The sequence below is a fragment of the Dysgonomonas sp. PH5-45 genome (assembly GCF_029893235.1).
Lineage (GTDB): Bacteria > Bacteroidota > Bacteroidia > Bacteroidales > Dysgonomonadaceae > UBA1309.
In genome coordinates this window covers 1-50950 of sequence record NZ_JARXWE010000022.1, presented here as the reverse complement: position 1 = coordinate 50950, position 50950 = coordinate 1, and the positions used below count along the sequence as shown (strand labels likewise).

Sequence of the window (50950 nt, the reverse complement as noted above, 5' to 3'; positions counted from 1 at the left end):
GAGATTGAGCAAATGTTCAACGCGCTTATTTCATTGATAATAAATAATTTAACTAAACAAATCAGCGAATTGTTTCAACTACTGATTCGCATTATTTACTTAAATGCTTTTAGTTTTATATACTTTTATTTATCTTTGTTTCAATTCCTTGATTTAAAGAGTTAAATTAAGGTAGAATATATCATAAAGAGCGTTTAACGATATTACCTTGCTTTAGAAAAATCGCCAATTTTTCACAATTCGGAACAAGTGTAATAGACAACAAATGCTCACGTTTCTGTTTGTATATAAAAATTAATACATACAAGGAGCGTGAGGCTGTTGTTCTATTTGTTCCGATGGGTGTTTGGCGATACCTTCTAAAGCAGATAAGAAATTTAACGGTTCTCACGCTTTTTTAATTTTATATAATTTGTCTTTTGAGAGAGCCAAAGGACTATTTAAACAAACAGAATCATGAAGAGAATTATTATTCCTTTAATTGCTTTTATTTGCATGTCTATTGTATTATCATGCGGAAAGAATGTGGAGACAGAAAGAAAAAAAACATTAGAACAAGAAACTGAAAAGGAGAAAAGAGAAGAATCAATACAAGAAATTGTACCGATGTCTATTGAAATAAGTGATACTGAACCAACAGATGGAGGTTCATTTATATTAACAATAAGGGGTGGCAAACCTTTTAACGATATTGAAAACCCATTTAAAATTGAATCGAAATATATAGGGAATTATGATTCCCATTATTCAGAAATATTTCTGCAAAAATTTGAGAAAGAATTGGATGGTAGTTATAAAATAGAAATAAATACTGCATCTTCTAGTGAGTCGGAGCAACAATTGATTGTAACCGATGCGAATGGGGTCTCAAAAACAGTGAATTACACGATACAATATTATCCATAACGAATAATTTCTACAAACGATGAAAACAAAAAATAATATCCACATACTTTTTATTATCTTATTCCTACTAAATGTTACAAATCTTTCCGCACAAGATTTTTTTAAAAAAATATCGAAAGGCATAGATAATGTTACGAAGGAAATAGACAAGGTTTCGAGTGTCCTGACAGGCGAACAGGCCGGAGGCTCAATAAATTTTTCATCTCCAAGTAAATTATTAAAACTTAACCCGACAAAAATTGATCGCGATGGCAATAAAGTTGTGATTGAGTTTACTGCTACCAATCTGTCGGACAAGGATGTGTCGTATGCAGTGAGGGGTTGCTCAAGCGGTAGTTGTAATAATACATATGCCATAGATAATTTGGGAAATAAATCGAGAGTTCAGATTGTTTTTGGAGGGGAAGTTTCGCAATACAATAATAGAACGTGGACTATTCTCCCCCGCAATGTTGCTGTCAAAATGGTTGTATATATATGGGATTTCGATGTCAAAGCTACCAATATTACTCAAATTTGCATTGAAGGTTATACCCGCGACCAAAAAGAAATGAGTGGGAATATTATATTCAAGAACGTGCCTATTGTGGAAAACAAAGAAGAAAGTGTGAGTTTGGGAAACTAAAACAATTATAATAATCTTAGATAAAATCATGAAAAATAAAATATTTGCAATACTTCTCTTATCGTTTTGTGTACTATATGCATGTAAAGAGTCTCCATCAAGTAAAAATGAGGTAAATAGTGAACCTCAGAAAGACAGTGTCGTTGTTTCTGAAGCAGAAACGACCGTTATAGATATTGCCGAGGTTAAATTAGGCCCTGACAATTGGAACGATTCTGAGTTCAAGAAATATCAAAGCGGAAAAAAACTAACCCAAGAGGAGCGAACACTTCTAAAAATTGATGATATTAAAGGCGAAGTATTGAATAAGCAGCTTAAAAATAATGAGTTGGCAAGAGGTAAGGTTGTTTATCAAGGCGGTAACGGACGTATAGAGTCTGTTGTGTATGGTTTTGAAGAAAATGGCAGCTACGAATTTTATGAATTTATTGTAAGTTACGATAAATCGGGAAGTTATATTAACCATTTGCAAGTGGGGCATAATCCTTTGTATCATTCCGCAGAATTATCGGCTGTAATAAAAGGTGATTCAATAAAAACCAAGCTTTATTGTGCGGAAGATATGGACTACCCTGAAACAACCACATATACTGTTTATAAAATTGGCTCTGACTTAAAATTCACTAAAAAATAGAAGTGTTCTATGAAAACCTTTCTTAACATCATTTGGCACTTCCCGTTTTTCGGATTTTTGTTCGCTCTCTCATATGCGCTTGTGGGTTTATTGTTCTGTATAACGGTTGTAGGGCTTCCCATCGGATTGGGTTTGTTGCAATTCAGCAAATTCCTTTTGTGGCCTCAAGGCAATAAGATGGTAAACAAAGCCGACCTTCATGAGTTGAAGGGAACGGAGCAGAATCCTCTCTGGAAAACGTTTGCTCTCATCGTACGTATCCTTTATTTTCCATTCGGATTGTTAGGGGCTATAAGTTGTATAATCACGATAGTGTGTGAGTTTATATCAATTATAGGTATTCCCTGCGGATTGGTTTGGGCTAAATCGTTGGGAACGATATTTAATCCGGTAAATAAAGTATGTGTTCCCGAATACGTAGCTTTAGAAATAGAAAAGAAAAAACAAGAGAGAGATTTGGCCAACCGTGGCATAAATACTACTCCGGCCAGAGAAGAGGTGATTGAGAAACCAGAAGTTCGCGCTGTTGAAGAAGAAACTATTGTTCCTGTATCGGAAGAACAGCCGGCAGATGAGAATGTAGCAGGAGTTCCCGGACAAATTTCAGAAATAATAACAGCTGTGGCTGCGAAAGTGGCAAGCGATGAAGAAAAAGTAGAGATTCCATTGCCCGAAGAAGAAGAGGATATCCCGCAAGCCGAAACCAACGATACCTATCTGGTTGAAGTAGCAACGGAAAAAATATCGGATTCCGCAGCAAATGTAATAGAACCTGAGCCGATCATAACCGAACCTATTGCTCCGAGTTCAGATAAACAAACGCAAAAGGTAACACCGGGGGCAGAGGTTAAGCCCGAAAGGAAAAAACAAACTGTTCTTCTCATAGCTTTAGCCGTTGTGTTGATAGGAGGAGGTGCAACATATGCTATTTTAGCGAACAAATCGGATGATGCCACAGAACAAATGGTTTCGGTTTCGGAAGATAACGAACCTATGATAACAGCCGAAGAGGCGAATAATGCATCCGAACCGTTTGTAGAGGAAATATTGGAAGAAAAAATAGAACCTGCCATCGGAGAAGTTACCGAGCAACCTGCCAAGAAAGAGCCGGAAAAAGTAACAGCAGTAGCTAAAGCAGAAGAAAAGAGCCAAGTGAATACTCCTAAAGAAGTTCCTGCAAAGGAACCTGAAGTGATTGCTCCTGTCCCTGCTCCAAGAATTGAAGCTCACCCACGATACGGAACCAAGAATTACCCTACGGGCACTGTTTATACAGGCAATTTTAATGCCGCAGGATTACGTCATGGCAAAGGCACTTACCAATGGCCAAACGGAGATAAATATGAAGGAGATTGGGTGAATGATAATGCCACAGGACAGGGTACATATTACTCAAGAGAGGGCTGGCGGTACGTAGGTCAGTTTGTTAATCTTAAATTTCACGGAAAAGGTGTTTATTACTTTGCTAATGGCAAGTCCAGAAAAGGAACTTGGGTGAACGGAGAGATGCAAAAATAGCTCCCCAAGCCGTATTAATACAAGAAAAGTGGCTCTGTAAGCCACTTTTAAATTGTTCTTTCCAGCGGAGAGGAAGAGATTCGAACTCTCGATACAGTTACCCGTATACATGCTTTCCAGGCGTGCCTCTTCAACCACTCGAGCACCTCTCCTTTTGTTACGGATGCAAAGATAACAGATATTTCGGGATTGACAAGAAAGGCAAGAAGTAAGTATCCATATACAACAGAGGCTATCCTAAAAGTGGACAGCCTCTGCTATATTATTTAGTTTATCCCTTTTTATTATCTTCTGGGATTTCCTTTAAAGTCTGCTTTGTAGTAGTTGCTCTTTTCTTGCTCGTTCGAAGCTAATTTACCGTAGATTTTCACTTCAATACCGCCTTTATCAAACTCAACTCTGCTGATATATTGGTATTCGTATTTCTCAGTGTCTTTATATTTTGCATATGCGTCAGTAATAACTTTAAACAATACATCGAATGTAACTTGATTAAAGTCGAAAAGACTGTCTTCGAGTTTAAAGTTTTCTTTGTTACCAGTAATTACGTTTACTTCCATTTGTTCAGAAGGTTGCCATCCTCCACTGGTAGACCAGTAGTTTGTACGGCGGATACGCTTAAGATTAGTAGGGTCTTGAGTATCAATAGTTATACTTAATCTGTCAGCCTCGCCAGCTCTCTTGATAGTACCTTCTACTGATGGACGGCTGATGCTAATATCAATTTCATCAACAACTTTTGCTTGTTCTCCCAGTTTAGCTACAATATCATCAAAAACTTTTTTTGTAGCTTCTTTGTTTTCGAACATCCGATAATCTACATCGATAGGTTTAGCCGACTCTGCCGCTTGTTCAATAGCTTCTTTTGCTTCTTTAAGTTTATTACAACTGGAGAACGAAAACACAGCACCCAGCATAACTACTCCTAAAATTACTTTTCTCATAAAATAAACTGATTTAAAATTGTGTAATATGTAAGAATTTAATACTATGTATTTTGTAAGTTTTTGTTTATACTTATTCTTAGGAAAATATTTACACCATTAACAAGTGCAAAACAAAGTATAATTCGATTTAAAAATATTTTAATGCAAAAATAAATAAATTTTTCACATAAAAAAGCTAATTTGTAACTTATCGTGCTTATATAATGCGAAAATATTTACCTCTGGGGGGGTTGCGCATAAGCTTTTCCCTTTATTTATGCGGTATTTGCACCTTTTCGTTTTGTTGGGTTTTCAGTTCTATACGGAAGGTGGTTCCCACGCCGATCTCTGATGATTTTACGTATATTTTCCCGTGGTGATATTCTTCTATAATACGTTTCACGAGCGATAAACCCAAACCCCAACCCCGACTTTTGGTTGTATATCCGGGATGAAAAACATCTTTAAACTTCGATTTTGGGATACCCTTTCCGGTATCTTCTATGTCCAGCCATATCATTTTTCCGCCGGGCGAAAGAGTAAGGGAGTATTTTATGGCTCCTTTTCCTTCCATCGCATCCACTGCATTTTTGCTTAAATTCTCAATAACCCACCCGAAAAGCGGTTCGTTTACATAAGCGTAAAGCGGTGTTTGAGTGAAATTGAACGAAAGATTTACTTTCTTGGATATCCGTCCCTCCATATATCCAACCGACCGCCTCACCAAGTCTTGTATCTCTAATATGGAGGTGGTTGGAGTGGAACCAATTTTCGAAAACCGATCGGTTATAATTTGCAGGCGGGTTACGTCCTTTTCCATATCGGTTATGATTGACGGGTCCACATTTTTCATCCGCAGATATTCTATCCAAGCCATGAGCGAAGAAATTGGCGTGCCCAACTGATGTGCTGTTTCCTTCGACAGACCTACCCAAACTTTATTCTGTTCAGCCTTTTTTGTACTTAGCAGGGCGAAGAACGAAACCAAAACAAAAATAGTCAGTACGCCTATCTGTATAAAAGGATAAACTTGCAGTTGTTTAAGGGTGTACGAATCGTCGTAATATAAGTACTGTTTGGAATCGCCTATGTCAATGGTGATAGGGTCGTGCCGGCTACGGAACTCTTCCAGCTTTTTTTGAAGGAAAGCATCTTGCTCTGTATTGGGTAGTTCTATATTGCTCGAGTTGGTAACGTGCCCGTCTTCGTCGCAAAGCAAAATAGGAATGGTAGTATTACTACTCATTATTTGAAGAACGATAGGGTCAATGGCATCTTCGGCCTCGGAAGAGGCAATGATGCGCATAGCTTCCGCCCAAAGTCTGATTCTTTGCTCTTCTTCGTTCGATAGTTTATTGACCAGATTGTTGGATATAACCAAAGAGCCGGCAACAATAATACCGGCAACGATGATAAATATATATTTTGCAATAGTCTTGCGGTTGATGCTCATTTTTCGTTATAACGTATTCCTATACTTAAACGTAAGGTTTAGGAGAATATTTTTCAGTGGTATGCGAAACTTACGTTCTATAAGTTCTCAACCCTATGTTTACAAATGTAGAAAAAAGATATGGCCTTTACAGAAAAAATTACATTAACTTTGCGTTCACCATTAAAAGAATAGCATGGCAGGAGGAATGAAAAATCTGGCCAAAGATACAGCCATTTATGGGTTGAGCAGTATCTTGGGTAAATTTATAAACTGGCTTTTGGTGCCGTTCTATACGCGTCTGTTAACTCAGGTTGAGTATGGAGTAGTAACCAATATGTATGGCTTTGTGGCTCTATTGATTGTTCTGCTGACTTATGGAATGGAAACAGGTTTTTTTCGTTTTGTTAATAAAGAGGAAGAAAATCCGAAAACCGTTTATTCAACCACCCTTATATCGATAGCTTTTACATCCGTATTGTTTGTGTTGCTTTGTTGGTTCAATCTGGGTTCTATATCGGATGTTATGGGGTATGCGAATCACTCTGATTATGTGATTGTTATGGCCGTCACGGTGGCTATAGATGCTTTTGTGTCAATTCCTTTTGCTTATTTACGCTACAAAAAACGTCCTCTACGGTTTGCCACATTGAGGTTGTTGTCCATATTTCTGACCATAGCTTTTACCCTGTTTTTCTTGCTTGCATGCCCTTATATTCATAAGGTGAATCCTGATTTAATCGGTTGGTTTTATGATCCTGATTATAAGGTAGGGTATGTGTTTGTGGCTAATTTGTTGGGGTCGATAATTACTTTGATATTATTATTGCCTGAGTTTACAGGATTTAAGTATGTCTTGGATAAGGGTTTGTTGAAAAGGATGCTTAAATATTCTTTTCCTTTACTCATATTGGGTGTTGCAGGGGTACTGAATCAAACTATCGACCGAATCATTTATCCATCTTTGTTTGATGACGAGCAAGAAGCTTTCTCTCAATTGGGGGTGTATGGGGCGTGTTTCCGTATAGCAGTGGTGATGATGATGTTTACACAGGCTTTTCGTTTTGCTTACGAGCCTTTCATTTTTGCCAAGAATAAGAACCTCAACGACCATAAGCCTTATATCGAAGCGATGAAGTATTTTGTTATCTTCTCGTTGGTTATATTTCTTGGGGTGATGTTTTATATCGATATAGTGAAGTATTTTGTGGGCGAAGACTTTTTGGAAGGCATAAAAGTAGTGCCCATAGTGATGATAGGGTATATCTTCTTTGGGATATATTTTAATCTGTCGTTTTGGTATAAGATGGTAGATAAGACTTACTTCGGGGCTATTTTTTCGCTTATCGGGTGTGCCATAACGGTGACTATTATCGTTGTTTTTGTTCCTCGATACGGATACATTGCCAGTGCTTGGGCTTCTCTTGTATGTAATTTGGTGATGATGGTGCTGTCGTATATCTTTGAACAGAAATACCATCCTATAAAGTACGATTTAAAAAAATTGGGACTTTATTTCGCCTTTGCACTTTTGCTTTATGCTTTGGGCAATATTTGGGTGGAGATAGATAACATGGCGCTTCGTTTGCTCTATCGTACAGCCTTACTCGGGGTGTTTCTCCTTGTAATAGTTAAGAACGATGTTCCTTTGTCCGAAATTCCTGTCTTGAATAAATTGATACGGAGAAAATAAAAAACACATTTTGATTTAAAACCTATGTGTATATTTACAGGAAAAGTTTTATCTTTGCACTGCTTATTGCGGTAAGCACTTGAAAATGAAATATCTTGGGGCATTAGCTCATCTGGCTAGAGCGCAACGCTGGCAGTGTTGAGGTGATCGGTTCGAGTCCGATATGCTCCACGAGTTTTTATAACAATGTGATATTTAGTTTGTTATGCTCACATAAGTGTCTGTAACAAGCATATAAATGTCTATTAATTGTCTGTCGATCTTTTTCTTGTCCATAATATCTTTGTTTTAGTGGTTGTCGCTATTCACTAAAAACTTAATTTTATGGGACGTAGAAAGATTAAATTTTCGTTTCCCCGGCTAAATGATTGCAAGGGCGACATGAGTAAAGATTGGTATGTTGAATATTCCTATCGTGATGAAAGGACCGGCATACTTGAGAGATTTCGAAAATATGATGGGTTTAAGGCTCTTTCTTCCGAAAAAGAACGAAGGGAATATGCGCGAGCAATAATTGACCGAATATCGGAGCAGCTTTCATCGGGATGGAATCCGGTGGAACCGGATAGGCCTGTGTATGATGACAAGCTTACATACAACATTCATGCGAGGGTGTATGGAAGTAGAACTGAGTCTGATAAAAACCTATTGTATTACATAAACTTATACTTGAGCGAGAAAACACCTTTTTTAAGATATAAAACTCTGCAGGACTATACATCCAAACTTCGGCTTTTTTACCAATGGCTTTATAAAAATAAAATGAAAGATATTCATGCCTTTGAAGTTACCAATGACATGGTAGCCAGTTATGTTATATATATGGCTACAGAACTCAAGCGTGAAGGGCGTACAATAAAAGATTCTAAGCAACGTATAAATGGTTTTTTTAACTGGCTTGTCAAGAAAAAAATTATTTTGCAAAACCCTATTTTTGACCTTCCGGAAGCACGACAACATAAAGACCATTCGGCACAACCAATGACGCAGAAAGAAGCCTCTTTTCTGCTAAATTACATAAAAGAGCAGGATCCACAGACATACCTGTTTTGCGCTATGATTTTTTATTGTGCTATCAGGCCCGGTACGGAATTACGATTGCTGAAAATAAAGGATATAAACTTGTTTTCACAAACAATCAGAATACGGGTTGAAAATGGAAAAACGGGCGAAGGAATAATAAATATCCCACCGGCGTTGGTCAAGATACTGGAGGATATGAACATCATGGCTAACGACCGAGAATTTTATGTTTTTGGCAAAGAAGGAAAGCCGGGTACCGAGTGTTGGGGGAAGAACCACTTTCGGTGTGAATTTAATAAACACCGCGATGCGATAGGGTATCCTAAAGAATATAAGCTATACAGCTGGAAGTGTACCGGCGCTGTTCTGTTTGCCATGAGTGGAGCGCCTATTCCCGCTATAAGGGATCATTGCCGGCACAAATCAACTGCCTATACCGACATATACCTGTCGAAAAAAATCGGGAAACAAAACGATTATGTGAAGCATAATTTTCCGGAACTGTAAAATGAAAGCCGCCTTATCTTTATACAGATGGGGCGGCTCGATATGACTTATCTCTAAGGATTTAGTTTAAATTTATTGAGTGTCTCTTTCAGCACCTGCATAGATATGAGCATGTGCTTTATGTCCTGGTCGTCGGCGCCGAGATGCTCCCAGCGGAACATCAGGAACGATTGCACGGCATCGATAGCGTCGATATCCTGCTGCAGCTGCGAATCATCGCTTTTGTCGGGCGCTGTCCATCGGCGTAGCTCCTCAAGCATATCGTTTGTGAAGGGTATGCCGGCTATCTCTATCTTTTTATCCATGATACCTCCTCCTTTATTATTGTCAATAACGGATTTATCCAGAATTGCTCGCCTGTGGCAAGGGTTACCTTTATTTTATGTTCGTCCGGGAACAGTGCCGTTACGGTATCGGACAGTTGCGATTCGTCAGTGTAGGGCAGGTGATGCAGCGTGCCATCAGTGGGATTATACACACAGGCTATATTCATACAGCGCCTCCTTTCGTTTGGATAGATTGTGTGATGGTTTGCCCGTTGTGAAGGTAGCTGATGGAGAAGAATTGTTTGCCACCGGCATGAATGAATTTAGCACCAAGAACTTTGGCTTTCTGTGGCAGGCTTGAGAATAAGCCCTCTGTTTTTTTTGTTTTCATGATTGTATGAGTTTCGCATTTTAGGCAGTAAAAAAAAGAACGGCTGCCATTTCCCGTGTCGCGAAACTCATACAATCAAACGGCAGAACCGAGAAATGTAAGTGGGAAAGGCAACCGCCTTTAAGATATGTAATATATAGGCATAAAAAAAGCCTATAAAACAAGGCAACCTTTTACAGATCTACCTTTGATAATATGAATTTCGCATTACAAACATAGTGTTAAATTTTGGGATGTGCAAAAAATTATAGTTGATTCTCAATTTTAGCATCGATATTGGCTTTCTCTTTCTTTAAAATTAATATCCTATTTATCAAATTTATACGCTTTATACCTTCGGGCATTGGATTCGGCTCTTTTCCTTTTTTAGATTCTGATTGATAATTAAGCATGTTTTCGGCTTTGAGGATCTTTGTTCTCCAATTTTCGGACATTTTCTTTAGCTCCTCGATAGAATCAGGCAGTGAATAAATCCCTTTTTCTTTTGCTTTTAATTCTGCAATTTGTTCGCGAATGATTACCATCTGCTCTTCCAAAACGGGTATCTGATCAGCGCCATTACCTCCTTTCTTCAGGCGATTTACTTTATCCTTGAGTTTTGTATGTCTTCTTTGAAGCTTATACAGAGCGGGTTCCTCGTGCAGTTTATCCAATATTTCCAGACGTAGATCGTTTCCTATTTCTTTTGCTTCGTTTGTTTTTAAAAATTGCTCCAGTCTGGCATACGAATAATCCTTTATTTTGTTCCGGATTTCGTCGTCTTGGAAACGCTTTATCATTTCGGTTATTTTTTTTCGATGCTTACTGTCTATGTCCAAGGTAAAACGTGATATGTCCCATTGTAATTCCTTAATCTTATCAAAGTCGTACGATAAATACTCCTCCGATTTAACAAGATCCTCAATACGTAATTTTTTCTTGTCGGAAGATTTATAGAAAATATCGATATATATGAATGGAAGATCATCATCAGTTACCTTCGAGGCATAACACAGAATTTCAAATTCGTCTTTTATACGCAAAGCGACTGAAGGGGCATAGTCAGCGTCAACGTATCCGATAAAAAAGCCATCTTTTGTTATAACCCTTGTGGCATTCTTGTCGTAATAATTGTTGTATTCCCTTTCCAAAAAAAGTTCTTCACCAACTTCAATATTTTTTGCCCGGGTTTGCTCACTTGACGTTCTATAAATCAACCCTTTTACGGCGCAGTTTATTTTCTGATATTCCCAACCAAGTTGAACCCGTTGGTTTGCATTTTTATTTGAGTTTTTTGACGATAATCTTTGATTTTCGAAATAATTATATGCTTCGCTTCTACTTTTTCGCGTCTTTTCCTCCTCTTTGTTCAACTTCTTTCTGGTGGAAATATTGAGCCAAACGATAAGAATAACCACAACGATAATAACAATAGTCCAAGTCATAGCATTTCGCTTTTTACTTCGTTATAGTATAAGTTTTGTTTTCAGCATTGTATGATGCTTTCCACATGGTTAGGGGCTTGTAGCTATCGCTATACGGCTTTCCTGTATGCATCTGATAAGATGCTCCACAAACGTAGCAATTTATAGCAGAGCCTCCAGAATAATTTAGATAACTATTTTCGTAATATATAGGATTATGCTTTTGGCTTTCTTTGTTAGTGCATTTAGAATCACAGGCAACAATGGTTTTTTCGCCTGTTCGGGGAATAAGCAGATTATACCCTTTTTGCACCCATTCTCCATTTTCCATTACCATTTTTTTGCGATACAACCCTTCAACGCCTGCACGCACCAAATCGTTTTCGTGAACAGTGAAGCTATCGTCACCATCCGAGCATCCTGTAAGCGCAAACGCACATACCAATAGCAGAAATGTAAGTTTTTTCATAACGTTCTTTATTTTGTGTTTATAGTATTAGTAATAAATGTGTCTACATTTACCATAAAAAACAAAAAAGCAGCGGTTTCGGCGATACGGCGCCTACTCCCGTTGCTTGTATATTATTTCCGGTACATACCGGTTACCCGTATTTAACCGGAATGCAAATATCTTGCTGATGTTAGGGGGTAAAGGTAGTGAAAATTAATAAAAACAGATAAATTATTTAACAAATCTATTCCAAAGGATAAAAAAAGCCGTTGGCTACGGGATCGAAACCTTTTTCGTTGATTTTTCGCTCTACTTTCTGGCAACGGTAGGCTTTGTTGTTGACAACAAAGATAGAAGTAATGTCCAGCTTGCGGTTGTTCACGAATTTTATTTTATGCACACTGGTGGTGTCTATCTTGCGGGCACGGCTGTATATATTTTCCTGCATATTCTGTAGGCGGAAAGGATTGCCCGCGTAAACAATACTGCGCATCAATTGCGCTTCGTCGAAATACTCTATCAGGTCTTCTACATAGCTTAGCGCCCCATATGTTGCATTACCGGTATATTCTTTTTTCTTATCGAGTTTTTTTAACCCGGAATAGAGCACAAGACGTATTTTGGAAGGAATGACCTCTGTTTCGGATGCTTCGTTTTCTATTAATTCCTGTAGGTTGAATAATTCTGCTGTTTTTTCATCATTCACATATCGTCTACGCCGGTCGTCAGCTTCGGCAACATAAGGCATTTGTATCCAAACCTGATCTTCCATATCGCTGTTTTGAACCACAGAGTAGAACATAGCCGGTACTATGCGCAGCTCGCGAATGGTATCTTTGCCTCCGGGGTTGTTATATAACGGGGGATGCCAATGTACTTTTTTTGCAATATAGTTACTGCCGGAGGTATTGTAGGCTATAAAGCGGTTGTTGCCCGCGTTATAAATACGTTGTTCGCGCAATTCGTCGGAAGAATCGTTTACCATAGCAAACAGGTCGCCTGTGATAACGGGCGTATTGATAGCTTTACTGTAAATAGCTTCAGGGAGGTTTGCGAACTTTGTGTTGTCGGTTTCGTCCAGAGCATACCTCAGGTTCTGGTTGCGTACGGTAAGGGTATTTTCTTCGTCCATCTCCACTTCAAATTCGTCGAGCGCCTGCAGGCTTACACGCTGCGTATTTTGCTCGTCGTTCTGGTAATTGAACAACAAACGCGCCGTTCTGTCGAAATCGTTTACAACAAAAGTGCAATCGAACACGAGCTCCACTTCGTTCAGGAATTCTTCGACGGTCCAATCGGGCAGCATCCTGGCATACTGCCGGGTATCTATGCCATGCACCATAACAGTTTGCCGGAACACTGTATCCTCGAGCGCATTGTAAACCATCTTATAATTGAAATATTCTATCACTTTGCGGATAATAAAGCAAAAATATGGCTGTGGTATATAATTAACATTAATCTCCGGAGAAGGTTGGTTTATCCCTTGTATCCTTTCCACAAATTCGTGTTTGTTCTGACAATCGAACGTAAATTTACCATCGAACGATGATGTAGGTGTAAAAACAGGCAGGTACTGATATTCCCTTTCGGGATAATCCTGTTCATAATATGCCTCAAGTTTTAAGCTCCACTGCCTTGCCTCCTCTCCCGCATTTGGACGGAACACCCAATTCTCGTCGGGCGCCTCGCCCAGGTCAAGGTCGCGTATATTGCGGTCGCTGCCTCCCAGAAAATTAAGGTCGGAATTGCCCGATACGAGCTGTATTTTTACCTCGGTGTCGGTATATGACAGTATTACCTCCGTGCCGTTCATCACCACCTCGCCGTCAACCACGAGGTAGGCCGTCCGGTCTTTTGGTGGCGCATCCTTCCGATTTATACGGTTAAGATGCGCGTAAACAATAGCATTCCGCGGGTTGAGCAACGAAAGGGTAATATCGTAGGTATACTTCCCGTTTTTGGTGAAGAAGTAGTTCTCTTCGATATAGGTTATGCTGAAGCCTTGAGGCAGTACTACAGGCATACGGTTAATAAATAGTTCGGTTGTCATAATGTATTTCGTTTCGCGTTTTTATCCATCTTGCGGTCTATCCGCTGAGCTTCTTCTATACCACCATCGCCTTTGTAAACGACATATCCCCGGAATGGATTGTCCATTTTTTCATCGAGCCTTTCCAACACATCGGTAACCCTCTCGTAGGCTTCGTCGTACCACGAATTTTTTGCAGCGGCAGGGGTAGGAGATGCCACCCCATTATATCCACCCTGGTAATAACCGGTAGGGATATTTAATGCCTTGGCCAGATCGCGCTTCGATATGGAAGAAACCGTGTTATGCCTTTGCGCTTCGTCCATCACATCGAACAAAGGCCTGAACAAAGAAGTGGTGGCATGATTTGCTATAAACTCTTTTCCATGCACCGGCGAACCATCGGGAAGATAACCGCGCACTTGTTTAGGATCGCCCCCCCCGGTATATCCTTCGTCTATGTAATAACCACCTTTGTAATACCCTTCCTTAGCGGCATCGCGCTGTTCGCGCGCTACCTTGATCCGCGATGCTCCGTAGGCCAGCGCTGCAGCAGCTGCGGCAGCACCCAACGCGGGTCCGATAACCGGAATGCCAGCCATTGCTTTATATGCTTCCATGGCCGCTACCGATGTAGACGATATGGTTTGCGCCACTTGCACGGCAAACTGCTTATCGGCATACTTGGCCTTAATAGCATTCAGCTCTTTCTGTTTCTTTTCCTCCAGTTTTTTCTGCTTGGCGGAATTATTGGCTGCCGCAGCTATCTGTTGGTCGTATTTGCGGGAAACGGCACTTTCTTCGGCAGAAGCATAATTGGTCATCGTGCCCGAAAGATTGCCGGCTATATTTTGTATATGGGATTCCACGGCTGACACCTTAGCCGTTAACCCATCCAGATAAGACTGATCGGCCACCGCACGCGCGCGGATAGCTTCCTCGTGGGTAAGTACTCCCTGGTCTTCGTAATACTTTATTAGGGCAAGTTCCTGCTCTTTCTGGTCCTGAAGGCTTACCAGCCCGTATTTGTCGAGCGCCGAAGCGCGAGCTTCGGCCATCCCGATTGCCCGTTCGGCAGGCAAGGAGTCGAGCTGTTGCCGAATTTTAGCTATTTCCTTTTCGGTAAGCCCATTAATACGGAGGCGCTCCTCAAGGTATTTTTTCTCGTTATCGAGCAGACGGTCGCGATACTCCTGGTCCGATATCTCACCTTTGGCCCGGAACAAGGCAAGCTGCTGTTCAGCTTGTTTTTCCCTGGCATCCACATTGGCCAACTCGCTGGCTATACGTTTATTTTCTGCCTCAGTTCGCTCCTTTTCCAGTTTTTTGCGAACATTCTCCATATCGGATATCTGCCTGTCGAGAGCCTTGCTTTCGATGCCGGCTATCTGCTTTTCGATATCGGCCCGGAGCGATGGGTCGGTAATAGACCGGAGCAAGTCCTGGAGTTTCTTTTTGCGTTCATCATCGTATTTGTCCTGTTGCTCAAGCTTTTTTTCATTAAAATCTTCTTCGGTTTTGATATCGCCTTTCTGATATTTCCGCTTAATATCAGCCATAGCTTGCTCGTGTCCGGTTTCGAGCTCCCGAAGCTGCCGGTTCATTTCTTCGCGCTGTTGAGATGCGGTGGTTTTAGATTTACCACCCCCGCCCCCGGGAGGTGTAGTGGGGGGTGTAGTGGGGGGTGTGTTGTTTTCCGCTTCCGGCAATTTAGTTCTTAACTCATATTCTTTTTGTAGCCCATCCACCACCTTCTGTTGGCCTGCTATCTGAGCCTGGAGTATCATCTTTTGTTGTTGCGATGCCCAATCTTGCTTCTGAAATATTTTACCATATTCCAAATTTAATTCTTTCAGTTTATCGCTGGCTTTGTTGTAATCCTGTAGAAGATCGGCAGGAGAACGAGATACTTTAATATTTACCCGAAATAAATCCGAATATGCATCTATATTCTTCTCTACTTCGCTTCTTTGTTTTTTTAGTTCTGAAATCTCTGCTTGTAACTGTTGTGACCTCTGTTGCTGCAAGGTTGTTTTATCTCCCGCCTGCAATGCAGCACTGATTGGGTCTAAAGGAATATTGTTTTTAGTGAGTTCTGTTTCTTTTTTATTTATTTCTAAAGATAGTTCGGCATGCCTCTCATACTCTTTTTCTACTTTTCCTTTTATGGCTTTAGCTTTGGCATTCTGTAGCAGAGCTTCAGTATATTCCTTAACCGATTTTGTTGCCGCCTGGGTATTGATGTTTTCAAGAGTAAGGTTTCCTAAATATTCCGGAGAAATTTCGTTCAGCCTTCTGATAGCTTTCAGACGATCTTCCTTGCTCAGGTTCTCATTGCGGGCAACAGTAAGCAATAAGCTCAATTCAGCCCTTTCGGCGGCGACCGATTTTGCCACCTCTTTGTTTATATCGTTTAATATTTTTTGTTTATTAGTGGCTTCGTCGGTTCTTTTGGAGAGTAGGTAAATAGCACCCGCAACGGCTGCCACAACCGCAAGGAATGCCCCTAAAGGGTTAACGCTCACCACCGCGTTAAACTGTGTCATGGCAACCCTTGCCGCAATAACATTCCCGGTGAATAATGCTTTGGCAGCACTGAGAAGAGAAGTTACGGCAACATATGCTTTGGTAATGATACCCCCTTTTTCGAGAGTAGAATAATATAACTTTTGTGCGGCTGCCGCACGTAGTGTATTTCCTGTTTCTACAGCTTTTGCTCCGGCATTTGCCAAAGTTATTAATCTGGTTACTGTAGCAATAGAGTTGTATGCCGTCTGATATGCTATTTGAGCCTTCAATGCTACATTATACACCACATAGGCAGCCGCTACTGTAAGAACAGCTCCTTTATATTCTATCAGTATAGATATAAGCGAAGTAAGAACTTTAAGTAGCATATTGCCTGCCGACGCGCCCTCAAGTATCATGGGAGCCAACTTTTCGCCTATATCAGTAACATAACCTAAAAGAACATTTTTTTGTTTTTCAAGATTGGCTCTAAAAGTATTATTCTGTACCTCATACTCATTTATTACTGACTGCCCTTCATTGAAGGCCGCGGTAGCCGTTTCCTGCTCTTGTCGCACTTTCTCTATATTGCCTGCCAAAACGGAAAGAATAGAGGAAGCGCGTGCTCCATTCAGGTTCATATCCTTGAATATGGGTGCAAGCTGCTCTAATCCGCCTTTCTTGCCCAAAGTGTCGAGCAAAGTAAGCAATGCTTCGTTAGCGTCTTTGCGGAGAAGATCTGAAAATTCTTTCACGTCAAGACCTGCTATTTTAGCAAACTTAGCAGGTTCTTGATAGAGCTTTGATATTAAACCGCTGAGAGCTGTAGCCGATGTTTCGACCTGTTGAGCATTCTGGTCGAGCACAGAACCTAAGCCAATAAGCTGCGATATAGAAAATCCTGCCTGGTTGCCTATCCCCGAAAGGCGATTGGTGAAGTCTACCAAGTAGGGCTCTGAAGCACTGGAGTTTTGTGCTACTTCGTTAATGGCCGACCCAGTACTTAACATCGCCTGTTTTAGCCCCATTCTATCAGCATCGCCGAACATTTGAGCAAGTTTCCCGATAGATTTTATAGCACCTTCTCCTAAGTCTTCACCCAAAGCGACATCTATAATATTGGCGGCATCAACAAAATCCATAATGTCATCACGACTTTGTATGCCCAATCGGCCGGCGTCGCCTGCCAGTTCATTCAGTCGGACGTGTGCCGTACGTGTGTCCAGACTATTGAAATCTTTATTCAGTTCTTTTATTTCAGACCTGGTAAGCCCGGTATATTTTTGAACATTTGCTTGAGCATCGTCCAGCTTCGCAAATTCATTCACGACTTTATCGACCGTAAACGAAGCCAGTAATCCCACAACAGCTCCTTTCAATTTGTTTAACCCAGAGGCAATGCCATTAAATGACTTATTGCTTTTCTTTTCAAAATCGTCGGCTGCGCCCGACATATTGCTATATTCCTTGGTTATTTCTTTCTGGTAGTCTTTGTGTTGCGTCAGAATATTGTTTAGTTGTGCTATCTTTTGAGTATGGGCGATGTATTTTTCAGAGCCGGCAACCATATTTGCCTGTTCATTTATAAGTTTGCGCATTTCGCGCTGTATACCTCTTACTGAATTGATAACTTTAGATCCATCGATATATACCGATACACCACGCGATGATATTTTACCTGCCATAACTTTTTTATTTCTTTATTTTTTTCTCAATCAGAGCCTTATCGTATTGCTCCAGGATTTCGCGCATAGTATCATCGCCATAATATTCCTGAACGATATCGGCCAATGCATTTATTCCATTTTTTATCTCTACATCGAACCAATCGACTGGTTTACGATTGATTGGCCCGGAAGTTTTTACTGATTTGTCATTCTTGGAACCTCGTGTCACACCATTACCAGATCGTATATATCCTCGCCCTACACCATAATGGATATATACACCCTGACGGGCAAAAGAAAATCGAACTCTTGAGGCTGTTCCATATTTTTTCAGTACCGACGATCGAATAGAACCGGAAAGGGGAACCTCCAATGTTTGTGTTTTTATGTTGGAATAAGATGTGCCCTTTCCTTTCCCTTTTGTTTTGTTTTGGGCATTCATCACCATTTTATTCCGGATAGGAATAGCCCATTTTCTCACGGAAGCATTAAATTGTTCTTCTGTCATTAGTGGGGGAGTAGAATCTGCCATCTCTTTTTTTTGATGCAAATATCAGCGGAATAAGGGTTTTGAAATAGGACAAAAAAAGCCGCCCTGTCCTCGCGGATGGAGCGGGTTAATGAAAAAAATGAAAAGATAATTCAAAAAAATAATCGTTGTTGTTCTGTTATTTAACCCATTTTCGAGAATAAGAGATTCCTTATTCTTGTATTAAAACCCTTTTCGCATTATTCCATAATTTAAGTCGGTCGTTGTAACCATTATATCCGCCGTTGATGATTCGGGTTATTTTTTTGAATGAGTTGATGGTATTAAGGTCGGCAAGGTCGTTCAATCCCCGATTGTGCCACCACCAACAGGCAGACATAGCAGCATATTCGGGCGAAGCAAGCAGCTCGGGATTGGCAAGCAAGTCGATACCGAAAGCCTCCGAAACCTGCTTGTAGTTGCCGCGGCCGGTTATCTGAATCAATCCACGCCCTTTGAACTTCACGCCATCGCCTTTGTACACATTGCCCAAATCGCGGCGACCCTCGTAAGCCTTTCCCGAAGCTATTTCTTCTACATAGCGTAATTGCCCCGACTCGTGCCCTATCTGAGCCAAAAAGGCAGCTTGGCGAACAGGGGTATTAATACCATATTCGAGCATATACTTATTGAGGTGTGGCAGGAATAAATCTATATTCTTACTTGTGGCTTGCGGGAAAATTTGCTTAAGTTGTTGGGGTGTTACCATAATATATATCGTTTTTTTGAAATTTCTATACATGTTTCCCGGATATGTATAGAAAATCGGGGTTTATTATATAGTTTTTGCGAGATTTTGGTTATTCCTCGCTATTTTTATCCATTTCTTCGCACGAGCATAAGAGACCATCTACATGTGCACACCCATACTTTTTGTAATATTCACAATGGCTTATTGGGTCTTTAAGCCTTGATTTTATTCGTTCTATAAATCTTTTAATCATTGCGATCATCATCTTTCTGTTTATTTGTTATACCTAAGAATTTCGCTAAATCCGGCAGCCTCTTAATAACTTGCAGGCCTAACCAATAATCAAGGAAAGCGAGGGGCTTGTTATTGGGGGCCAACAATCGTAAGTTCCGGATAGTGTTACTCACATAAAAGTATGTGAATGTATATGTAAGCGTTTTTACGATATACAGGGATTCGTCAGCATCGCCCAGATGTTCGCCTATGATGTACGTGCTTGCTATTATAGTGAAGTATAGCGCGAGGAACGCGAGGGCGATAAGCAACTTCCGGATGCGCAATCTATCGTCGTTACGTATCAGGTCTACCAATATACCGGCGGCTATGTCGATAAAGAACACATAACCAAGTACTACCATCGGGTCATATACCGGCTTAAGGTAGGTTATTAACCCACCCATAGCCGTTGTTATAATTATTTTAATCGCATCCCACATATATTCATAGATAAAACATTATATAATTGCGAAAATGAAAAATACAGCTTTATAAATTGAAAAGTACAAAAAAATCTATTTTTGATAACTCGCTAACAAATAGCAAATAAACACAAAATAAATAGAGCGAAAGCTTGTCTAATTCAAGTCTTTGCGCCATCTTTATAGTATTAAAATGGTGTGAAATTAAGATGCTTTTTGCATTTCTATAATTCTTGTAAACATCATATCAATATATTTTGAGTCCGAATTTAATCGCGTTTCATGCGTTTTTAAATCAGCATTCTCAAAAGGGTTCTTAATGTTGTGGTTGACATTTAACCATTCGCAAAGCTCAATTAAAGAACTCTTACTCGATGTAAAGAAAACGAAATTACTTTGATCAAGCACATTTATAACGTTTAAAAAGTCCGAAAGCTTCCAATATTGGTCGAAAAGATACGTTTTTGTATCAGTCGTTAAATATGGCGGGTCAACAACAAATAAAACACCTGTAACATCTTTATATTGATTGAATAACTCTAAATAATCACACTTTACAACTTCTAAACCGTATAAGTATTCAGCCGCGTTAACATCGTAATTGTTTTGTTTTACTCTGTTGTATAACGTTGAGGATTTGAGCTCGTCGAAGTTTGTAACATAGTAAGCCGAAAATAGCAACGACGACGACAAAGTTATGTAATCGACAAAGCCTCTCTTTTCTTCTTTCTCAATCCGCGCAAGTATAACACTTTTATACGCCTCGCTTATGCGCTTTTCTTTCGGGTAATCACACAAAAGCGCCCTTATATCAGTTAACAGCTCATTCGTGCGCTCAACGTTACGCAAACGAGCCGAAAAGCCGTCGTAATCATTGTAAATAACTTTGCATCCTGGTAAAATTCGTTTTGCTGTGTGAGAAAGCAAGCCTGAGCCGCCGAATAGGTCGACAACGACCTTTATATCCTGGCTTTGGCTCAGCTCCTTTAATGTGCCGACAAACGGCTTGACGAAATTACGCTTTTGTCCCTGGAATGGTAAGGGAGCAACTTTATATCGTTTTAATGGCATTTAAATAGTTTTTAATCATAGATAAAACATTACTTTACTTTTCCCCGCTTCCTGGCTTGCGTAATCAACATTGCTAACCGACTGGTTTTCCAGCACATCCGCTTCGGCAGTGTTATAACTGGCAGAAGTGACCGATTGCAGGATATCCTTTTCTTCTACCAAAGCCGACCCGTAGCTGATATTACTTATATGCTCTTCCATAGGCTTACATCGTATTTAAGGTTGATATGATTATTCTTATCTGCATAAATGCCCCCATAATGCCGAAGGCTGGCGATTTGATGCCATTCACCCCCGTAAGTTCGGGATAGAATAAAGGATGTCCGGATGCGATATAATTACCCTTATCGTCCGTTTTCATCTCATTGACCGACGGCGAGTTGTTTTTGTGCATACATCGCAAATCGTCCGGGTTGATATCTACCCAATACGGCTTTTGCTTATCTGCCCAAAATTCGACATCCTGCGTTTCCATTCCGAAATCGAAGTCCTGATTCCAGCATCTGCGCAAATGGCATGCGCCGTTAATGGTGAATGCGGTTGTGTCGGTCGCAAGGAACGAACTGAGGCATGGGTATGTTTTGCCATTATAAGTAACCGTTCCCGATGTATCGCCCATCGAATCGGGAGTCACAAAATACCAATAGCCGGACGACAAGCTTCCCGATGTGATTTTATCGCCCGGAATACTCTCCACAATACGTAATTGTACGGTCTGATAATTGATAACATCGCGTACGGGGAGTATCACGGCATTGCTGCTCGGCGTGAACGACTCCACTCCGCTGACGCCCATAAATACATTATTGCGTGTGGCAAGCGACGAACTGTAAGCAGTGCCGTTGTAAGTAACGGTTGCCTCGTTATTGTCGTCCGAACGCACGATATACATCGTATCGGGTTCGATAGAGGTGTTGGCCTCTATCATCTTTGAGCCATCCCAATAATACTTTTGGTCGTTGTGAACGAATAAACGGTCGGTAAGCGGTTTTCCATTTCCATCCGCATAATTATCACGACCTACCCAATTGTTATAATACGTATCGCCCACTTTGGCGGCAAATGTATTTTGCCCCGCAAACATTCCCTTACAGAACACAATGGCTTCGGGCGTTGCCGTAGTACTCATTTGTACAGGCACGGCAACCGTGATGCCATCGAAAGGCTGGTTTAGCGACTCGTTTACACCGTCTATTTTATCGAGCTTATGGCCAAAAGCAAAAGTGCTATCTACGGCTACGCCACTATCCACAGGCAGATTGTGCGATATGTTGAGCATATTCAGCTTTCGCAAGCCGCCCAGCCAGATTATGTTACTGTCTATATAGCCTTCGTTACGGATGGTTGTATCACCATCCAGTGTAATGCTGTTATCAGATAGGGAGATATTTTCTTTCGGACTATCCGCGTTGAACGAAGCCGCCGCCGTGCCATCAGCGGATATGGCTATCGGCTTAACCGTCTGACTTGAATAACCGAAATATATACCCCTTTGCTTTGCAAACGCATCTATATCACTTCCCTCTATAACATCATAATCGCCTGCTATGGAGTTGTTCGAGAATATCCAACGCCCCATCGGTACATTCGTGCCACCGTATTCGGTATATGCAGGAACTGTAAAGCCTTGCGCCGTACATCTATCCACAAAGTTCTGACGAACTTCATCGGCCGTATTACCCACAAGCAGAGTGGCTTCTGGTTCTGTGCCGATTTGGAATTTACAGTTATTGAAGGCCTCGTAGTAATTCTTAACATTATTATTATTTAGAAAAGTGCTGTCTGGTATGACAATATTGCACTTGCTGAATAGTGCGCACGAATGTACATTGTATACATTTGTGTAAGTTACATCTACACACGTGGACTGTACAAATGTTTGACTGGTTCCTGCCAGAGAAAGTGTATAAAATATACAATTCGTTGCAATTAGCATCCCATTCACATACCACGATGTGTAATTTTTGTCAAAGATGCAATTTCTAAAAGTGTTTCCGTAAGTGCTATTTCCTGATAATGATTTTATACGCATATCAGAAAAATAAGGCATTTGCCAATCTTTCGTTTTCACAAGACTTAATGTGGTTAATTCTTTCCCTTGTCCGTATACGCCTAAGTTATTACCGTTTCCACTTGCCGTATGTGTTAATAAACAATTATATTCGCCTGTGCCAAACACAAAATCCTGACGATTGGCTGACAGGGTAATTACCTTGCGTTCATTGTAGGGATCGCTGGCGCTACCTGTTGCGTTCGCCCGCCCCAGTTTACTATAATAAGTAGCTTCTGATAACCCGAAGAAACTATCAATATCCCTCCATCCGTACTTATCCATTGTTCACCTCGCTTTCCGTTAAGGTTACAAGTATTCTGCCTGTATTGTATATCATCAAGGTTGCGTTTTCGGCATTTATTATACAGCCGCCATCGAATGGTTGCTTTTCGGCCTCGGAAACGAAGCGTTGAAATTCTTTCGTCTGTTCTGTCAGCATCAGCAAATCGTCTACCTGATAGGTATTTTCGTTATGTTTTATTTCGTATTTCATAGTTATTATTGGTTTACACGGGTGAATAAATAAACTGTTGCAACGCTGTCGATTGTATTGCGGGTAACACGCAGCAAAGCATCGGTCGGTAGCATTGCGCTCAGGTCGATGCTCGTATCAGCATCCAATGGGATATTTGTCCAATTGGTTGAACTGTCGTTCGGTTTCACTTCCAGCTTCAGCAGGTTCTTGCCGGTTGCCTTGTAGATAGTCATTGCCTCGCCTATCGGTAATATATTTTCCGTGAGTTCCGTAACAAAGGCTATGCGGCGTTCAAATCTCGCACTATTGAAGGCTTCTATCAAATCCGTACCGTTCCACAAGTACAGCCTGTCGCCACACGAATAAACCTTGTTGGGATAAGGGCGGTCCGTGCCGAAAACATCCTTCGTATTGTAGTAAGTGAAGGTAACGTCATCGCCGGGTATCACATTGGTATAGACAACATTGCCATCGTTATTGATTCTCGCGCCAAAACAACGGGATGCCGTGCTGTAATAAATACCCTCGAACGTGCCATCCGCACCCACTTTTTGGATAGGAGTATCAATAAAGCCCTCGAAGACAGGGTTTATAAAATCGTGATACACAACCGGGGCATTGTCGCCGTTCAGTTTGTCGGCCTTATCTTCTTGTAATGAAGTTAGTGAGGTAAATATATCGGTATCGCCTTTGGTTAAATATTTCCATGATTCCCACGTATCGAAAGCACCGGGAGCCGACTTCCGATAAATAATATTTGAATCGGGAGAATAGACATTGCTTAAATTCCCATCAGTGCCTATCGTTAGGTTGCCTATCACGATTTGAGATACTCTATTTGTGCCATTATCATTCAAATTGCTTATGACTAAAAACGTAGGCCTTGAATTTACAGACGCGCGGGTAATGGTTTTACCGCCTAACTCCCAGTAGTTTGTATAAGTGTTAAGCGATGATATAAAGCCTGATAACGATGTGTAAATAGATTTACGAATAGTTAACCCTGATAGCATACTATCTGAAATAGGATTGTCTTCATCGACATAAACAACGGGTGTGCCGTTTTCGTTTATTTTTGGAGTCAGTATATTAGTCGCATCTTCCATCCATCCGCCTACACGCTCGGCAGTGTTAGCGCCAGTCGCTGTTTCTTCCTTAATTGTGATAGCATCCTGTAATAATTCTTCTATTGTTGTTGCCATAATTGTTTTTTGTAAAATTAAATCCTCTAAATTTCCCGAAAAAGGACATTATTCGAACCGCCCAGCGGCTATGCAATTGTTGAATGGAAGTTCCATATCAAAAGCTAACAGAACCCCCCATAGGTGGGTATGTATATTCTCAACATATTCTATTTCGGCATTACTGATAACGAGTGATTTTAGAAATGGATAGTTGCTGGTATCTCTTTTGTCTATCCTTATTTTTTTTAGAAAATCTTCAGCTATCGACTCCATATTTGTAAATATTGATTCTATATTTCCGAAATTGCCGGCATCACGTACATGGTCGAGAAACAAAAGTTCTATATGCCGACTTTTACGGAAACTGTCCTCTAAGCCGGAGTAAGTAATAGTTAGTTTTTCCATAACCACAACCGGATAAAATATATTAGACTTTCCTTCCTGTAGGAGCTCGTCATTATCGAGGCGAACAAAATGTTTCTTCGATGGAGAATGCCGTATAGAAGTATGCTTTGCGCATAAACTTTCTATATAACCAGTAAATTGGTCTAATAGGTTATCGTTTGCCATGGTTATAGTTTTTTATCCGGTTATTGATAGTCTTGAATGCCCGTATACACTTTATTTTACGGTATTTTTCTTCGTTCAAAATATCATCGCCTATAAGACCATCGAGTATGGCATTCCAGTTTGGACGACTGGGCGTTTTATCTTTGACGGAAGGCTGTTTCCGTTCATGCCTGTTGTCTTCTTTATATTCGAACAAGAAAGGGAATGCCCCCGATAACCATTTGCGAATAAAGGTGTAATTAAGGAATATAGCATACATGGTAGTAGTGTCTACTTTCTTTAATAGATATTCCATTCGCTGTTCAAAGTCGAAATCAGATGTACATTCACCCTTAGCTGTGTAAATACATGCCACGAACTTCCGAAGGATATATTCTTGCGGGTCGTTCATGTAATCGAAAAAAAACGTATCGAAAAGCATAAACTGCTCGAAGGATATATCCTTGAGACGTGGCTCTGGTGAAACGAGGAATGTACCGGGAATAGATTTCAAAAAGAAATAATTAATTTTCTGTTTAGGATCGGAAACAAATCCGGCGCATTCAATTAATTTATACTGCTCGAACTTTGACAGCCTATGAGCAAGGCTCTTTTTTATTCCGTAAAATTCCGAAAGAAATATATCATCCGGTACCGGTTGCGAATATAACTTAGCACATATGGCAAATTGACGTTCCGAAAGCTCTTCCCATTTGTCCGGAATATAGATCTCTTTATTTTTCTTGAAAAAAAACAACTTAGTATATTCTATCCTTACTTTTCTCATGCCCAATACGATTTTTTATGGTTATTATCCCTATGCGGTATTCTTGAACCTTTGGATAAGGATATCCCAAATTCTTCTTTAACATACCGCTCTGCCAATATCCAGTAAGATATCGCATCGGCTTCCGCTTTATCGGCCTGTAGCGTTATACGGTTATCGGCAACCAGATCGTGCGAAGCGTAAGAGCCTTCGTTCCCCTTCAGACTCGAAAAAAACAATCCCCTGTCAGTAACGTTTCCCGTTTCCAGAATAAGCTTTTGGATAGAATACAACACCAGTACCGGAATAAGTTTTTGGCGTAGAATTGCATATTTTTCTTCTCGGTTATCTTCCTGTAATTTGGCTTTAAGTTCCTCGTAAAGAGCATATCCCAACCGTGGAGCAATAACAGTATCTTCTATTATCCGCAGGTTAGGCTTAAGACGCAAAAATATAAGCCTACTGTTATTTATGTTATGATATTCATTAACTTCTGTGGCATTCCTTACGATAGAGGTCAACATTTGGGAATAATTGTCCGACTCTTTATAAGAGGGATAATCGTCTATATTTTGCTCCAAAAATGCTATCAGGTTATCCAGTGCATCAAATCCTTTTTGTTTAAACCCTTCCTTAAGGCTTAACTCCTGGTACTTATACGGAGTTTTTGCCTTGTCAGACTCCTGGCGTTTAGTGCCTGAATCACCTATCAAAACTTGCAGCTCATCGTAATCGTACCAATAAGCCAGAAACGCATTGGCACGCTGGGCATAATAAAGTAGTTTTATATCCTTATCGGTTGTATCTTCCGTTATGAGCGATATATCCGTTATACCATCATATATGGATTGCAGTTTATCTACTATCTTATCGCCTACAACAGGGCGTATAAACAAACCGAAAGCATTTTGTATAGCTGTTCGCATGGTGCGGAAGGTAAGCGCGTTCGATACCGGGATATAAGGCCTTATTTCATCCCCATTACTCCATTTTGCTTCTGAAAATATCATATCATGCTAAATTTTGTTGCGTACCGGAGCCGGTATTCAACGTGGTTAATATTGTATTTCTGAATCGCAAAACAACATCCTGATGCCCATTATACCGAGCCATTATTTCGAGTGGATCCAGAAAATTCTGTCTGTCTATCCATGCATTGGCTATATTGACAAGGAAAGCCTCCCGGATGTTAGACCCTCCCTGATTGCCGGCATATGTTCCCCCGGGCATACCGGCACCCAGCACGTTAGGGTTTATCATTAACGAAAACAATATCTCTGAATTTGCGGCTGCCGAAGTAACCAGTTTATCGCCTTCTTTCGATTTATTATCAAGAGCCGTAATTTTCCATTCCTCTTCAACTTTCCCGTTCAAATCATTTATGGCATAATGGGTAAATAAGGGCTTTTCGGCATTTTCTACGCCTAAAAGATTAACTTCTACTTCGTCCATATACAAGTCGATGGCAGCCTGACGGTCTTCAACAGTATTAAAATCAGCTTCAGGAAATTTTTTATCCCAGAAAGAATAAGGTATCTGTATGTGCCATTTCCATGTAGCCTGATTCTTATAAACCTTCTGCAAATATCTGGGCACTTGTTTAGCTATATCAATCCATCCGGCAAGGAAGCAGGCTAGCCATATAGGTTCGCCGTATGTGTCTTTGTTGCTCCAGCTGTCGCGAATAACCATTACGGTGTCTTCTTTAGCTTTCCCTTCAAACCGACGGATATCCAAATCCATTTCAGGGTCATATTCCATCAACACATCGCGCGCTTTATAGTCTGCCTGAGTGGGAGTTTCGGGCCACTTGCCGGAAATAACACATTTTTCGCGTCCATCCTTGTCACGATCGCTTAAACGACAATAATAGGCATTCAAAGGGTTAATACCTACAATTTTACTTCCATCTCCGTTGGGTATAAATTGCAAAAAGCCGCAACCGAACTTAAAATAGTCGCGTGCGACGCGTTCCATATACCTGCGGGAAACTCTGGATGATACCATTTTTTGTACTGCAGGATCGGGATAAGGTTTTAATATTTCGTTGCCGTCATCATCATATCCGTCAATAATACAGGCATGTATACCCTGTCCTAAAGTGAAATTACGAATGAACTTAAGACCAGTATTCAATACTCCGGTACTGGTTATTATCTTATCAGCCCATTGTGGAAAGTCGTTATTAGCATTCCACGACAGAAGATTTATCCCCGATACCTTCAGAAAATCCTGATCCAATTTAGTATCTACCGTTTGAATAAGTTTCTTTTTTTCTTCGGGTGTTATTCCTGTTGGCGATCCTGTTGTGCTCATAAACGCACCGGAGCAAGACATAATAAGAGGGACACCTTTTTTGTTATATAATATATCCATAAACAGTTAGAGATCTACTTCCATGTTGTTATACATAATAATCATATCTATTCCTGCAGGATATACATGCCCTTCGGCATTACCTTTGCAATCGCAAGGTTGTATACCCCTTTGCCGGGCATCCTGCACACTGTATGGCAATCCGCGCATATAGGCTTGAGGTATATATCGCAACTTGCCGGATTTGTCGACGAATTTTACGGAGAAGATATTCCGCTTACCATTGGGCAGCCATCTAATATCCATCTCCTTGAGCATCATGTTTCTTCGTATGTGTGTCGCTTTGTTCATATTACACTAATTAAAAGATGAATCAAAAGTAAAATCGAATACTCTCTGTGTATTTGCAGGCTTACGGAACTGCATCTGATTGTTTGACGAGTATCTATATTTAAATTCCACGGCTATCAGCTCGTCACGTCGGGATGTTACTTTAAAGGATTCTTCTATTATCGAAATATCCCTGAGTTGCCCATCTTCAAGCAAGCATATGCTTTGTGAGTTTAGAAGATCTTCAATAATCTCTGTAGACTTTATAGAGATATATCCGGTATTGACTGTTATGGTATTAGCAAGATCCCTGCTTATTTGCTTCTGCCGACGGTTTATGTTGCCATAACTACGCGTCCACTTCTTTTCAGCATTAGCGTCACCTATGCAAGTGAAGGCCTCCTGCGCGCCAAATATATTCCGAAACAAAAAAGTGGTTTTATTCAGAAAAGAACGGTGATCCATTACGAAACGAATCATATCACTTTCAGATTTGTAGACCGAATAAGATGCAATATCCGCTTCAGAAATACCACATAGTGATGCGATAATTACAGGAGAAACATCGTATTTATATTGATTGCCATCATCGTGCGCTATTGTTCCCAATAAAATTATTTTTGTCTGATCGGTTTTGGTATCGGAATAAATGACATTAGCGGATATTTGCCCTGGTCCGTAAAAAGAAATAAACTCCCGTCTTCCAACTCCAGTCGTCTTTTTACTCAAGCGCGATAATGGCTGCTGTTTTAATAACGGAACAGAAAGAGTTCCTCTTGTTTCGGCATCACACCTATATATATACACTTGGAAAGATTCCGTTTGCTCGCCTTCCTGTAGTGTAATATCCAACCGCACACGCGAACCATCCAATCCGTTATCCAAATTAATATCCTGAACAGAATCGTAGGTCATAGCCAAAGACCCTATATCACGGATATATACCATTCCTGACACATCCGGATAGTATACCTCATGAAGTATTTCCGTCCCGTCGATGTTAATTATAGACTCGACAGTACCAGTAACCGAGTCCAGAATAATATCTCCATAATCAGCGCTTAATCCTTCTGCCGGTAGTCTTACGATATTCATTTCTTATTCTTAACTTTTTTAATAAACAGGAAAATAACAACAGGGACTATAAATAGCCATAACCAGTTAAGGTTGAACACAGAACCTGTACCTAAAGAAGAATCGGATATTTGAGAGGCCTCTATATTATTTTGAAGCCTGGCAGAATAGTTTGTATCTGAATTCTCATGCTTTGATTGATTGCTGGCAGTTTGTTGCTCAGCCTGACTATCGTACTTCCCTTTTATGGATTCTTCCTCCTTAAGCGGATAGTTGCCGGCAGAATCAGGTTGCGCTGTCATATCATATCTGCGGATATAGATATCCATATCAATAGAGCTGATAACTTTGCTCCAGTCTATCCGGTTTATATCACTATCGATTGTCACCTTTTTGTTTAAACCGATATTCGAAACGGAAGAAGCAGACAGATGACTATCCGACTTCTTCCGAGAAGCACATGAATGAATAAGAACCACAAAAAAGAATATGTAAATATATTTTACCATTACTTACATTGATTGTTTATTATACAAATATCGAGCATCTGGCTATCAGAAAATAGGACACGTAAAGCATGTTAATCCAAGTAGAAGTCAAGGTTCTTTATATATACAATCCAATTTGGAACACCAGCTATAAATGTTAGTTGATACCCTGATTCATTCATTATTTCATTTATCAGCTTCATGGAAGGGTTATCGAATTCACGGAGCATATAAATCAATTCTGCCGAAGATTTAAATTCCCTACTCTCAGTAACTCCTGATGGCGTGAAGCAATTATCTATGAATTGCTTTATCTGTGCTTTTTTTACAGCGATAGCCTTAGAAAAAGGATCTTCCACACTCTCTGTGTCATTTCCATGAAAAAATCCGATTTTTTTTCGTTTCATAAAAAAATTATACATTTTTAACATTTCCTTTAAAAATCCGATTTTTCGTGGCGGTTCCGATAGGGCGCGGTGTACTTCGAAAGGATTTTTATATTCTTTTTTTTCTGTATTTCAAATTATAACTAAATGATTTCTATTTATTTACATAAATATTAACATTTATTTGATGGATTCTTATATACGTGGATTAACAAAACCGGATCCTTTCTTAAGGATTGTTCCATACTTTGTCCATATTCGTTTATCCACAGCATCACCAAAGTGGGTAGCTTCTTCAGGTAAAACTGATGTCTTTTTTTCACTACGCTTATCTTTCTCGAAAAATCCGTTATTCTTTTGGATGACGGATGTATTATTCATACTAATTAGTGTATACTTACACCTTGCGCCGTTAAATCGTTTCTTTGGCAGACGCGGTTCTGTTTCGTGAAGCATATATCCCCATAGAAGGTATTTGTCGTTTTGAGGCGGTTCCTTGCCCGGATGCTTACGCACCCGAACATTCCATTTATGCCTCTTAAGCCTATCAATAGCATGCTGATTATACGTTTTTTTTGAGTTAGCCAGACGAATATCTCCATAAGTGTCTACTGTGTAATATACTACCTTTGTTTTATGTTTGCTATAATACAGGCAGAAGTTATCTATCAGTGCATTAATCATCGTATCTGTATTCTCATCGGGCTTAACAAAGAACTCGTTTATGTTATTGTCGCATAAAGTAATCACGCCTGAAACAAAATCGAACGTACATTCTTGCGCAACCTCTATCAGTGATATTTTTGTTCCCCAATCGGGGGTTATCTCCAGGGGCTTGTTTGGGTCGCAATCGGCATCCCATAAGCAGTCACGCCCTTTAGCCAGTTCCTCCCAATCGAAGTTATTGTTTTCAGCCAACCCACGTATATAATCATCATTATCGGCCTTATAGTATATATGCCTATCATCCAATGCATAATAACAATCGGTTACCTTATTGATATAAAAATTTAATATCTCTATCATAAAAGAAACCAAATCCATCACCTTATACATTCGGGTTAGATATGAGAATCCAAGATTATAGATATTATCGAAAGCATTGGATAACATAAATAATACACCATCCTTGCTTACGAATGGAGTAATGGTTTTACGTAGCCTGCCACATTCTTTCCATAATTCGACAGCAGTCTTTTCGTCATTATTCATTTTAGCCTGGATAAGCTGCAGTTGCATATTCACTATTTTATTCCAAACAACGAATAGCTGAATACCGGCTTCTTCTTCGTAATAGGCTGCGAAATCGGTTAGCCATTTATGCTCCGGAAGATATCCCATTGAAGAAGTAAACGTAGAACCATGGTGCTTAAATAACGGCTCAGGAGAATGGATGCCAAACTGTTCTTCGTTGCCTCGATTAGTCGGCACGGCTTCCTGGTCGAACTTTACCTTATCTAAAGTAAGAGCTTCGTCAGATAACGTATAGTCTATGTTCGGCCCACGCGCACCGGCTATTTGTGAAAGAAGATACAAACTATGTCCATTACTGAAAGTAATCATGTGTTCGTAACTCATGATTTTTTCGTGTGGAGTATAAAAATGTTCAGGAGGTTTCTGGCATATCACATAATCGCCAATCTTAGTTTTAGGATTATATTTCTGATAGCCGGCTTTTTCCATATATTTGAAGGCTGAAGGAAGTGTTTTGGTTAAAGCCTGACCCAATGTTTGCTGTACAACACCGGTTATTCCCCGTGGCATAGTGCGCACATTTTCGTCTATCTCAGCCCCGGTAATAAATGACTTACCGGTACCGCGCCCCGCTATCAACGATTTTATCTTTGCCCGGAATGTCATCGCTGATATTTGGAAAGAATTGAGTGATATATTTTCCTCCCAGAAATTTTCCATTACGTATTTAATAATTCTATAATTTCACTATCTTCTATCTCCGGAGTAGTCATAGCAGCTACAACGGTTTGTACTTCTTCCTGTGACAATCCTTTCAGTTTGTCCATGGGAATATTTACCGTGGTGTTATTATTGTTCAGTTGTATATAGAATATGTTCTTTTCCATTCGGCGAGGATCTTCTTCGCCGGTAGGTTTATCGCCAATGATAGATTTCAGTACCTTATGTGCCGCTACTCGTTCTTTCTCTAACTTACCATTTGCCAGCTTGCAAGTACGAATAACATCTACTAAGTCTTTTATTTGCCATTGTTGCCAAAAATCGAAATCGAAGGTATGTTTTGATTTAAATAACTCTTGTGCCAGTTTGATATCATTACGCGCCTGATTTCGTGTAATATTATATTTTATAAGTAAACGGGGTATTACATTACTTGGATGGTACTCGTCCAAGGCTACAGCCGCATACTTTATCCGGTCAAACTGTTGGCGGTACTCGTCCGGCAAGGGAGAATTATCCGGATTAAGAATATGCGCTAATATTACATCGTATTTTTGCTCCTCCAGACTTTTTTTTACCTGATACCCCGTAGTGGTTGTTATCCCATTTTTCTTTCCCATACCTCAATTTTTAAGCAGGAAGCACCCTCCGGTGGGTACTTCCTGTAAAACATACACTAAACAATAACTATTTGAGTTCCGCTATCTTAGTATCAATAGCCAGCTTTTCTTCCTTAAGTTGTGAAATGCGCTTTTCCTGTGTAATACGTTTTGGACCTACAGGGATAGGATTAGGTTTATCTCCTTGCTTTTCGGACTGGTATTGAAGTTTGTTTTCGGCTTTTACAATTTTTGTTCTCCAATTCTCAGACATTTTCTTTAAAGAAACAGCATCATCAGGAAGGATGAATGGCTTTTCTTTTTTCTGGTTTTTTTGCTCCACAATAGTTTCGGGATTGAATGGTTCCGCAAATAGCGATTCTCCCGGGAGTAATCCTAATGTCTTATATTCTTCAAAGGCTTTCCATAACGTATCCATTCGGCGGCTTTCGGCATCGATAACCATACTAACGCGCTTGCGTTCGCCCATAGACTTCTCGTCGTTGGCTTCGCCTACTGCTTTTAAAGCAGCATGTTGCTTGCTACGATCGATATACAAATCTCGGAAATCGGTAAGCAGTTGCTTTATGATACCGGGATATTCCTTCTGGAGCTCTTTATCGATATTGCCTTCAAATTTTTCATCCGGATTACCAACAGGTGGTTCGTCTTCGTGTACAGAATTATTGATTTGCGGATTAGTACAATAGCGAATATAATTGCGTACTTCCTGAAGTATTTTTTTAGGGATATCTCTTCGGGACCTGTTTTTATAAAAGTTGCTAATAACATGTGGTTTATAACCGGCTTCCTTCAATATTTCCAGACCGGAATCAAGGTTTCGACCAGAGTTTAGCCAGTCTATCGCTTTTTGTCTTAAATCAGTTTTAGGATTATCCATTTTTTTTTAATTTTGGTTATCAATATAATGGATAAAGGTTGTGCGAATTTTCGTGCGGCAAAAGGACATGGTTGGCAATATACATTATGTATAGTTTTTGCCATATTTTTATACATATCATAGAAATATATATAAAAAAGGCCTGAATCGTTAAAATTCAGGCCGCATTGCAGATAATTTAAATTGTCAAATAAAAATCAGAGATCTACAATACATAATTCTTCGCCTAAGGAATGCAAAGCCTTAGCTATTTTTTCGGATTGTTCTCGCCGGGGCTTACTTTCGCCCGATGCATATCGTTGCAATTGCCGTTGATTTATACCGGTTAGCTTCTCTAAGGCTGCTTTGGTAAATATTCCATTATAATGGGTTAATAGGCTTTGTGGGTCAAACTTATAAACCAACTGGTAATCGCCAGAAAGGGATTCCGGTATATGTTCGCCATCTTCCCGCATACACTCCAGGTGGAATTCAACAGCCGATTTCATTTCTTTTTTTAGTTCGTCGAACGTTTTTCCAGTGGCAACAGTAATTCCATCTCCTATATTAAAGCTGGCTGAATAATTATTTTCTGTTATTCCCACTGTTACAATATTCTTTTTCATTTTCTTTTTTTAGTTTATGCAGGGCTTATTTCAGCCCTGCCTGTGTTAAAATACTTTTTGCCGTGTTGGGGTCTAAATCGTCGCTTGGTTTGCCCGGTATTGTCACCCTGCCTTTTTTTGTTGGGTGCTTAAAGTGTCTGTGACTGCCTTTTTGTGCGGCAAGAAACCATCCGTTGTACTCTATCAATTTGATGATTTCTTTTACTTTCCAAATTTTCATAGATCTCTTTGTTTTTATTTGACATAACAAATATAGTAGTAAATTTACAACTAAACAAATAAAACAGTATCTTTTTTACAACTATTTTTCAACGAAAGCCGCCTTATCTTTATGCAGATGGGCGGCTCGATATGACTTAGCTCTAATGATTTAGTTTGAATTTATTGAGTGTCTCTTTCAGTACCTGCATAGATATGAGCATGTGCTTTATGTCCTGGTCGTCGGCGCCGAGATGCTCCCAGCGGAACATCAGGAACGATTGCACGGCATCGATAGCGTCGATATCCTGCTGCAGCTGCGAATCATCGCCATTATCGGGCGCTGTCCATCGGCGTAGCTCCTCAAGCATATCGTCGGTAAAGGGTATGCCGGCTATCTCTATCTTTTTATCCATGATACCTCCTCCTTCCTGTTCGGCAATTATAACATTCAGCACATTGCGGAGTTCTATCAGCTGGGCGATGGTCAGTCCCACGGAATTATCGACCTCTATATGGTAAGTTTCGGTGTCGTTATACACTGCGGCTTGGCCAACATGTACACAGGCGATATTCTTCTTTTTATATACTTCTATCATAGAGCGCCTCCTTCCTTATGGTCTGCAACCAGGAGACTCAGCTGGTCGCGCAGGTACATGATACTGCTCAGGCACTGTTTCGCCTCGTTGGGGTCGGGATCGGTAAGGTCCAGAAGCACACGGGTGATGAAATCCTGCACGCGGGCCAGGTCGCTCAGACGGACACTTACGGCATAGCGGTCGATATCGTAGTGCAACATAGTTTCGAGAAACTCGGCAACGCCCGGTGTGATTTCTATATTGCCGATTTTGGTGATAACAGCGCTCATACCATACCTCCTTTCTGTAATAGGGTTAAGAACTGGTAGTCGGTAAGGCTTTCTTCGCAAGCCAAGAGGTAATCTAAATTCTTATTGTATAGCATTTTTATAAGAATTGCGACAAAACAAGAAGCCCACCGTAGGTGTGCTATACACTTTACGCTGGGCGTTGAAGCAGTACAGTCGTTTCCTCTTGTACCACCATAGTGGACTTCCCTTTTATCTTGTGAAAATAATTTTTGATTATTTGCCCAAGATTGTAAAATGTATAGCATTGCAAAGGTAGTAAAAGTTTTTAAACAGCAAAATTTCATAGGGCGCCTCCTTTCCTTTCAAAATTTATTTTTTGTATGTGCAAGGTGGCAACTATGCCGTTTCCGGCAAAGATAATGGCCGACTCGGAATCGGTTTCCCGATGCTCCAGGCGGATGGGCGTTATACCGGTCATTCCCTTTAATACTTTGTGAACTAATTTTTGAGCCACTTGCAGGCCTACGTAGCCCGAATGCGTGAGCGGAAGCTCCTGGATAAGATTTGTTTTCATGATTGTAATTGTTTCGCATTTTAGGCAGAAAAAAGAACGGCTGCCATTTCCCGTGTCGCGAAACAATTACAATCAAACGGCAGAACCGATAAGAATGTTGGGAAAGGCAACCGCCTTATAATAATAAATATCTTAAAGTTTAGGCATAAAAAAAGCCTGTAGTATAGGCAACCTTTGCAGATCTGCCTGTTGAAAATAATTGTTTCGCACTACAAAGATAGTATTAAATTTTGGGAACGACAATATATGACAATAAAAAAGGCTCCCACCAAAAAATGAGAGCCTTAAAAAAAATGAAAGAACGTATATATTAGGGAGTAGGGACTTCCGTTAATAATTCATCCGTTACACCTTCATAAACGAGAGCTTTGCCGGCTCGAAAAGTAAACTGTAGTGTTGTTTGGTTACGATCGGATGATGTAGTTCCGGTTGTGGATCCGTCACCGCCAGATACGAATGTACATCCGCGGCGTTTATTTCCCATTAGGTAGCGTACACCATTTTCATCCTGAGGGATAAAGAACAGTTTACGGTTTATAGCCGCATTGATGAAACCGAGTACTTGTTTTGATATTTTTGCCTTTATGATAGTAAGGGTATATATTACCGACATACCATCGGTTTCTCCATCGGTGGTGATGGTAAGACTGCCTACATCTTCGGTAAAAGCAATTTTAAAGGCACGCGTTCCCGGTTTCATTGCCACATCGCCATCCAAGGCTCCGGCTTCTTCTAAGGTAAGAGGTGTGGTTACACCTCCAGCGTTTGTAGGAACCGGTTCATCCGGCCAAGTAGCTACATCTTCGTGATAGCCAAATATTACTTCCGGAACTATCCCAGATACATTACCTCCGTCACAACCTAAGTTATGATCTATATCTTCGAGATTTATACATTTATCTGCCATAATAATATATTTAGATAGATTAATATTAAGGTGTTACCGCAGCTGGTACGGTTGTCCATACTACTTCGTTGATGCCGAAGCCAAAACCTTCCCACCAGTCTGTCATAACAGACACACATCGTTTGGATTCTTCGATCTTCACTTTTGCCGCATTTTCACCAAAACGAGTAACATAAAGGAAATTATTCAAAGGAGTAGCCCAGATATCATCCGAACCTATCATTGAAGGTAATCCTATTACACGAGCAGGAGAAAAGTCAAGAGTGTCATCTATCTGCCCAGGGCTTGAAATATCATACCATCCTTGAGCACGCTTATCCTTCAGGAAGGCACGCCTCCATTTAGGAGCAACACCAATAACCATTTTAGTGTTCTGGTATTCTTCCGATATTTTCTCGTAAAACTCTTCCATCTGATCGTATATAGTAGACGGATCAAGAGCCCCGGATAATGTTACATGGTTTATACCGGTATTGTTTTTAAGAAGATACTCTAAACCATTCATAGCACTTCCGGCTGTACTGGCAGTCCCTGCGGTAGGCGCAGCAAATACACCCTTGTAATATACGTTTCGCTCCATATCATCATTTATACGGTCGAACACATGTTTCTCTATCATATAACGAACCAATGGCCAATCCTTGCGGTTAAGATTGTTGCTCTCAAGAAACGCCAACCAGCTGTTTTTAATTTCGTCCGGATATAGGTCAATATCTACCTTTAGGTTGTATAAAGGTATGGGGTTAGGAGTGAACTTGAGATCACCTTTTGGAGTCCAATCTTTTTGGAAAGCCTGTACCAATTCAGTTATAGTAGATTGCGCCAATCTATATACCGTATCTTCCGTTTTTACCGGTGTAGCTAATTTTGTTGTTTCACGACTGAACAGGAGTTGTCTTCTTAAACGCGATTCGTTCTGACCGCTTTTGATATAATAAGCACCATATTCGGAAACAATATCAGATATGATTAAAGCCATAATAATTAAATATTTAGATTATACAATAAAAGTGTCTGCTTCCCTGTTGTGAGGAAGATTATCGATAATATTGAAGTCTGCCTCGTTTTTTAGTTCGCCACTTTTTCCTGATTCTCCCTGTGGAGCTTCGGCCTTTACACCTGGTCGACTGGCAAGGATGGCATTAATAGCAGCTGCTTTATCGCTTGCTTTTTGGGCAGCCTTCACGGTAGGATTGATAGCATCGATCGCAGCGGCAAGTTCATTCAGTGAGTTTTCGGCAGCCACCTGTGCTATTTCTGCTGTTTGACGGGCAGTATCAGCATTAGTGACAGCGGTTTCCATTTCAGTAAGCTTTGCATTTATGACTGTTATCTGCTCAAGGCTCAAGGAGAACTTGCCATCGGTAGATTCAATGCCTTCTACGTTAAGTATCTTGTTGATACATAAAAATGTTTTATTCATTTCAGATTTATTTTTAGGTAAAAAATTATCTATTATCCTATCCACTCCATTAGATATTTTTGTGAGTAGATCATTCTTTGGCTTACCATTAAATTCGGGTATTGGCAATCCATTGGCATTCATAATAGCAATAGCTTGATTAGATATGACAGGCTTCTTGTTTATGGAAGGGATTATTTCATCGACCAAGCCAAGTTTAACAGCTTCCTCGGCAGAAAGCCATCTGGATTCTTTCATCAGAGACATTACCGTTTTAATATCCATTCCACGGCTATTCACATAATCTTGTGCTAAAACGAGAGTAAATGTTTCAGCATCTTTTTTTTGAGCCTGTAAATCAGTAATAGCTTGTGTCAGCTCGTCTTCGTTCATCGACCCCCAAGTATCTACCCATACCATTGGTTTATGAATAAGATATAGGGAATCTTCGTGGATAATGGTTTTCTTGGCGCCATGTCCTATAAGAGTAGCTGCAGAAGCATTCAAACCGACATATTCTACCGTTACATCGCCGTGAGAAGCGAATAGATCCTTTATCTTCAGGGCATGATTCACATCACCACCATAGGAAGTAACTTTAACGGTAATAGGCCCTTCGCCAAGCTCTTTCATCAGGTATTTGATATATCCCATTGAGAAAGCATATTTCTCGATATATCCGGTTATTTCTATAACTCTGTCTTTTGCCATATTTAAAATATTTATGGCAAAAATATGGAGCAAAAAAAGGCAGGTAAAGGACACTGTGCCTTACCTGCTTTTGTATTGTTTATCTGTGTATATCAGCACTATACAAGTGATGCATCTTGGATAAAATAACACGGATGAGATTGGAATCCCGAAAAAGTAAACTGTATTTGATTACGACTCTGTATAGTTTGCCCAGTGCTTTCGGTTCGGTTGAACACCAAAAATAAATCTTCATTGCCAGCCAAACGGGTATTACCGTTATTGTCTTCGAAGAGTAGGAGCCAGTAACTGCTTTCCAACCGGATAAGTTGTTCCTGGTTTATCTCGTTGGATTTAGGTGTAATACCGGTGATTACGGGGTTGTAGGTAGGTCCTGCGGCAGGTTGTGTTTTTTCTTCGGTAAATTGCATTGTATCAAGTATACAGTATATTTCTATGATATCGGAAGTACCTGTAAGTCTCAATGATATTTGCTTTTTAGAATAGTTATGTATTATCTCGATAAGGGAAGAAGGAGGAATAGCATACACCTTATTTAACCCTCCCAGATTGCTACCGAAATCAAATGTTATTGCTTTCATATACTTTTCTTGCTTTGTGTGAAATTGTCCTATTCGCAGACAATTTCACCAACATTATTTTATCAATAAACTCTGAAATATTATGTGAAATAAAATTTTTAGTTAAATCTAAATTTCGTTGACAATCTTTATAAATACTTTCTTTGGGCCATACATCTTCCGGAAACAAATATTTGTCCTGAAAATAGTCTATACTGCTTGACAAAGTCAACCCTATGGCAACATGAGAACCAACAACAGTATACATCAGCAGCTTACAACGACTTTCGAATAAAGAATTCAGATATACGATATCAGTCTTCGATAACTCCCATCCGTATCGATAGAAGTCGTCCTGCGATATCTTTATATTTATTTCTTCCGAATACCTATCCAGGGCAAGATTACTATACCGGATATCATAACGCAAGGACTTATTTAGTTTAAGTTTTTGTTGGAATTCCGAATAAAGAGCTTTATCCTTAGATATATCTACGGATTTATTGTTATTAAGATTATCAATATCTCCATAATTTATCTCAAGAAACCTCCTTACATAAGGTTTACACGGAAACTTTACCAAAAATTTACCCATAGCGCTTGTATCAGAAAATATCTACTAATTTAGTCATAAAATACTAATATACAAATAAATATATATGCAAAGTAAACAAAATAATCCTTTTTTTATTCGGTAAAAATAATAGTTTGTAAAAAAATAAAATTTACTGCTCCTACTACATACTACAACGCATACATTGTTGATTTACAAATATATAATTGTAGTAAGGTTGTAGTAGGAGCTTTTTTGTAGTAGGTTGTAGTAGGTATGTAGTAAAACATACCTACTACAAAATTCATGGCTCTGGATGCGGGTTTCAAGAGGTTGTAGTAAGTAGTAGGAGCAAAACGGTTTTTTTTTGTTTTTTGAATAATAATAGTAATATATAAATATAAACTATAAGAAATAATATTATATAAATACACATGAACACATGAAAGCCTCCATCCTTCTAAAAAAGAAATGTCGTTGACCGTAAGGTTTTAAATATTGTAACGATAAGGAGTTGGGAGGTTACATAAAGGCCGGTATGCATCAATAAGGAGAAAATACATCGCCATCATACTAAAAAAAAGAACCCCACGTTCCGGGCAATGCAGATATTCATCTGCAAACGGATTGTGGGGTGGTGATGAGAAGTTATACTTCCCTGTGGACGAGTGCTTCTTATTTCATAAAAGCCATCCAGATAGTTTTAGATTGCCTCCCGGAGCGATGCCCGAAAAGAGGTTGCTTGTTGATGGCTTTCAGAACATCTTTAATTGAAACCTGATGTTCGTTCCATTTGAAGATTAAAATTCCATCAGGCTTCAACACTCTCATACATTCATTAAAGCCATCGTGTATTATCCTTGGCCAATTATCTGGGAGTACTCCGTATTTTTTTGCCATCCATGAATTTTTACCGAGTTTAATCAGATGTGGAGGATCAAATACGACAAGGTTAAATACTTCGTCGTCTATTGGCATATCCGTAAAATCCATTATTACATCAGGATTTACTTCCAGATACCGCCCATCGCATAAAATATGATTTTCCCGCCTATTGTCGGCAAACAGAACATCCGGGTTGCTTTTGTCAAACCAGAACATTTTACTGCCACAGCAAGCATCTAATATCTTTTTCATTTGCATTCAGGTCTGTTATCACAATATTTTCCACCAGCAATGTAAACTTTCAGATACTGCCGACATTTGTAAACATGTAATCTGATAATGCCGCAATCTTTACATTGGTCTACCTTATATGTATCCGGGAATAGATTAGGTTTCATTGCATTAAAATTCCACCGGTGTTTTTTTTACTCATAGTGTATTATAATAATGGTAATCCTGCATAGCTTTGTTATATACATGACGGGGCGTGTCAGGGTTTAGTATTATTCGGGTGAGCTCATTTAGCCTTTTAGGGATATCGATGGGCGCTCGCTCTTTGATAGTAACCTGCTCCGTATTTTCTTCAAGAACCGGTACTGGTGGATTTAGGTCGTGTGTGTCAAGTGCTAATTTTTGCTTTTGTAAGATAGCGTTTATCCGATGGCGCGATCTTTTTATTTTTAAAGAACATGCCTTCTGCAGCAATGCACTCTGAGTAACTCCAATCTCTTTGGCTAAGGCCATTAAGTTTGGTGCTTCCGGATACTTCTCTTGTAGGAGTTTTACTTTATTGTATGTCCATTCCATAGCTTTTCGTTTTTATTGGTTATTGTTTCCCTGCCGGTGATTAAGCGACTCATCCAAAAACTTAATATGGTAGCAATAGATGGGATAAGGCAATCCCGGCACACGCATAGCCTTATATGTATATCCCAGAGCTGTGAGGGCTATGCCAACCGTACGGATATTTACTTTTTTATCGGACGAGCCTATTATATCCCTCGATATCTTTCCGGCGGTGATCAGCGTCTGCAGTATCTGGGTGACATTCATATAAACGCCTTCATCATCGCTTTCCGGTGGGCAGATATTTATCTGTATACAGCTCATTGCCGATGTTTGGTATGCATAACGTTTATTGTATTCCTTGAATTCGGGGAAGTCCGTGTTTTTATCGAACCGATAGTTGAAATCAGTTTCTTCGGCCAAAACGAGGGCTTCGCTCCATAGCTGATCTATATCTACCTTAGTCTCATATCCGAACTCAATATCTTCGAGCTCGACGCATCCAAACCGACGAGTATCACCATAGCTTGGCAATATGAAACCTCCATTTTCTTTGTTTTTATTGGTAGAGAAAGCCACACATGCTATCCTTTTTTTATAGGTGGCCACCCTTGCGCCTCTTGGCTTTGTCAATAGTTCGGTTTGCGACATAACCCTTTTGAATGTGTTGTAATTTCCTTTATTCAATCCCACCAGTTCTTCGAAGTGCACCAGCATATATTGCGTAAACCCTTCTTCTATGTTGAATACCTTATCGTCTTTAGATGGTGATACATAATATTCCTTCAGTTGCTCCGGTATAAGGAAATTGAGCAGGGTTGTTTTCCCGATGCCTTCACGTCCGCTTATCAACCCCAGGGCTACCTGATTAGTTTCCTTACCGAGCCAGTTGGCAACACTTGCCACCAGCCACTTACGTATAAGCCGATTGGTTCTTTCAAGGTAATGCCGCGGGGTATTATCGTCAAAACTCCGGGGGATGATATGCTGGCACAGAATATCGATATGACTTTCGCCCTTGTAAGTGCCGCGTATTTTATCGAAGTACTCCTTTATCGGGTTGTAGGGCTCTATGTAGTTAGGGCTTTTTATTATTTTCCAAAGGTCGCTGTCGGATATGGAAATATCGCTTTCGGCTACATGAATAGATACATCTTCGAACGATGGGCTATACTTGTAGCGACCATCAGATCCCTTGTATATTATTTGTATTTTATCCGGGTCGTGTATCGGCACCAGGATATTATAATTTTCGTTCAGAAACTCGACGCTTCGTTTAAATTTGTCGTTAAACCGTAATTTTGTCTGCTTATTAACCTCGATAGGTTTATGTATTGCCATATTATATATTTACTCCGTATATTTATAGATTTGCCCCCTTTTCCCTATAAATTCTATTACCTGATTCCGTGTATTTCAAAGAATTCCCGACGGATAGCAGCAGCCTTTTCCTTGGTTGCTTCTTCAACTTCGCGAGCTAACTCTCTGGGGTCTTTCACGATTGGAGAATCTCCGTACTTTTCCTTATATTTACGGAGCATTTTCCCTTTAGTATCGTCAAATAGCTTTTCCAGTTTTGCTCTCATTTCGTCCTGCAGCAGGCCTTTTATTTTTGCCTGTGCTAAATTACGGGACGCGCTATAATCTTTAAAAGACGAATGAATGCGCGTGGAGTCGATAGAACCATAAAAAGGGCCATAATCGCCGTCCATCATTTTTTCGAATATCACTTTCAGATCCGTAAGATATAACAGCTTATGCTTCTTATATATCTGAAAGGCCACCAGCTGGGTATCTTTAAGTGGTTTACTTATGTTAGAATATATATTTATAAATTCGAGCCATTCCATAATATATTCTATGCCGGCATGAAACTGTTCGGTGCTATACAACACATCGATATCCTGCAGGGTGAAACGTTCTTGCCGGAGGGAGTCTTCCACCGTATCGATATCTTCGTACAAAACCAGCAAGTTTCCCGGTTTAAAGTGGTTGAAAAAAGCCTTGTAGTTTCCAAACTTCTGAAACAGTCCGTTCTGTATGGGGGTTTGTGGTATCATAGTTAAAAAGTTTATTATCTATTTTTTATTGGTTTTTTTTAATTGGACATAATCCGTTTTGACATGTCATGTATATGAATCTTTAATAATTCTATAAGCTCTTTTTGAGCAATTTCAGTTTTGTCGTATAATTTTAGAATCGTGATCAGATAAATATTTATAGTCGCTAATGACAAGCAAGCTATAGAGAGAATGATTATTATTATTTTTGTTTCCATTGTTATTCTAAATAATATGTTCCTGTATTCCCGGAATCATATCTACGTTGCCTTATAGTAGCTATAAATGGGAATTCATTTTCAGGGATTTGGTTTAATGCTTCTTTTATTGGTTTTGCATCGGTAAAAAGTTTTCCATCTTTCCCGTTTAATCTTATTTTTAGTAGATATCTCATTCCATTCTTTGTCTTTACATCCGTTATAAATTCAAGAATTTCAATTTCACAATTTAGCACCTGATGCATCTGCAATTTCGGTACATCAAAGTATCTTCCGTTTTCTTCTACTTTAATCCCAAATTCTGCGAACTTCTTCATCTTTAATTATCGTTTTTAATAGATTCCTTGAATTACAATGCTTTGCCCAACCAAGCCACGAACAAATACTTTGTTTGTATTCTTCTGCCGATATATTTCGTTTGTTCAACTTGGCTACTTTCCGGCAAAAGTTTTGTTTAATAGACTTTCTCATAAGTATATGTGTGTGTCTAAACACGTATCCAACGAAGTCAATGCCTCGTTTTTTAACTGGGAATACCTGATAATCTTTCTTTATTTCCAATTTCAGACGCCCCGATAGATATTCTTCTATTTGAATAAAAAGCGCATGTAAATAGGACTTATTTTCGGCAAGAATCACAATGTCATCCGCATATCGATAGTAATATTTTACTTTTTGTTCTTCTTTTAACCAATGATCGAAATATGTCATGTATAAGTTTGATAAAAATTGAGACAAGTAATTGCCGATGGGAAGTCCCGGGGCTGAATCAATAATGTGATCGAGCAAACCGAGTAACTTTTTATCCTTTATTTTCTTCCGGATTATTTTTTTCATTATCTCATGGTTGATAGATGGGTAGAACTTCTTTATATCCATTTTCAGACAGTATTTAGTATCCTCTTTTTCTTTCAAATCCCTTTTAATATGCTTAAGCACCCCGTGTATGCCACGGTTTTTTATACATGAATATGTTTGTGAAATAAACAAAGAGACCCATATCGGCTCAATAATATTCATTATGGCATGCTGTACTACACGATCGTAGAATGGAAGCCTGTAAATTATCCGTTCTTTTGGTTCATATATTTTGAAAACCTCATAGGGTGATATTCTATAAGCTCCATCCGATAATTCTTTTTGTGTTTTTGCTAAGTTTTCATCCAGATTCTTTTCAAATATGATTACCCCGTGCGATTTACTTTTTCCCATCCGGGCTTTATTGTAAGCCAGATAAATGTTATCCATTTCGCAAATGCTATCGTATAAATTACCTATTCTTTTCATGCCTTTGTTTCGTATCGGAACTTTCGGCTTTCGCCTACCAGCACCTTTTGAATTTTTTATTTTTTACCAAGTGGTACGGCCTTTGTCTTTTTAGTTTTTCTTTACATAGGTGAGACCTGCTACCTGCATTCGCATTCGAGTTATCGTAGTTCGAATCGTTGAACTGAAAGCCGGAAGGAGACCCATAAAGACAAACAGCCTTGTTTTTTTGTCTATTTCAATTGAACTTTTTCCCAGATTTCACTAAATGTAGTGCCTATATGATCAGAGGCGATTTCGCTTAAAACGTGAAGGCGAGACCCGCTACCCGCATCCGCAAGCGAGCGATCGTAGTACGAAACGTTGAACCGAAAGCCGGAAGGAGACATAAAAAACCATGGTTGCCATTTGGGCTGATTGCCATTACTCCAATCTATTTCACCATATCCGCATTCCTTCTCTATCTTTCGGGCGGCTTCTACTATTATCTCAGTATCATATTGTGCTTCTTTATACTCCCTTTTGCTTTTCGGGAATATCGAAAAGTCAATAAGGTTTGCACCAACTTCAGCATATGCCTGCTCCTTCGTTACGAGGCGCTCTTGCAATTTCTTCTTTAATTCATTCGTGTTGATTTTCATTGTTCAAATATTTTAAGTTATTAAATCATGCTTCTAACATTTCACGGAATTCTTTTGTGAAGTGAGTTCCAAGATGCTTAGCCGCTTTTGCGCTTATAGCCGAAAGGTGAGACCTGCTACCTGCATTCGCATTCGAGTTATCGTAGTTCGAATCGTTGAACTGAAAGCCGGAAGGAGACCCATAAAGACAAACAGCCTTGTTTTTTTGTCTATTTCAATTGAACTTTTTCCCAGATTTCACTAAATGTAGTGCCTATATGATCAGAGGCGATTTCGCTTAAAACGTGAAGGCGAGACCCGCTACCCGCACACGCATCCGAGCGATCGTAGCGCGAATCGCCGAACCGAAAGCCGGAAGGAGACATAAAAAACCATGGTTGCCATTTGGGCTGATTGCCATTACTCCAATCTATTTCACCATATCCGCATTCCTTCTCTATCTTTCGGGCGGCTTCTACTATTATCTCAGTATCATATTGTGCTTCTTTATACTCCCTTTTGCTTTTCGGGAATATCGAAAAGTCAATAAGGTTTGCACCAACTTCAGCATATGCCTGCTCCTTCGTTACGAGGCGCTCTTGCAATTTCTTCTTTAATTCATTCGTGTTGATTTTCATTGTTCAAATATTTTAAGTTATTAAATCATGCTTCTAACATTTCACGGAATTCTTTTGTGAAGAGAGTTCCAAGATGCTTAGCCGCTTTTGCGCTTATAGCCGAAAGGCGAGATCCGCTACCCGCATTCGCATTCGAGTAATCGCAGTACGAATCGAGGAACCGAAAGCCGGAAGGAGACCCATTTGTAAGGAAGTATGGGAGATATCTTTTTATATTCTGATTATAAATATCCATTTGCTTTTGACCGCCAAGAAGGGTATTAGCCGCTTCATTCAATACTATACACTTGTATTCTTTCAAAATGTAATTGTGTAAATCTTCCGGTATTTCATTAATAGTTTTGGCATCCGGACGGTTTGCCAATTCTAAAGCCACTTCATACGATGATAGTTTGTCTAATTCATCTGGAAAGAATGTTTCTTTGCCAAATACTTCTTCTAACTCTTTTTTGAAACTTTCCGGCACTACCGAATAAATTTCCTTTGCTTTCTCTTCTGTTAAATTCATAAGGTTTGATTTTTTTTATTATAATTCTTCAATAGTTACTTTTACTTTTCTGCACGTCCATTTATGTTTCTGAGCGTTTTTCCATTCCGTTTTATTAAAAAATATGGATATAGATAAATGCCTCTGAAAATGCAATGTTAATGGCTGTTCATAACCTTTAGGATCATAAAGCATATACATTATTTGAGTTTTCATGTTTTCCCTTTTTGTATCAGTTGTTTATAATTTACGATTGCCCTAAAGAATTCCGCTGCTATTTCTTTTATTGGTATCAAGTCCGGATTTAGTTTTCCCAGGAATATGAAGTGTCCTTCCGGGCCTGTGAGTAACATCTCTATCATACCACTATGTTTCCTGATAGATATCTGGCTCGATCGGGATACTCCATCCTTCCCTCCTTGGTAAATAAGGAAATCGTCGCCGGATGTTCCAAGCGGAAACCGCTTGTTTTCGCCCTCAATATGAATACTCAATATTATAGTTGTCAGTCCATTATATGATATTTCATTAATGCTGACTTTCTGAAATTTTGTGTTATACATTGTTATTCAATCACGATTTTAAGGTGTTCACATGAATATGCCCCACTAAATCCTTCGAGCCATACAACCAGACTTCCACACATCCATTTAGGACCTGCATATACTTCCCATACTTTATCTTTATATTCAGGAAAGTCTCCTTCGGAGCCAGTCATAATAACTTTTGTTCCTGGAACCATTGATAGTTGCCGCTTTTCTTCTTCATAAGCTTCTTTAGAAGTGATTGCCGTTATTTTTCTTCCAGAACAATTGCAGTACAGAATACTATTTCCTGGGAAAATTGTTTGCAGATATTTTCTAAGTTCATCTGTTTTGTAAAAGTTATGAGTTTGCATAGCTTCTGTCGTCATTGTTAGAGATGCTTTCATCGCATCAGGATACTGTTTTTGTACTTCTTCTAATGTCATTTTATTTCTGTTTTTATGTTATCTTATTGATTTGTCTATATTCAGGTTAATAGATCGGTTCGAATTTTCTTCCGGAGGAAGTTCTTCACCACTGAGTTGTTTTGTTGTAGGTTCAAAAACACGTCGATATCCGTTGTGCATATAGAAAGTTACTATCTCCATAGCACGGTCTGCATCGTCTTTCGACCATTTTTTTAGGCTATTCAGTATTATCTGCTCACGCCTTGAGTTTAGATACATTCCGAAATCTTCTACCAGATATTCCTTGTAATACTGCCACAGTTGATGGAATTCTTCGTTGTCGAAAGGCATTTTGATAGTCAGCTTTTGCTGTGGATCTACCAACCGATCTACTTCGGATGCTCCGGTCAGCACTTTATTGAAACCACCGGTTAGCAGCTTCAGATTCTTCACGGTTTTAGAATCGGTCACATTATCGACAAACTCCTGAAGCATGTCGGCATGTGCATTTATTGCCTCCAGTAATTTATCCCATTGAGGTTTCATAAATCAAACTTTTTGCATAGATCAAATATTAACGATTGCAACTTCAAGAAGTTAAAGAGGGGATAGGGGGCAAACGAAATTAGGTGATAATTGTCACGGTTTATCATTTCGGCATCGGCAATAACCTGTGATGATTCGAGCAAATCGAGCATTGCAGTTGTTACCGGGAAACTGCACTCGAGAGTTATCTTTGTTGGTTGCGCTTCCGTAATGAATTGTTTTGTATCCGGATCCTGTATTTGCCTCTCAATGTTTTGTTCGGACAAATCCCTTGATTTGAATACTATATTATCTTCGTCCACCATCCGGTATTCTACAGTATTCCCCTTTAGAGTTATGCCTGTATAAAAGTTTTTTCTAATCAGTTTAAATTCCATAACGTTCTTTATTTTGTGATTATCGCTTATTTGTTTTGTGTTTGGTGAAGCTCACCGACTTCTTCAAAAATATTCCTGCCAGCTATTTTATTTATTACCGGTTTTGCTAACTCCGGAATGCGCGTTCTTCCTGACAACCAGTTAACCCAAATATCTTCTGTTATATGGCATTCTTCAATAATCTGATCTTTTGTGTCCTTATAAATCCCCATGGGGATAGAATTCATAAACTGTTTCAAATAAGTTTTATTCATTATCTCAAAAAAAATTAAATTGTTAATTGTAATTTCACCCCCCCTACGCAAAACGACATGACAAATGTAAATAATACTTGAGAATAACTCAAGTAAATATTGAGAAAATATCAAATTAAAATGAGTTTTTCTCATATTGTATTGATTATTAACTATTTATATTTATAAGTATGAATATTGCGAAAAACATACGCTTAATTAGGGAGGAAAGGGGTTTTAGTCAGAAAGTTATAGCTGATGCCCTCAATGTAGATGTTGCTGTTGTTAGCAATATAGAAAATGAAAAAAGAGAGTTGCGAGTTAGTGAACTTGAAATAATCTCAAATTCGCTTGAAGTTGATCTATTGTATCTGCTCACATATCCCGATCAATATATAAAAAAGGGAGATCTAAAACAAGAGCCAGTGGAAGCTATATTGCAAATAAAGCTTCAAGCAGACAAGAAAGAGCAAGTTCTGAGACTTGTATTTGGGGAAAATAATTTAGAAATCTTAAATAAGTAAATTATGGATATAAAAAATATTGTGATTCAGCTGCTTGTGAATAAATATAAAGACCAAAAAGTAACTGTAGAATTAGCTTCTAAAATTCAAAAAGAAGCAACTGAAATAATAAATAATTGTGACAAAGAGAAGCCTAAAGGCACGTTTATTAAACCTCGAATTTAAAATTTCTCTAAATGCCCGGTGGTTACTCTCCGGTCAGGGTAATATGATTATACAATAATAGACATTTATAAATTAATATAGCGACAAATACTAAATAGACATTTATAAAGATGTGATATTCAATTGGCTAAGATATAAAAAATACATCCGATATGCTCCACGAGCAATATTGATTATCAATAAATTACAAGATTTACGCCCGATATTACACCCTAAAAAGTAATATCGGGTGTTATTTTTGTTCTATCTGTATGTTTAATTTAAAATATACAGATTATTCGAGTTAGATAACACTTATCTACAAAAGTAAACCGCCTCTACCTTCACAGGCAAAGACGGTTTGAGTGATAAAATACAAATTAAAATACGACGTAGACACGGCCGTATATGGTTTTAGTCTTTGGCAAATTTTGCATCAGTTCACCGAGTAGATGTATATCATTAACAGAACCGCTACTACAAGAACAGGGGGCTTCTTCAATAGTCATGTGCATGTGTGCGTATCTTAGGCTTAATTCTGCCAGACGTTGATAAAATGAATCGCATCTATATACTTGACTGTACCAAGCAATAGATAATTCTAATTATTTCGATTTAATTAATGAACCTTTGATTATTAATGCGAATCAGTATTTAAAAAAGGCACCTATATACAACATTACACCAATTAATTTTAAAGGTTCATGATTTACTTATTTAACTTTCTATTCATTACCTTTGCAAATAAAATAAGATATATGAAAAATACAATCGAAATAGAAAGAAGGTTTATTAAGAGCCTGTTTAAATTTTGTTCAACAATAATTTTATAGCGGCAATTTTGACTATTTCCTCCGCCGAATCGAAAGTAGTTTCATAGTTTCTACATA

Annotated in this window: 59 protein-coding genes and 2 tRNA genes; 9 read left to right on the top strand and 52 right to left on the bottom strand. The window is 39.3% G+C overall.

Annotated features, from left to right (window positions below; translation table 11 throughout):
• Positions 1-456 precede the first annotated feature (456 nt).
• The 4 genes from M2132_RS08885 to M2132_RS08870 are packed head-to-tail and all read left to right on the top strand — an operon-like array spanning position 457 to position 3683.
• A complete protein-coding gene (locus M2132_RS08885; RefSeq protein ID WP_280673008.1) occupies positions 457-906 on the top strand; it encodes a hypothetical protein in 450 nt (149 codons plus the stop codon).
• Between the two features lie 19 nt (positions 907-925).
• Positions 926-1531 carry a hypothetical protein gene (locus tag M2132_RS08880; RefSeq protein WP_280673007.1) on the top strand — a complete coding sequence of 202 codons (606 nt, stop codon included), beginning with the start codon at positions 926-928 and terminating at the stop codon, positions 1529-1531.
• Positions 1532-1559: 28 nt separating this feature from the next.
• Complete coding sequence (locus M2132_RS08875; protein WP_280673006.1) at positions 1560-2165, top strand: hypothetical protein; 606 nt, start codon at positions 1560-1562, stop codon at positions 2163-2165.
• A gap of 9 nt (positions 2166-2174) precedes the next feature.
• On the top strand, positions 2175-3683 hold the full coding sequence (locus M2132_RS08870; protein WP_280673005.1) for a YccF domain-containing protein: 1509 nt from the start codon (positions 2175-2177) through the stop codon (positions 3681-3683).
• A gap of 65 nt (positions 3684-3748) precedes the next feature.
• Here the strand turns inward: M2132_RS08870 and M2132_RS08865 are convergent.
• The 3 genes from M2132_RS08865 to M2132_RS08855 all read right to left on the bottom strand — a co-directional run bounded on the left by M2132_RS08865 (position 3749) and on the right by M2132_RS08855 (position 6062).
• A tRNA-Ser gene (locus tag M2132_RS08865) sits at positions 3749-3835 on the bottom strand.
• 132 nt (positions 3836-3967) lie between these two features.
• Positions 3968-4627, bottom strand: coding sequence for a hypothetical protein (locus M2132_RS08860; RefSeq protein ID WP_280673004.1), 660 nt, complete (start codon positions 4625-4627; stop codon positions 3968-3970).
• Positions 4628-4880: 253 nt separating this feature from the next.
• The gene (locus tag M2132_RS08855; RefSeq protein WP_280673003.1) at positions 4881-6062 is read right to left on the bottom strand and encodes a PAS domain-containing sensor histidine kinase; all 1182 of its coding nucleotides are present in this window, start codon (positions 6060-6062) and stop codon (positions 4881-4883) included.
• A gap of 175 nt (positions 6063-6237) precedes the next feature.
• Between M2132_RS08855 and M2132_RS08850 the strand changes: the two genes are divergently transcribed.
• From M2132_RS08850 to M2132_RS08840, 3 genes are all read left to right on the top strand, one after another.
• Positions 6238-7734 carry a lipopolysaccharide biosynthesis protein gene (locus M2132_RS08850; protein ID WP_280673002.1) on the top strand — a complete coding sequence of 499 codons (1497 nt, stop codon included), beginning with the start codon at positions 6238-6240 and terminating at the stop codon, positions 7732-7734.
• A gap of 97 nt (positions 7735-7831) precedes the next feature.
• Positions 7832-7905 (top strand) — tRNA-Ala (locus M2132_RS08845).
• A 153-nt stretch (positions 7906-8058) separates the two neighbouring features.
• Positions 8059-9264: a site-specific integrase gene (locus M2132_RS08840; RefSeq protein ID WP_280673001.1), complete on the top strand. Its 1206-nt coding sequence runs from the start codon at positions 8059-8061 to the stop codon at positions 9262-9264.
• 53 nt (positions 9265-9317) lie between these two features.
• Here the strand turns inward: M2132_RS08840 and M2132_RS08835 are convergent, their stop codons facing one another.
• From M2132_RS08835 to M2132_RS08595, 49 genes are all read right to left on the bottom strand, one after another.
• Positions 9318-9569 (bottom strand): hypothetical protein, encoded by a 252-nt coding sequence (locus M2132_RS08835; RefSeq protein WP_280673000.1) that lies wholly within the window; start codon positions 9567-9569, stop codon positions 9318-9320.
• Positions 9554-9757, bottom strand: a complete 204-nt coding sequence (locus tag M2132_RS08830; RefSeq protein ID WP_280672999.1) for a hypothetical protein — start codon at positions 9755-9757, stop codon at positions 9554-9556. Before M2132_RS08830 ends, M2132_RS08835 begins: the two co-directional genes overlap by 16 nt.
• Positions 9754-9921, bottom strand: a complete 168-nt coding sequence (locus M2132_RS08825; RefSeq protein ID WP_280672998.1) for a hypothetical protein — start codon at positions 9919-9921, stop codon at positions 9754-9756. Before M2132_RS08825 ends, M2132_RS08830 begins: the two co-directional genes overlap by 4 nt.
• 245 nt (positions 9922-10166) lie before the next feature.
• Positions 10167-11345 (bottom strand): HIRAN domain-containing protein, encoded by a 1179-nt coding sequence (locus M2132_RS08820; protein WP_280672997.1) that lies wholly within the window; start codon positions 11343-11345, stop codon positions 10167-10169.
• Positions 11346-11358: 13 nt separating this feature from the next.
• A complete protein-coding gene (locus tag M2132_RS08815; protein ID WP_280672996.1) occupies positions 11359-11793 on the bottom strand; it encodes a hypothetical protein in 435 nt (144 codons plus the stop codon).
• A gap of 226 nt (positions 11794-12019) precedes the next feature.
• Entirely contained in the window at positions 12020-13828 is a 1809-nt protein-coding gene (locus M2132_RS08810; protein ID WP_280672995.1) for a hypothetical protein, read from the bottom strand.
• Entirely contained in the window at positions 13825-18000 is a 4176-nt protein-coding gene (locus tag M2132_RS08805) for a phage tail tape measure protein (RefSeq protein ID WP_280672994.1), read from the bottom strand. Before M2132_RS08805 ends, M2132_RS08810 begins: the two co-directional genes overlap by 4 nt.
• 7 nt (positions 18001-18007) lie before the next feature.
• Positions 18008-18514 (bottom strand): hypothetical protein, encoded by a 507-nt coding sequence (locus M2132_RS08800; RefSeq protein ID WP_280672993.1) that lies wholly within the window; start codon positions 18512-18514, stop codon positions 18008-18010.
• Positions 18515-18683: 169 nt separating this feature from the next.
• Positions 18684-19220 (bottom strand): glycoside hydrolase family 19 protein, encoded by a 537-nt coding sequence (locus tag M2132_RS08795; RefSeq protein ID WP_280672992.1) that lies wholly within the window; start codon positions 19218-19220, stop codon positions 18684-18686.
• 227 nt (positions 19221-19447) lie between these two features.
• A complete protein-coding gene (locus M2132_RS08790) occupies positions 19448-19882 on the bottom strand; it encodes a hypothetical protein (protein ID WP_280672991.1) in 435 nt (144 codons plus the stop codon).
• Between the two features lie 222 nt (positions 19883-20104).
• The gene (locus M2132_RS08785; RefSeq protein WP_280672990.1) at positions 20105-20971 is read right to left on the bottom strand and encodes a DNA adenine methylase; all 867 of its coding nucleotides are present in this window, start codon (positions 20969-20971) and stop codon (positions 20105-20107) included.
• Positions 20972-20986: 15 nt separating this feature from the next.
• A complete protein-coding gene (locus M2132_RS08780; RefSeq protein ID WP_280672989.1) occupies positions 20987-21172 on the bottom strand; it encodes a hypothetical protein in 186 nt (61 codons plus the stop codon).
• A 4-nt stretch (positions 21173-21176) separates the two neighbouring features.
• Complete coding sequence (locus M2132_RS08775) at positions 21177-23306, bottom strand: hypothetical protein (protein WP_280672988.1); 2130 nt, start codon at positions 23304-23306, stop codon at positions 21177-21179.
• Complete coding sequence (locus M2132_RS08770; protein ID WP_280672987.1) at positions 23299-23517, bottom strand: hypothetical protein; 219 nt, start codon at positions 23515-23517, stop codon at positions 23299-23301. The genes M2132_RS08775 and M2132_RS08770 overlap by 8 nt, the downstream gene beginning before the upstream one ends.
• A gap of 5 nt (positions 23518-23522) precedes the next feature.
• Positions 23523-24701: a hypothetical protein gene (locus tag M2132_RS08765; RefSeq protein ID WP_280672986.1), complete on the bottom strand. Its 1179-nt coding sequence runs from the start codon at positions 24699-24701 to the stop codon at positions 23523-23525.
• A gap of 48 nt (positions 24702-24749) precedes the next feature.
• Entirely contained in the window at positions 24750-25253 is a 504-nt protein-coding gene (locus M2132_RS08760; RefSeq protein ID WP_280672985.1) for a hypothetical protein, read from the bottom strand.
• Positions 25240-26019, bottom strand: a complete 780-nt coding sequence (locus M2132_RS08755) for a hypothetical protein (RefSeq protein ID WP_280672984.1) — start codon at positions 26017-26019, stop codon at positions 25240-25242. The genes M2132_RS08760 and M2132_RS08755 overlap by 14 nt, the downstream gene beginning before the upstream one ends.
• Positions 26016-27008, bottom strand: a complete 993-nt coding sequence (locus M2132_RS08750; RefSeq protein ID WP_280672983.1) for a DUF6712 family protein — start codon at positions 27006-27008, stop codon at positions 26016-26018. Before M2132_RS08750 ends, M2132_RS08755 begins: the two co-directional genes overlap by 4 nt.
• Before the next feature lies 1 nt (position 27009).
• A complete protein-coding gene (locus tag M2132_RS08745) occupies positions 27010-28314 on the bottom strand; it encodes a hypothetical protein (protein ID WP_280672982.1) in 1305 nt (434 codons plus the stop codon).
• Between the two features lie 66 nt (positions 28315-28380).
• A complete protein-coding gene (locus tag M2132_RS08740) occupies positions 28381-28665 on the bottom strand; it encodes a hypothetical protein (RefSeq protein ID WP_280672981.1) in 285 nt (94 codons plus the stop codon).
• 6 nt (positions 28666-28671) lie between these two features.
• The gene (locus tag M2132_RS08735) at positions 28672-29739 is read right to left on the bottom strand and encodes a hypothetical protein (RefSeq protein ID WP_280672980.1); all 1068 of its coding nucleotides are present in this window, start codon (positions 29737-29739) and stop codon (positions 28672-28674) included.
• Positions 29736-30107: a hypothetical protein gene (locus M2132_RS08730; RefSeq protein ID WP_280672979.1), complete on the bottom strand. Its 372-nt coding sequence runs from the start codon at positions 30105-30107 to the stop codon at positions 29736-29738. Before M2132_RS08730 ends, M2132_RS08735 begins: the two co-directional genes overlap by 4 nt.
• A 191-nt stretch (positions 30108-30298) precedes the next feature.
• Complete coding sequence (locus tag M2132_RS08725; RefSeq protein ID WP_280672978.1) at positions 30299-30613, bottom strand: hypothetical protein; 315 nt, start codon at positions 30611-30613, stop codon at positions 30299-30301.
• 174 nt (positions 30614-30787) lie between these two features.
• Complete coding sequence (locus M2132_RS08720) at positions 30788-32506, bottom strand: hypothetical protein (RefSeq protein ID WP_280672977.1); 1719 nt, start codon at positions 32504-32506, stop codon at positions 30788-30790.
• Positions 32506-33126 (bottom strand): hypothetical protein, encoded by a 621-nt coding sequence (locus tag M2132_RS08715; protein WP_280672976.1) that lies wholly within the window; start codon positions 33124-33126, stop codon positions 32506-32508. Before M2132_RS08715 ends, M2132_RS08720 begins: the two co-directional genes overlap by 1 nt.
• A gap of 67 nt (positions 33127-33193) precedes the next feature.
• A complete protein-coding gene (locus M2132_RS08710) occupies positions 33194-34006 on the bottom strand; it encodes a hypothetical protein (RefSeq protein ID WP_280672975.1) in 813 nt (270 codons plus the stop codon).
• Positions 34007-34203: 197 nt separating this feature from the next.
• Positions 34204-34611 carry a type II toxin-antitoxin system HicB family antitoxin gene (locus M2132_RS08705; RefSeq protein ID WP_280672974.1) on the bottom strand — a complete coding sequence of 136 codons (408 nt, stop codon included), beginning with the start codon at positions 34609-34611 and terminating at the stop codon, positions 34204-34206.
• A gap of 25 nt (positions 34612-34636) precedes the next feature.
• Positions 34637-34831: a type II toxin-antitoxin system HicA family toxin gene (locus M2132_RS08700; RefSeq protein ID WP_280672973.1), complete on the bottom strand. Its 195-nt coding sequence runs from the start codon at positions 34829-34831 to the stop codon at positions 34637-34639.
• A 142-nt stretch (positions 34832-34973) separates the two neighbouring features.
• A complete protein-coding gene (locus M2132_RS08695) occupies positions 34974-35408 on the bottom strand; it encodes a hypothetical protein (RefSeq protein WP_280672972.1) in 435 nt (144 codons plus the stop codon).
• Positions 35405-35677 (bottom strand): hypothetical protein, encoded by a 273-nt coding sequence (locus M2132_RS08690; protein ID WP_280672971.1) that lies wholly within the window; start codon positions 35675-35677, stop codon positions 35405-35407. Before M2132_RS08690 ends, M2132_RS08695 begins: the two co-directional genes overlap by 4 nt.
• A 301-nt stretch (positions 35678-35978) precedes the next feature.
• Positions 35979-36212 carry a hypothetical protein gene (locus tag M2132_RS08685; protein WP_280672970.1) on the bottom strand — a complete coding sequence of 78 codons (234 nt, stop codon included), beginning with the start codon at positions 36210-36212 and terminating at the stop codon, positions 35979-35981.
• A gap of 310 nt (positions 36213-36522) precedes the next feature.
• Positions 36523-37119, bottom strand: coding sequence for a hypothetical protein (locus tag M2132_RS08680; RefSeq protein WP_280672969.1), 597 nt, complete (start codon positions 37117-37119; stop codon positions 36523-36525).
• Between the two features lie 25 nt (positions 37120-37144).
• The gene (locus tag M2132_RS08675) at positions 37145-38098 is read right to left on the bottom strand and encodes a hypothetical protein (RefSeq protein ID WP_280672968.1); all 954 of its coding nucleotides are present in this window, start codon (positions 38096-38098) and stop codon (positions 37145-37147) included.
• A gap of 18 nt (positions 38099-38116) precedes the next feature.
• Positions 38117-39232 (bottom strand): ATP-dependent Clp protease proteolytic subunit, encoded by a 1116-nt coding sequence (locus M2132_RS08670; RefSeq protein WP_280672967.1) that lies wholly within the window; start codon positions 39230-39232, stop codon positions 38117-38119.
• A gap of 98 nt (positions 39233-39330) precedes the next feature.
• Positions 39331-39813 (bottom strand): hypothetical protein, encoded by a 483-nt coding sequence (locus M2132_RS08665; protein ID WP_280672966.1) that lies wholly within the window; start codon positions 39811-39813, stop codon positions 39331-39333.
• 1207 nt (positions 39814-41020) lie between these two features.
• Positions 41021-41482, bottom strand: coding sequence for a methyltransferase (locus M2132_RS08660; protein WP_407932418.1), 462 nt, complete (start codon positions 41480-41482; stop codon positions 41021-41023).
• A 177-nt stretch (positions 41483-41659) separates the two neighbouring features.
• Positions 41660-42037 carry a hypothetical protein gene (locus M2132_RS08655; protein ID WP_280672964.1) on the bottom strand — a complete coding sequence of 126 codons (378 nt, stop codon included), beginning with the start codon at positions 42035-42037 and terminating at the stop codon, positions 41660-41662.
• 12 nt (positions 42038-42049) lie between these two features.
• The gene (locus M2132_RS08650; RefSeq protein WP_280672963.1) at positions 42050-43357 is read right to left on the bottom strand and encodes a VapE domain-containing protein; all 1308 of its coding nucleotides are present in this window, start codon (positions 43355-43357) and stop codon (positions 42050-42052) included.
• Between the two features lie 56 nt (positions 43358-43413).
• Complete coding sequence (locus tag M2132_RS08645; protein ID WP_280672962.1) at positions 43414-44076, bottom strand: hypothetical protein; 663 nt, start codon at positions 44074-44076, stop codon at positions 43414-43416.
• Positions 44077-44296: 220 nt separating this feature from the next.
• Entirely contained in the window at positions 44297-44611 is a 315-nt protein-coding gene (locus M2132_RS08640; protein ID WP_280672961.1) for a hypothetical protein, read from the bottom strand.
• Positions 44583-45581, bottom strand: a complete 999-nt coding sequence (locus M2132_RS08635; RefSeq protein ID WP_280672960.1) for a reverse transcriptase/maturase family protein — start codon at positions 45579-45581, stop codon at positions 44583-44585. Before M2132_RS08635 ends, M2132_RS08640 begins: the two co-directional genes overlap by 29 nt.
• A gap of 212 nt (positions 45582-45793) precedes the next feature.
• The gene (locus tag M2132_RS08630) at positions 45794-46201 is read right to left on the bottom strand and encodes a hypothetical protein (RefSeq protein WP_280672959.1); all 408 of its coding nucleotides are present in this window, start codon (positions 46199-46201) and stop codon (positions 45794-45796) included.
• A 209-nt stretch (positions 46202-46410) separates the two neighbouring features.
• Positions 46411-46818, bottom strand: coding sequence for a hypothetical protein (locus M2132_RS08625; protein WP_280672958.1), 408 nt, complete (start codon positions 46816-46818; stop codon positions 46411-46413).
• A gap of 25 nt (positions 46819-46843) precedes the next feature.
• Complete coding sequence (locus M2132_RS08620) at positions 46844-47326, bottom strand: hypothetical protein (protein WP_280672957.1); 483 nt, start codon at positions 47324-47326, stop codon at positions 46844-46846.
• Between the two features lie 191 nt (positions 47327-47517).
• The gene (locus M2132_RS08615; protein ID WP_280672956.1) at positions 47518-47868 is read right to left on the bottom strand and encodes a hypothetical protein; all 351 of its coding nucleotides are present in this window, start codon (positions 47866-47868) and stop codon (positions 47518-47520) included.
• Positions 47869-47870: 2 nt separating this feature from the next.
• The gene (locus tag M2132_RS08610; RefSeq protein WP_280672955.1) at positions 47871-48275 is read right to left on the bottom strand and encodes a hypothetical protein; all 405 of its coding nucleotides are present in this window, start codon (positions 48273-48275) and stop codon (positions 47871-47873) included.
• An 18-nt stretch (positions 48276-48293) separates the two neighbouring features.
• Entirely contained in the window at positions 48294-48782 is a 489-nt protein-coding gene (locus M2132_RS08605; RefSeq protein ID WP_280672954.1) for a hypothetical protein, read from the bottom strand.
• Positions 48779-49159: a hypothetical protein gene (locus tag M2132_RS08600; RefSeq protein WP_280672953.1), complete on the bottom strand. Its 381-nt coding sequence runs from the start codon at positions 49157-49159 to the stop codon at positions 48779-48781. The genes M2132_RS08605 and M2132_RS08600 overlap by 4 nt, the downstream gene beginning before the upstream one ends.
• Positions 49160-49185: 26 nt before the next feature.
• Positions 49186-49548 (bottom strand): hypothetical protein, encoded by a 363-nt coding sequence (locus tag M2132_RS08595; RefSeq protein ID WP_280672952.1) that lies wholly within the window; start codon positions 49546-49548, stop codon positions 49186-49188.
• 35 nt (positions 49549-49583) lie between these two features.
• Between M2132_RS08595 and M2132_RS08590 the strand changes: the two genes are divergently transcribed.
• Both M2132_RS08590 and M2132_RS08585 read left to right on the top strand, forming a co-directional pair.
• Positions 49584-49916: a helix-turn-helix domain-containing protein gene (locus M2132_RS08590; RefSeq protein ID WP_280672951.1), complete on the top strand. Its 333-nt coding sequence runs from the start codon at positions 49584-49586 to the stop codon at positions 49914-49916.
• Between the two features lie 3 nt (positions 49917-49919).
• A complete protein-coding gene (locus M2132_RS08585; protein WP_280672950.1) occupies positions 49920-50081 on the top strand; it encodes a hypothetical protein in 162 nt (53 codons plus the stop codon).
• Positions 50082-50950: the final 869 nt, after the last annotated feature.

Bases quoted from the DNA above. Each gene is read 5' to 3' on its own strand.
- M2132_RS08735 (WP_280672980.1), bottom strand. From the start codon at position 29,739: ATGAATATCGTAAGACTACCGGCAGAAGGATTAAGCGCTGATTATGGA.
- M2132_RS08670 (WP_280672967.1), bottom strand. From the start codon at position 39,232: ATGGCAAAAGACAGAGTTATAGAAATAACCGGATATATCGAGAAATAT.
- M2132_RS08795 (WP_280672992.1), bottom strand. From the start codon at position 19,220: ATGGTAACACCCCAACAACTTAAGCAAATTTTCCCGCAAGCCACAAGT.
- M2132_RS08790 (WP_280672991.1), bottom strand. From the start codon at position 19,882: ATGGGTGGGTTAATAACCTACCTTAAGCCGGTATATGACCCGATGGTA.
- M2132_RS08660 (WP_407932418.1), bottom strand. From the start codon at position 41,482: ATGAAAAAGATATTAGATGCTTGCTGTGGCAGTAAAATGTTCTGGTTT.
- M2132_RS08605 (WP_280672954.1), bottom strand. From the start codon at position 48,782: ATGAAACCTCAATGGGATAAATTACTGGAGGCAATAAATGCACATGCC.
- M2132_RS08755 (WP_280672984.1), bottom strand. From the start codon at position 26,019: ATGAGAAAAGTAAGGATAGAATATACTAAGTTGTTTTTTTTCAAGAAA.
- M2132_RS08710 (WP_280672975.1), bottom strand. From the start codon at position 34,006: ATGGATAATCCTAAAACTGATTTAAGACAAAAAGCGATAGACTGGCTA.
- M2132_RS08685 (WP_280672970.1), bottom strand. From the start codon at position 36,212: ATGAAAACAAATCTTATCCAGGAGCTTCCGCTCACGCATTCGGGCTAC.
- M2132_RS08820 (WP_280672997.1), bottom strand. From the start codon at position 11,345: ATGACTTGGACTATTGTTATTATCGTTGTGGTTATTCTTATCGTTTGG.
- M2132_RS08620 (WP_280672957.1), bottom strand. From the start codon at position 47,326: ATGAATTTAACAGAAGAGAAAGCAAAGGAAATTTATTCGGTAGTGCCG.
- M2132_RS08765 (WP_280672986.1), bottom strand. From the start codon at position 24,701: ATGGCAACAACAATAGAAGAATTATTACAGGATGCTATCACAATTAAG.
- M2132_RS08715 (WP_280672976.1), bottom strand. From the start codon at position 33,126: ATGGGAAAGAAAAATGGGATAACAACCACTACGGGGTATCAGGTAAAA.
- M2132_RS08745 (WP_280672982.1), bottom strand. From the start codon at position 28,314: ATGAGCACAACAGGATCGCCAACAGGAATAACACCCGAAGAAAAAAAG.
- M2132_RS08590 (WP_280672951.1), top strand. From the start codon at position 49,584: ATGAATATTGCGAAAAACATACGCTTAATTAGGGAGGAAAGGGGTTTT.
- M2132_RS08645 (WP_280672962.1), bottom strand. From the start codon at position 44,076: ATGATACCACAAACCCCCATACAGAACGGACTGTTTCAGAAGTTTGGA.
- M2132_RS08775 (WP_280672988.1), bottom strand. From the start codon at position 23,306: ATGGATAAGTACGGATGGAGGGATATTGATAGTTTCTTCGGGTTATCA.
- M2132_RS08860 (WP_280673004.1), bottom strand. From the start codon at position 4,627: ATGAGAAAAGTAATTTTAGGAGTAGTTATGCTGGGTGCTGTGTTTTCG.
- M2132_RS08885 (WP_280673008.1), top strand. From the start codon at position 457: ATGAAGAGAATTATTATTCCTTTAATTGCTTTTATTTGCATGTCTATT.
- M2132_RS08680 (WP_280672969.1), bottom strand. From the start codon at position 37,119: ATGGCAGATAAATGTATAAATCTCGAAGATATAGATCATAACTTAGGT.
- M2132_RS08650 (WP_280672963.1), bottom strand. From the start codon at position 43,357: ATGGCAATACATAAACCTATCGAGGTTAATAAGCAGACAAAATTACGG.
- M2132_RS08595 (WP_280672952.1), bottom strand. From the start codon at position 49,548: ATGAGAAAAACTCATTTTAATTTGATATTTTCTCAATATTTACTTGAG.
- M2132_RS08805 (WP_280672994.1), bottom strand. From the start codon at position 18,000: ATGGCAGGTAAAATATCATCGCGTGGTGTATCGGTATATATCGATGGA.
- M2132_RS08700 (WP_280672973.1), bottom strand. From the start codon at position 34,831: ATGAAAATTTGGAAAGTAAAAGAAATCATCAAATTGATAGAGTACAAC.
- M2132_RS08585 (WP_280672950.1), top strand. From the start codon at position 49,920: ATGGATATAAAAAATATTGTGATTCAGCTGCTTGTGAATAAATATAAA.
- M2132_RS08640 (WP_280672961.1), bottom strand. From the start codon at position 44,611: ATGAAGAAGTTCGCAGAATTTGGGATTAAAGTAGAAGAAAACGGAAGA.
- M2132_RS08695 (WP_280672972.1), bottom strand. From the start codon at position 35,408: ATGATAGAAGTATATAAAAAGAAGAATATCGCCTGTGTACATGTTGGC.
- M2132_RS08725 (WP_280672978.1), bottom strand. From the start codon at position 30,613: ATGAAACGAAAAAAAATCGGATTTTTTCATGGAAATGACACAGAGAGT.
- M2132_RS08840 (WP_280673001.1), top strand. From the start codon at position 8,059: ATGGGACGTAGAAAGATTAAATTTTCGTTTCCCCGGCTAAATGATTGC.
- M2132_RS08770 (WP_280672987.1), bottom strand. From the start codon at position 23,517: ATGAAATACGAAATAAAACATAACGAAAATACCTATCAGGTAGACGAT.
- M2132_RS08705 (WP_280672974.1), bottom strand. From the start codon at position 34,611: ATGAAAAAGAATATTGTAACAGTGGGAATAACAGAAAATAATTATTCA.
- M2132_RS08600 (WP_280672953.1), bottom strand. From the start codon at position 49,159: ATGGAATTTAAACTGATTAGAAAAAACTTTTATACAGGCATAACTCTA.
- M2132_RS08830 (WP_280672999.1), bottom strand. From the start codon at position 9,757: ATGAATATAGCCTGTGTGTATAATCCCACTGATGGCACGCTGCATCAC.
- M2132_RS08880 (WP_280673007.1), top strand. From the start codon at position 926: ATGAAAACAAAAAATAATATCCACATACTTTTTATTATCTTATTCCTA.
- M2132_RS08630 (WP_280672959.1), bottom strand. From the start codon at position 46,201: ATGAAAATCAACACGAATGAATTAAAGAAGAAATTGCAAGAGCGCCTC.
- M2132_RS08785 (WP_280672990.1), bottom strand. From the start codon at position 20,971: ATGCCATTAAAACGATATAAAGTTGCTCCCTTACCATTCCAGGGACAA.
- M2132_RS08870 (WP_280673005.1), top strand. From the start codon at position 2,175: ATGAAAACCTTTCTTAACATCATTTGGCACTTCCCGTTTTTCGGATTT.
- M2132_RS08800 (WP_280672993.1), bottom strand. From the start codon at position 18,514: ATGGCAGATTCTACTCCCCCACTAATGACAGAAGAACAATTTAATGCT.
- M2132_RS08835 (WP_280673000.1), bottom strand. From the start codon at position 9,569: ATGGATAAAAAGATAGAGATAGCCGGCATACCCTTCACAAACGATATG.
- M2132_RS08815 (WP_280672996.1), bottom strand. From the start codon at position 11,793: ATGAAAAAACTTACATTTCTGCTATTGGTATGTGCGTTTGCGCTTACA.
- M2132_RS08635 (WP_280672960.1), bottom strand. From the start codon at position 45,581: ATGAAAAGAATAGGTAATTTATACGATAGCATTTGCGAAATGGATAAC.
- M2132_RS08855 (WP_280673003.1), bottom strand. From the start codon at position 6,062: ATGAGCATCAACCGCAAGACTATTGCAAAATATATATTTATCATCGTT.
- M2132_RS08810 (WP_280672995.1), bottom strand. From the start codon at position 13,828: ATGACAACCGAACTATTTATTAACCGTATGCCTGTAGTACTGCCTCAA.
- M2132_RS08875 (WP_280673006.1), top strand. From the start codon at position 1,560: ATGAAAAATAAAATATTTGCAATACTTCTCTTATCGTTTTGTGTACTA.
- M2132_RS08740 (WP_280672981.1), bottom strand. From the start codon at position 28,665: ATGAACAAAGCGACACACATACGAAGAAACATGATGCTCAAGGAGATG.
- M2132_RS08675 (WP_280672968.1), bottom strand. From the start codon at position 38,098: ATGGCTTTAATCATATCTGATATTGTTTCCGAATATGGTGCTTATTAT.
- M2132_RS08610 (WP_280672955.1), bottom strand. From the start codon at position 48,275: ATGACATTAGAAGAAGTACAAAAACAGTATCCTGATGCGATGAAAGCA.
- M2132_RS08615 (WP_280672956.1), bottom strand. From the start codon at position 47,868: ATGTATAACACAAAATTTCAGAAAGTCAGCATTAATGAAATATCATAT.
- M2132_RS08760 (WP_280672985.1), bottom strand. From the start codon at position 25,253: ATGGCAAACGATAACCTATTAGACCAATTTACTGGTTATATAGAAAGT.
- M2132_RS08665 (WP_280672966.1), bottom strand. From the start codon at position 39,813: ATGAAAGCAATAACATTTGATTTCGGTAGCAATCTGGGAGGGTTAAAT.
- M2132_RS08625 (WP_280672958.1), bottom strand. From the start codon at position 46,818: ATGAAAATCAACACGAATGAATTAAAGAAGAAATTGCAAGAGCGCCTC.
- M2132_RS08655 (WP_280672964.1), bottom strand. From the start codon at position 42,037: ATGGAATGGACATACAATAAAGTAAAACTCCTACAAGAGAAGTATCCG.
- M2132_RS08825 (WP_280672998.1), bottom strand. From the start codon at position 9,921: ATGAAAACAAAAAAAACAGAGGGCTTATTCTCAAGCCTGCCACAGAAA.
- M2132_RS08690 (WP_280672971.1), bottom strand. From the start codon at position 35,677: ATGAGCGCTGTTATCACCAAAATCGGCAATATAGAAATCACACCGGGC.
- M2132_RS08750 (WP_280672983.1), bottom strand. From the start codon at position 27,008: ATGATATTTTCAGAAGCAAAATGGAGTAATGGGGATGAAATAAGGCCT.
- M2132_RS08780 (WP_280672989.1), bottom strand. From the start codon at position 21,172: ATGGAAGAGCATATAAGTAATATCAGCTACGGGTCGGCTTTGGTAGAA.
- M2132_RS08720 (WP_280672977.1), bottom strand. From the start codon at position 32,506: ATGGAAAATTTCTGGGAGGAAAATATATCACTCAATTCTTTCCAAATA.
- M2132_RS08850 (WP_280673002.1), top strand. From the start codon at position 6,238: ATGGCAGGAGGAATGAAAAATCTGGCCAAAGATACAGCCATTTATGGG.